Source organism: Streptomyces mashuensis (assembly GCF_014654785.1).
Classification (GTDB): Bacteria; Actinomycetota; Actinomycetes; order Streptomycetales; family Streptomycetaceae; genus Streptomyces; species Streptomyces mashuensis.
This window is the reverse complement of the sequence record NZ_BNBD01000012.1, coordinates 1-57,671: the sequence shown is the minus strand read 5'-3', so window position 1 is coordinate 57,671 and position 57,671 is coordinate 1. Positions and strand designations below refer to the sequence as shown.

53 protein-coding genes, 2 tRNA genes and 1 other RNA gene are annotated in these 57,671 nt (G+C 70.2%); 28 read left to right on the top strand and 28 right to left on the bottom strand.

Annotation, left to right across the window (positions count from 1 at the left end):
• The first annotated feature begins 159 nt into the window (after positions 1-159).
• Positions 160-834: a Crp/Fnr family transcriptional regulator gene (locus IE305_RS24830; protein WP_004939715.1), complete on the top strand. Its 675-nt coding sequence runs from the start codon at positions 160-162 to the stop codon at positions 832-834.
• A gap of 206 nt (positions 835-1,040) precedes the next feature.
• Here IE305_RS24830 and IE305_RS24825 read toward each other — a convergent pair whose 3' ends face one another.
• From IE305_RS24825 to sp36, 4 genes are all read right to left on the bottom strand, one after another.
• The gene (locus tag IE305_RS24825) at positions 1,041-1,871 is read right to left on the bottom strand and encodes an MBL fold metallo-hydrolase (protein WP_190131968.1); all 831 of its coding nucleotides are present in this window, start codon (positions 1,869-1,871) and stop codon (positions 1,041-1,043) included.
• Positions 1,868-2,863, bottom strand: a complete 996-nt coding sequence (locus IE305_RS24820) for an NUDIX hydrolase (protein ID WP_190131967.1) — start codon at positions 2,861-2,863, stop codon at positions 1,868-1,870. The genes IE305_RS24825 and IE305_RS24820 overlap by 4 nt, the downstream gene beginning before the upstream one ends.
• A 122-nt stretch (positions 2,864-2,985) precedes the next feature.
• On the bottom strand, positions 2,986-3,453 hold the full coding sequence (locus IE305_RS24815) for a RidA family protein (RefSeq protein ID WP_190131966.1): 468 nt from the start codon (positions 3,451-3,453) through the stop codon (positions 2,986-2,988).
• Entirely contained in the window at positions 3,450-3,605 is a 156-nt protein-coding gene (sp36, locus tag IE305_RS24810; protein ID WP_143650014.1) for a Sp36 family protein, read from the bottom strand. The genes IE305_RS24815 and sp36 overlap by 4 nt, the downstream gene beginning before the upstream one ends.
• Positions 3,606-3,685: 80 nt before the next feature.
• Between sp36 and bagA the strand changes: the two genes are divergently transcribed.
• On the top strand, positions 3,686-4,693 hold the full coding sequence (bagA, locus tag IE305_RS24805) for an ATPase BagA (protein ID WP_190131965.1): 1,008 nt from the start codon (positions 3,686-3,688) through the stop codon (positions 4,691-4,693).
• Between the two features lie 72 nt (positions 4,694-4,765).
• The gene (gene bagB / locus IE305_RS24800; RefSeq protein ID WP_190131964.1) at positions 4,766-6,142 is read left to right on the top strand and encodes an ATPase BagB; all 1,377 of its coding nucleotides are present in this window, start codon (positions 4,766-4,768) and stop codon (positions 6,140-6,142) included.
• A gap of 268 nt (positions 6,143-6,410) precedes the next feature.
• Here bagB and IE305_RS24795 read toward each other — a convergent pair whose 3' ends face one another.
• Positions 6,411-6,746, bottom strand: coding sequence for a WhiB family transcriptional regulator (locus IE305_RS24795; protein ID WP_190131963.1), 336 nt, complete (start codon positions 6,744-6,746; stop codon positions 6,411-6,413).
• Between the two features lie 396 nt (positions 6,747-7,142).
• Between IE305_RS24795 and IE305_RS24790 the strand changes: the two genes are divergently transcribed.
• Positions 7,143-9,416, top strand: a complete 2,274-nt coding sequence (locus IE305_RS24790) for a transglycosylase domain-containing protein (RefSeq protein ID WP_190131962.1) — start codon at positions 7,143-7,145, stop codon at positions 9,414-9,416.
• Between the two features lie 98 nt (positions 9,417-9,514).
• On the opposite strand, the gene IE305_RS24785 is transcribed toward IE305_RS24790, so the two are convergent.
• Positions 9,515-9,979 (bottom strand): GatB/YqeY domain-containing protein, encoded by a 465-nt coding sequence (locus tag IE305_RS24785; RefSeq protein WP_190131961.1) that lies wholly within the window; start codon positions 9,977-9,979, stop codon positions 9,515-9,517.
• Positions 9,980-10,177: 198 nt separating this feature from the next.
• Between IE305_RS24785 and IE305_RS24780 the strand changes: the two genes are divergently transcribed.
• From IE305_RS24780 to IE305_RS24760, 5 genes are all read left to right on the top strand, one after another.
• The gene (locus IE305_RS24780) at positions 10,178-11,104 is read left to right on the top strand and encodes a metallophosphoesterase (protein WP_190131960.1); all 927 of its coding nucleotides are present in this window, start codon (positions 10,178-10,180) and stop codon (positions 11,102-11,104) included.
• Positions 11,105-11,147: 43 nt separating this feature from the next.
• Positions 11,148-11,894 (top strand): Pr6Pr family membrane protein, encoded by a 747-nt coding sequence (locus tag IE305_RS24775; protein ID WP_190131959.1) that lies wholly within the window; start codon positions 11,148-11,150, stop codon positions 11,892-11,894.
• 46 nt (positions 11,895-11,940) lie between these two features.
• Positions 11,941-12,014, top strand: a tRNA-Pro gene (locus IE305_RS24770).
• 215 nt (positions 12,015-12,229) lie between these two features.
• On the top strand, positions 12,230-13,552 hold the full coding sequence (locus tag IE305_RS24765) for an HNH endonuclease (protein WP_190131958.1): 1,323 nt from the start codon (positions 12,230-12,232) through the stop codon (positions 13,550-13,552).
• Positions 13,553-13,757: 205 nt separating this feature from the next.
• Positions 13,758-14,000, top strand: coding sequence for a hypothetical protein (locus tag IE305_RS24760; RefSeq protein ID WP_190131957.1), 243 nt, complete (start codon positions 13,758-13,760; stop codon positions 13,998-14,000).
• A gap of 289 nt (positions 14,001-14,289) precedes the next feature.
• Here IE305_RS24760 and IE305_RS24755 read toward each other — a convergent pair whose 3' ends face one another.
• From IE305_RS24755 to IE305_RS24750, 3 genes are all read right to left on the bottom strand, one after another.
• On the bottom strand, positions 14,290-15,798 hold the full coding sequence (locus IE305_RS24755) for a LacI family DNA-binding transcriptional regulator (RefSeq protein ID WP_190131956.1): 1,509 nt from the start codon (positions 15,796-15,798) through the stop codon (positions 14,290-14,292).
• A gap of 32 nt (positions 15,799-15,830) precedes the next feature.
• Complete coding sequence (locus tag IE305_RS33180) at positions 15,831-16,208, bottom strand: helix-turn-helix domain-containing protein (RefSeq protein WP_373311738.1); 378 nt, start codon at positions 16,206-16,208, stop codon at positions 15,831-15,833.
• 120 nt (positions 16,209-16,328) lie between these two features.
• Complete coding sequence (locus IE305_RS24750) at positions 16,329-16,844, bottom strand: helix-turn-helix domain-containing protein (RefSeq protein ID WP_190131955.1); 516 nt, start codon at positions 16,842-16,844, stop codon at positions 16,329-16,331.
• Between the two features lie 293 nt (positions 16,845-17,137).
• On the opposite strand from IE305_RS24750, the gene IE305_RS24745 reads away from it, so the two are divergent.
• From IE305_RS24745 to IE305_RS24730, 4 genes are all read left to right on the top strand, one after another.
• Entirely contained in the window at positions 17,138-18,415 is a 1,278-nt protein-coding gene (locus IE305_RS24745) for a DUF3631 domain-containing protein (protein ID WP_190131954.1), read from the top strand.
• Positions 18,416-18,621: 206 nt separating this feature from the next.
• Complete coding sequence (locus IE305_RS24740) at positions 18,622-19,530, top strand: DUF2637 domain-containing protein (RefSeq protein ID WP_190131953.1); 909 nt, start codon at positions 18,622-18,624, stop codon at positions 19,528-19,530.
• Positions 19,531-19,654: 124 nt separating this feature from the next.
• On the top strand, positions 19,655-20,305 hold the full coding sequence (gene mobC, locus IE305_RS24735; protein ID WP_190131952.1) for a plasmid mobilization relaxosome protein MobC: 651 nt from the start codon (positions 19,655-19,657) through the stop codon (positions 20,303-20,305).
• Entirely contained in the window at positions 20,302-22,017 is a 1,716-nt protein-coding gene (locus IE305_RS24730) for a relaxase/mobilization nuclease domain-containing protein (RefSeq protein ID WP_190131951.1), read from the top strand. The genes mobC and IE305_RS24730 overlap by 4 nt, the downstream gene beginning before the upstream one ends.
• Before the next feature lie 194 nt (positions 22,018-22,211).
• On the opposite strand, the gene IE305_RS24725 is transcribed toward IE305_RS24730, so the two are convergent.
• Positions 22,212-22,430, bottom strand: a complete 219-nt coding sequence (locus IE305_RS24725; protein WP_190131950.1) for a DUF397 domain-containing protein — start codon at positions 22,428-22,430, stop codon at positions 22,212-22,214.
• On the bottom strand, positions 22,427-23,302 hold the full coding sequence (locus IE305_RS24720) for a helix-turn-helix domain-containing protein (RefSeq protein ID WP_190131949.1): 876 nt from the start codon (positions 23,300-23,302) through the stop codon (positions 22,427-22,429). Before IE305_RS24720 ends, IE305_RS24725 begins: the two co-directional genes overlap by 4 nt.
• A gap of 199 nt (positions 23,303-23,501) precedes the next feature.
• On the opposite strand from IE305_RS24720, the gene IE305_RS24715 reads away from it, so the two are divergent.
• The 10 genes from IE305_RS24715 (at position 23,502) to IE305_RS24670 (ending at position 32,019) form a co-directional block, all read left to right on the top strand.
• A complete protein-coding gene (locus tag IE305_RS24715; RefSeq protein WP_190131948.1) occupies positions 23,502-23,975 on the top strand; it encodes an ATP-binding protein in 474 nt (157 codons plus the stop codon).
• A complete protein-coding gene (locus IE305_RS24710) occupies positions 23,968-24,297 on the top strand; it encodes a hypothetical protein (protein WP_190131947.1) in 330 nt (109 codons plus the stop codon). Before IE305_RS24715 ends, IE305_RS24710 begins: the two co-directional genes overlap by 8 nt.
• A 148-nt stretch (positions 24,298-24,445) precedes the next feature.
• Positions 24,446-24,622 (top strand): lasso RiPP family leader peptide-containing protein, encoded by a 177-nt coding sequence (locus IE305_RS24705; RefSeq protein WP_190131946.1) that lies wholly within the window; start codon positions 24,446-24,448, stop codon positions 24,620-24,622.
• The gene (locus tag IE305_RS24700; protein WP_190131945.1) at positions 24,619-26,439 is read left to right on the top strand and encodes an asparagine synthase-related protein; all 1,821 of its coding nucleotides are present in this window, start codon (positions 24,619-24,621) and stop codon (positions 26,437-26,439) included. Before IE305_RS24705 ends, IE305_RS24700 begins: the two co-directional genes overlap by 4 nt.
• A 21-nt stretch (positions 26,440-26,460) precedes the next feature.
• Positions 26,461-26,718: a PqqD family peptide modification chaperone gene (locus IE305_RS24695; RefSeq protein WP_190131944.1), complete on the top strand. Its 258-nt coding sequence runs from the start codon at positions 26,461-26,463 to the stop codon at positions 26,716-26,718.
• Positions 26,715-27,152, top strand: a complete 438-nt coding sequence (locus IE305_RS24690; protein ID WP_190131943.1) for a lasso peptide biosynthesis B2 protein — start codon at positions 26,715-26,717, stop codon at positions 27,150-27,152. Before IE305_RS24695 ends, IE305_RS24690 begins: the two co-directional genes overlap by 4 nt.
• Positions 27,149-28,300, top strand: coding sequence for a protein-L-isoaspartate O-methyltransferase family protein (locus tag IE305_RS24685; RefSeq protein ID WP_190131942.1), 1,152 nt, complete (start codon positions 27,149-27,151; stop codon positions 28,298-28,300). Before IE305_RS24690 ends, IE305_RS24685 begins: the two co-directional genes overlap by 4 nt.
• A 464-nt stretch (positions 28,301-28,764) precedes the next feature.
• Positions 28,765-28,983, top strand: coding sequence for a hypothetical protein (locus IE305_RS24680; RefSeq protein ID WP_190131941.1), 219 nt, complete (start codon positions 28,765-28,767; stop codon positions 28,981-28,983).
• A 160-nt stretch (positions 28,984-29,143) separates the two neighbouring features.
• Entirely contained in the window at positions 29,144-29,833 is a 690-nt protein-coding gene (locus IE305_RS24675; protein WP_190131940.1) for an ABC transporter ATP-binding protein, read from the top strand.
• Positions 29,830-32,019: an ABC transporter permease family protein gene (locus tag IE305_RS24670; RefSeq protein ID WP_190131939.1), complete on the top strand. Its 2,190-nt coding sequence runs from the start codon at positions 29,830-29,832 to the stop codon at positions 32,017-32,019. Before IE305_RS24675 ends, IE305_RS24670 begins: the two co-directional genes overlap by 4 nt.
• Before the next feature lie 199 nt (positions 32,020-32,218).
• Here IE305_RS24670 and IE305_RS24665 read toward each other — a convergent pair whose 3' ends face one another.
• From IE305_RS24665 to IE305_RS24650, 4 genes are all read right to left on the bottom strand, one after another.
• Positions 32,219-33,379 carry a helix-turn-helix domain-containing protein gene (locus IE305_RS24665; RefSeq protein ID WP_190131938.1) on the bottom strand — a complete coding sequence of 387 codons (1,161 nt, stop codon included), beginning with the start codon at positions 33,377-33,379 and terminating at the stop codon, positions 32,219-32,221.
• A gap of 33 nt (positions 33,380-33,412) precedes the next feature.
• Entirely contained in the window at positions 33,413-34,060 is a 648-nt protein-coding gene (locus tag IE305_RS24660; protein WP_190131937.1) for a hypothetical protein, read from the bottom strand.
• A gap of 819 nt (positions 34,061-34,879) precedes the next feature.
• A complete protein-coding gene (locus IE305_RS24655) occupies positions 34,880-35,074 on the bottom strand; it encodes a hypothetical protein (protein WP_190131936.1) in 195 nt (64 codons plus the stop codon).
• Between the two features lie 113 nt (positions 35,075-35,187).
• The gene (locus IE305_RS24650) at positions 35,188-36,126 is read right to left on the bottom strand and encodes a LysR family transcriptional regulator (RefSeq protein WP_308440273.1); all 939 of its coding nucleotides are present in this window, start codon (positions 36,124-36,126) and stop codon (positions 35,188-35,190) included.
• A gap of 305 nt (positions 36,127-36,431) precedes the next feature.
• Between IE305_RS24650 and IE305_RS24645 the strand changes: the two genes are divergently transcribed.
• Complete coding sequence (locus tag IE305_RS24645; protein ID WP_229891490.1) at positions 36,432-38,249, top strand: S9 family peptidase; 1,818 nt, start codon at positions 36,432-36,434, stop codon at positions 38,247-38,249.
• On the opposite strand, the gene IE305_RS24640 is transcribed toward IE305_RS24645, so the two are convergent.
• The 10 genes from IE305_RS24640 to ffs all read right to left on the bottom strand — a co-directional run bounded on the left by IE305_RS24640 (position 38,194) and on the right by ffs (position 48,596).
• Entirely contained in the window at positions 38,194-39,045 is an 852-nt protein-coding gene (locus IE305_RS24640) for an SURF1 family protein (RefSeq protein ID WP_190131934.1), read from the bottom strand. The two genes, IE305_RS24645 and IE305_RS24640, sit on opposite strands and share 56 nt — an antisense overlap.
• Positions 39,046-39,258: 213 nt before the next feature.
• The gene (locus tag IE305_RS24635) at positions 39,259-40,380 is read right to left on the bottom strand and encodes a hypothetical protein (RefSeq protein WP_190131933.1); all 1,122 of its coding nucleotides are present in this window, start codon (positions 40,378-40,380) and stop codon (positions 39,259-39,261) included.
• Entirely contained in the window at positions 40,377-41,054 is a 678-nt protein-coding gene (locus tag IE305_RS24630) for a SigE family RNA polymerase sigma factor (RefSeq protein WP_444546173.1), read from the bottom strand. Before IE305_RS24630 ends, IE305_RS24635 begins: the two co-directional genes overlap by 4 nt.
• A 380-nt stretch (positions 41,055-41,434) precedes the next feature.
• Positions 41,435-42,661 (bottom strand): aspartate-semialdehyde dehydrogenase, encoded by a 1,227-nt coding sequence (locus IE305_RS24625; RefSeq protein WP_190131931.1) that lies wholly within the window; start codon positions 42,659-42,661, stop codon positions 41,435-41,437.
• Positions 42,658-43,929, bottom strand: a complete 1,272-nt coding sequence (locus tag IE305_RS24620; protein WP_190131930.1) for an aspartate kinase — start codon at positions 43,927-43,929, stop codon at positions 42,658-42,660. The genes IE305_RS24625 and IE305_RS24620 overlap by 4 nt, the downstream gene beginning before the upstream one ends.
• Positions 43,930-44,060: 131 nt before the next feature.
• Positions 44,061-44,735 (bottom strand): DUF5063 domain-containing protein, encoded by a 675-nt coding sequence (locus IE305_RS24615; protein ID WP_190131929.1) that lies wholly within the window; start codon positions 44,733-44,735, stop codon positions 44,061-44,063.
• Entirely contained in the window at positions 44,728-45,327 is a 600-nt protein-coding gene (gene recR / locus IE305_RS24610) for a recombination mediator RecR (protein ID WP_190131928.1), read from the bottom strand. The genes IE305_RS24615 and recR overlap by 8 nt, the downstream gene beginning before the upstream one ends.
• Positions 45,328-45,531: 204 nt before the next feature.
• Positions 45,532-45,864: a YbaB/EbfC family nucleoid-associated protein gene (locus IE305_RS24605; RefSeq protein ID WP_190131927.1), complete on the bottom strand. Its 333-nt coding sequence runs from the start codon at positions 45,862-45,864 to the stop codon at positions 45,532-45,534.
• 190 nt (positions 45,865-46,054) lie between these two features.
• The gene (locus IE305_RS24600; RefSeq protein WP_190131926.1) at positions 46,055-48,385 is read right to left on the bottom strand and encodes a DNA polymerase III subunit gamma and tau; all 2,331 of its coding nucleotides are present in this window, start codon (positions 48,383-48,385) and stop codon (positions 46,055-46,057) included.
• A 116-nt stretch (positions 48,386-48,501) separates the two neighbouring features.
• An RNA gene (gene ffs, locus IE305_RS24595) (signal recognition particle sRNA small type) lies at positions 48,502-48,596 on the bottom strand.
• Between the two features lie 167 nt (positions 48,597-48,763).
• Here ffs and IE305_RS24590 point away from each other — a divergent pair.
• From IE305_RS24590 to IE305_RS24575, 4 genes are all read left to right on the top strand, one after another.
• Positions 48,764-48,848, top strand: a tRNA-Ser gene (locus IE305_RS24590).
• 375 nt (positions 48,849-49,223) lie between these two features.
• Positions 49,224-50,774 carry a type I restriction-modification system subunit M gene (locus IE305_RS24585; RefSeq protein ID WP_190131925.1) on the top strand — a complete coding sequence of 517 codons (1,551 nt, stop codon included), beginning with the start codon at positions 49,224-49,226 and terminating at the stop codon, positions 50,772-50,774.
• The gene (locus IE305_RS24580) at positions 50,767-52,053 is read left to right on the top strand and encodes a restriction endonuclease subunit S (protein ID WP_229891488.1); all 1,287 of its coding nucleotides are present in this window, start codon (positions 50,767-50,769) and stop codon (positions 52,051-52,053) included. The genes IE305_RS24585 and IE305_RS24580 overlap by 8 nt, the downstream gene beginning before the upstream one ends.
• Positions 52,054-52,056: 3 nt before the next feature.
• On the top strand, positions 52,057-55,134 hold the full coding sequence (locus IE305_RS24575; RefSeq protein ID WP_190131924.1) for a type I restriction endonuclease subunit R: 3,078 nt from the start codon (positions 52,057-52,059) through the stop codon (positions 55,132-55,134).
• Positions 55,135-55,179: 45 nt separating this feature from the next.
• On the opposite strand, the gene IE305_RS24570 is transcribed toward IE305_RS24575, so the two are convergent.
• The 3 genes from IE305_RS24570 to IE305_RS24560 all read right to left on the bottom strand — a co-directional run bounded on the left by IE305_RS24570 (position 55,180) and on the right by IE305_RS24560 (position 57,443).
• Positions 55,180-56,451, bottom strand: a complete 1,272-nt coding sequence (locus IE305_RS24570) for a tyrosine-type recombinase/integrase (RefSeq protein ID WP_190131923.1) — start codon at positions 56,449-56,451, stop codon at positions 55,180-55,182.
• 11 nt (positions 56,452-56,462) lie between these two features.
• Positions 56,463-56,762, bottom strand: a complete 300-nt coding sequence (locus tag IE305_RS24565; RefSeq protein WP_190131922.1) for a helix-turn-helix domain-containing protein — start codon at positions 56,760-56,762, stop codon at positions 56,463-56,465.
• A 135-nt stretch (positions 56,763-56,897) separates the two neighbouring features.
• Complete coding sequence (locus IE305_RS24560) at positions 56,898-57,443, bottom strand: helix-turn-helix transcriptional regulator (protein ID WP_190131921.1); 546 nt, start codon at positions 57,441-57,443, stop codon at positions 56,898-56,900.
• Between the last annotated feature and the right edge of the window lie 228 nt (positions 57,444-57,671).

The window sequence follows — 57,671 nt, the reverse complement described above, 5'->3', positions numbered from 1 at the left end:
CCGACATCCGCCCCGGCCGCGGGAAAACCACAGCCCAATCGGACCCCTGCCGTAGGGGTTCCGCGGACGATGCGCCACACTTGTGTTTGATCACACAGTTTTACCGACGGGCATCATGGGGACCACGGTCCTCTGTGCATGTCGACAAGGAGAGAACTCGTGGACGACGTTCTGCGGCGCGCCCCGCTCTTCGCGGCGCTCGATGACGAGCAGGCCGCCGAGCTGCGCGCCTCGATGGGCGAGGTCACGCTCGCGAGGGGCGACGCCCTGTTCCACGAAGGCGACCCGGGCGACCGCCTCTACGTGGTGACCGAGGGCAAGGTGAAGCTCCACCGCACCTCGCCCGACGGCCGCGAGAACATGCTGGCGGTCCTCGGCCCCGGCGAGCTCATCGGCGAGCTGTCCCTCTTCGACCCGGGACCGCGCACCGCCACCGCCACCGCCCTCACCGAGGTCAAGCTGCTCGGCCTCGGCCACGGCGACCTCCAGCCCTGGCTGAACGCCCGCCCGGAGGTGGCCACGGCCCTGCTGCGCGCCGTCGCCCGCCGTCTGCGCCGCACCAACGACTCGATGTCCGACCTGGTCTTCTCGGACGTCCCCGGCCGTGTCGCCAAGGCCCTGCTGGACCTGTCGCGCCGCTTCGGCGTGCAGTCCGAGGAGGGCATCCACGTCGTGCACGACCTCACGCAGGAGGAGCTCGCGCAGCTCGTCGGCGCCTCCCGCGAGACCGTCAACAAGGCCCTCGCGGACTTCGCCGGCCGCGGCTGGCTCCGTCTGGAGGCCCGCGCGGTGATCCTCCTCGACGTGGAGCGCCTCGCCAAGCGCTCCCGCTGAGCGGCACTCCGCGCCGCACCACAGCAGGCACAAGGGGCCCTGCGGGGCGCGACGTCCTTACGTCGCGCCCCGCGGGGCCCTTTGCCATAGGGCCGTAGGGGGCCGGGGCGGGGCGGGGCGCGCGTACGAGTCGTACGCGTTCCTGCGCGCCCGTCTCACGATCCCCTGCGCCGCTCCGGGCGCCGTGCGCGGCGCCCGGCCCGGCCTCAGATCAGCCCGTGCCCCTCCAGGTAGTCCAGCTGCGCCCGCACCGACAGCTCCGCCGCCGGCCACAGCGCGCGGTCCACGTCCGCGTAGACGGCGGCCACGACCTCCGCCGCCGTGCGGTGACCGTTCTCCACCGCCGTCTCCACCTGCGCCAGCCGCTTCGCGCGGTGCGCCAGGTAGTACTCGACGGCGCCCCGGGCGTCGTCCAGCACGGGGCCGTGGCCCGGCAGCACCGTCGTCACGCCCTCGTCCACCGCAAGGGACCGCAGGCGGCGCAGCGAGTCGAGATAGTCGCCCAGCCGGCCCTCCGGGTGCGCGACGACCGTCGTGCCGCGCCCCAGGACCGTGTCGCCGGTCAGGACGGCCCGGTCCGCGGGCAGGTGGAAGCAGAGCGAGTCGCCGGTGTGGCCGGGGGTGGCGACCACATGGAGTTCCAGCCCGCCCATGGTGATCACGTCGCCCACGCCCAGGCCCTCACCGCCCAGCCGTAGCGCCGGGTCCAGCGCGCGCACGCGCGTGCCCGTGAGTTCGGCAAAACGGGCGGCTCCCGCCGAGTGGTCCGGGTGGCCGTGGGTGAGCAGGGTCAGCGCGACGCGCTTGCCCGCCGCCTCGGCGGTGGCGACCACCTTGGCCAGGTGCCCCTCGTCCAGGGGTCCGGGGTCGACCACGACGGCGAGGGAGGAGTCCGGCTCGGCGAGGATCCAGGTGTTGGTGCCGTCCAGCGTCATGGCGGACGGGTTGGGGGCGAGCACACAGGTGGCGCGCGGCGTCGCGGGGCCGCCGATGGGGCCGGTGCGCGGCTGCCCGGGCAGTTCGGTCGCGGAGGTCATGCGTCGGCTCCCCTGTGTCCCGTGTGGCCCGGTCCTGTGATGCCCGGCCCTGTGCGTCCTGGTCCCCCGGCTGCCGGGGGCTCGGTCGTGGCGGCGCGTGCGGTGTCGGCGATGCGCCTGGTGAATTCATCGTGCCCCGGCCAGCTCAGCACGACCTCCTCGCCCTCCAGCCGCGCCCGCGCCAGGACGGGCGTGAGGTCCCGCGCCGCGGCGGCGGCCAGGACGGCGCCCGGCTCGCCGTAGGGCAGCAGGGAGCGGAGGGTGGCGATCGTCGGGGGCATCATCAGCAGGTCGCCCCGCTCGTAGCCGGCCACGGCGTCCGCGGGGGCCGTCCACACCGTGCGGTCGGCCTCCGTGGAGGCGTTGCGGGTGCGCTGCCCCTCCGGCAGCGCGGCCACGAAGAACCAGGTGTCGTAGCGGCGCGGCTCGAACTCCGGCGTGATCCAGCGCGCCCACGCGCCCAGCAGGTCGCTGCGCAGCAGCAGGCCGCGGCGCTCCAGGAAGTCGGCGAACGCCAGCTCGCGGCTGACGAGCGCGGCACGGTCGGCCTCCCAGTCGTCGCCCGTCGTGTCCGCGACGACCGTGTCCGGCGTGGGCCCGGCCAGCAGGACCCCGGCCTCCTCGAACGTCTCGCGGACGGCGGCGCAGACGATGGCCTGGGCGGCCGCCGCGTCCGTCCCCAGTCGCTCGGCCCACTCGGCGCGGGACGGGCCGGCCCACGGCACGTTCCGTTCGTCGCGCGGGTCCACGGAGCCGCCCGGATACGCGTACGCGCCTCCGGCGAAGGCCATGGAGGCGCGTCTGCGCAGCATGTGGACGGCGATCCCGCCGCCCGCGCCCGTCCCCTCCTTGGGGGCGGCGCGCAGCAGCAGGACGGTGGCCGCGCGGCGCGGCGCCACGGGGCGCAGTTCACCGCGCGCCATCGCCCTGATCAGGTCGGGCCACTCCGGCGGGAACCACTGACCGGTCCGGCGGCCGTGCGAAGTCGACATGGCCGGATGCTATGCGCTCACGCGCGGATGTTCGAGAGGTTCCCGGTGTGACCGAGGGGGGTCGGGCGGCACGCGCGCGTGCCGCCCGACCCCCCTCGGTACCGGTGGTCAGTCGCCGGTGGTCAGTCGCCGACCTCCACCAGGAGCTCGACCTCGACCGGCGCGTCGAGCGGCAGCACGGCCACGCCCACGGCGGAGCGGGCGTGCACGCCCTTGTCGCCCAGCACCTCGCCGAGCAGCTCGGAGGCGCCGTTGAGGACGCCCGGCTGGCCGGTGAAGTCGGGGGCGGAGGCGACGAAGCCCACGACCTTCACGACGCGCACGATGCGGTCGAGGTCGCCGACGACGGACTTCACGGCGGCCAGCGCGTTCAGCGCGCAGGTGGCCGCCATCTCCTTGGCCTGCTCGGGGCTGACCTCGGCACCGACCTTGCCGGTCACCGGGATGGAGCCCTTGACCATGGGCAGCTGGCCGGCGGTGTGCACGTAGGCGCCGGTGCGGACGGCCGGCTGGTAGGCGGCCAGCGGCGGCACGACCTCGGGCAGCTCCAGCCCGAGCTCGGCCAGCCTGGCCTCGACCGAGCCGCTCACTGCTTCGCCCGCTTGAGGTAGGCCACGAGCTGCTCGGGGTTCGGGCCGGGCACCACCTGGACGAGCTCCCAGCCGTCCTCGCCCCAGGTGTCCAGAATCTGCTTGGTCGCGTGCACCAGCAGCGGCACAGTCGCGTACTCCCACTTGGTCATGGCCCGACTGTAATGCCTCGCACCGGCAGCCTCGTGCGTAGCCCGTACGGCGACTGGTTAGTCTCCCCATCATGAGCAGCATGAGCAGGCTCCACGTCGTCAGTGGCAAGGGCGGTACGGGCAAGACCACCGTCGCCGCGGCCCTCGCGCTCGCCCTCGCCTCCGGGGGGAAGCGCGCTCTGCTGGTCGAGGTCGAGGGCAGACAGGGCATCGCCCAGCTCTTCGAGACGGAGGCCCTGCCGTACGAGGAGCGGAAGATCGCCGTGGCGCCGGGCGGCGGCGAGGTCCACGCCCTGGCCATCGACGCCGAGCGCGCCCTCCTCGACTACCTGCACATGTTCTACAAGCTGGGCAGCGCGGGCCGGGCGCTGAAGAAGCTCGGCGCCATCGACTTCGCCACCACCATCGCGCCCGGTCTGCGCGACGTCCTGCTGACCGGCAAGGCGTGCGAGGCGGTGCGCCGCAAGGACCGCACCGGCCGCTACGTCTACGACTACGTGGTCATGGACGCGCCGCCCACGGGCCGCGTCACGCGCTTCCTCAACGTCAACGACGAGGTGGCGGGGCTGGCGCGGATCGGGCCGATCCACAACCAGGCGCAGGCCGTCATGCGGGTGCTCAAGTCGCCGGAGACGGCGGTGCACTTCGTGACGCTGCTGGAGGAGATGCCGGTCCAGGAGACGGCGGACGGCATCGCCGAACTGCGCGCGGCGGGCCTGCCGGTGGGGGCGGTGGTCGTCAACATGGTGCGGCCCCCCGTCCTGGACGAGGCTGCCGTGGAGGCCGCTGCCGGCCACCGGCGCGCGGAGGTGGAACGCGCCCTGGCGGGCGCCCTGGAGCGCACGGGCGCCGGCGGGAGCGCCGATGCGGGGCGCACGGGACGCGTCGAGGCGCTCGTCGCACCCCTGCTGGAGGAGGCGCGCGAGCACACGGAGCGGCTGGCGCTGGAGCGCCGGGGCCGCGCCGACGTGGCCCGGCTGGGCCTGCCCGCCTACGAACTGCACCTGCTCGGCGACGGCGTGGACCTGGCGGGCCTCTACCGCATGGCCCGCGAGCTGCGGCGCCAGGGCATGACGGGCACCGCATGACGGGCACAGCAGCATGACGGGAACGACCGAGGACCGAGGAGTGCGAGGAGTGACCGGGTGACCCTGGACTCGATGACCGAACCGCTCGACGTGGACGGCGTCCTGGACAACCCGCGCACCCGCATCGTGGTGTGCTGCGGTTCGGGCGGCGTCGGCAAGACCACGACGGCCGCGGCGCTGGGGCTGCGGGCCGCCGAGCGCGGCCGCAGGGTCGTGGTCCTGACCATCGACCCGGCCCGCCGGCTCGCCCAGTCCATGGGCATCGACGAGCTGGACAACATACCCCGGCGGGTGCCCGGCATCGACGGGTCGGCCGGTGGCGAGCTGTTCGCCATGATGCTCGACATGAAGCGCACCTTCGACGAGATCGTCGAGGCGCACGCCGACAAGGACCGCGCCCGCGCCATCCTGGAGAACCCCTTCTACCAGTCGCTCTCCGCCGGTTTCGCCGGCACGCAGGAGTACATGGCGATGGAGAAGCTGGGGCAGCTGCGCGCCCGCGACGAGTGGGACCTGATCGTCGTCGACACCCCACCCAGCCGCTCGGCGCTCGACTTCCTGGACGCACCGAACCGGCTGGGCTCCTTCCTGGACGGCACGTTCATCAAGGTGCTCATGGCGCCGGCCAAGCTCGGCGGCCGCGCGGGAATGAAGTTCCTGGGCGTCGGCATGTCGGTGATGAGCGGCCCCCTGAACAAACTGATGGGGGCCCAGCTCCTGCGCGACGTACAGACCTTCGTCGCGGCGATGGACACCATGTTCGGCGGTTTCCGTACGCGCGCCGACGCCACCTACCGTCTGCTCCAGGACCCCGGCACCGCCTTCCTCGTCGTGGCCGCCCCGGAGCGGGACGCGCTGCGGGAGGCGGCGTACTTCGTCGAGCGGCTGGCGGCCGAGCGCATGCCGCTGGCCGGCCTCGTACTGAACCGGGTGCACACCAGCGGAGCGGCGCGGCTCTCGGCGGAACGCGCCCTGGCGGCCGTAGAAAATCTTGACGGCGACGGCATTGTGGATCGCGTCGGCGGGCAAGCTGCCTCACGTACCGTTGACGACCCTGGCACCCTCGCTCCCACCGACCTGTCCTCTCCCGAGAGCGGCTTCCCCCAGCCCGCGTCTTCAGGAGTTGCCGCAGGGGTTGCGTCGACGGTCACCACCACGGACACCACGGACCAGCAGCACCAGTCCGCGCCGGCCGACGCGCCGGCCGCGCGGCTGGCCGCCGGGCTGCTGCGTCTGCACGCCGAGCGGATGCAGGTGCTGGCCCGCGAGCGACGCACGCGCGACCGCTTCACCGCGCTGCACCCGGAGGTCCCGGTGGCCGAGGTGGCGGCGCTCCCCGGCGACGTGCACGACCTGGCGGGGCTCAGGGCGATCGGCGAGCGGCTCGCCGACCGTGCGGGCGCGGGCAGCGCCCGGGAGACGGACGAGGACGCGCCGGCACGGCCGTGAGCGGTGACGGTACGGGCACGGGTACGGGTACGGCCGTGTGCGGTGCGGCGGTCGCGAGCGGTGCAGTTGTGTGCGGTGCGACGGTCGCGCGCTGGTACGGCCATGGGGCGCGCGGCGCGGCAACGGGGCGTGCGGGCCGGGCGTACGGCCGGGTGCGCGGCGGAGGAGCAGCCGGGCGCGCGGTACCGCGGTACCGCGATGCCCACCGCGACAGGCGCAGGCGCAGGCGGGGCAGGCGCGACAGAACAGCGGTGGCGGCGTGGCGTTCCTAGCCCACGGCCGCGTACTCGTCGTACCCGGGGCTGCCCAGCGGCAGGAGGCCGGCGCCGCGCTCGTACTCCGTACGCGCGGTCTCCAGCAGCCTGCGCCACGAGGTGACCGTGGGCCGGCGCCGCAGCAGCGCCCGGCGCTCGCGCTCGGTCATCCCGCCCCACACCCCGAACTCGACGCGGTTGTCCAACGCGTCGGCGAGGCACTCGGTCCGCACCGGGCAGCCGGTGCAGACGGCCTTGGCCCTGTTCTGCGCTGCGCCCTGAACGAACAGTTCGTCCGGATCGGTCGTGCGGCAGGCGGCCTGCGCACTCCAGTCGGTTACCCAGCCCATGCTGGCGCCGTCCTCTCCCGAATCGAGGCTCCCCCACGGCGGCAGCGGCATATTCACCGTTGCCAGTTGAGGACGTTACGGAAGGCGGACAGGGGGCAACACCCCCTTCGGGCCCAATCTTGGATGGCCCGAACGGACTATGCGTACGCGGCAGATCACCCAACGGAGTGAGCTGGCGACATCGGCGACCTTTCCCCACACAGGGGGACCCTCCGCCCGCGAGCTGACGCGCGACTGACGGGCAGTCGCTGACATATGCCACAAGACGGTCAGCTCTCATCACTCACAAGAGTGATGCCAGAGGTGATGCGGGAGAACATCGCCGTGACTGGCGTGAAACAGGGTAGGCGAACACACCTGCGCTTGTCCGCCGAATGGGGACGTAGGCTTCGCTCCATGGCTATGAAGCGCTCGGGCCGAGGTCCATCCGTGACCCAGCAGGCCGCGAAGTTCCTCGGCGTCAGCGTGCTCTCCGGAGTGGTCCTGGCGGGGCTGGCCCTGCCGGGCATAGGCGCGTTCGGCCTGGCCGCCAAGGGCTCGGTCGAGGGGTTCGACGAGATCCCCACCAACCTCAAGACGCCGCCGCTGAGCCAGCGCACCACGATCCTCGACGCCGAGGGCGGCGAGATCGCCAAGGTCTACTCGCGCGACCGCACCGTGGTCCCGCTCGAGGAGATCTCCCCGTACCTGCGCACGGCGATCGTCGACATCGAGGACTCCCGCTACTACCAGCACGGTGCGGTCGACCTGAAGGGCGTCCTGCGCGCGGTCAACAAGAACGCGCAATCGGGCGGCGTCTCCGAGGGCGCCTCGACCCTCACCCAGCAGTACGTCAAGAACGTCTTCGTGGAGGAGGCCGGCGACGACCCCGACAAGGTCGCCGTGGCCACCCAGCAGACCCTCGGCCGGAAGGTCAAGGAGCTCAAATACGCCATCCAGGTCGAGAAGGAGCTGGGCAAGAAGCGCATCCTCAACAACTATCTGAACATCACGTTTTTCGGGCAGCAGGCGTACGGCGTCGAGGCCGCCTCGCAGCGCTACTTCAGCAAACACGCCAAGGACCTCACCCTCGGCGAGTCCGCCATGCTCGCCGGCCTGGTCCAGTCGCCCAGCCGCTACGACCCGGTGAACGCGCCCAAGGAAGCCACCAAGCGGCGCAACACCGTGCTGCAGCGCATGGCCGAGCTGAAGCACATCACCCCGGCCGAGGCCGCCGCCGAGCAGGCCAAGCCCCTGAAGCTGAACGTCAGCCGCCCCAAGAGCGGCTGCATCACCGCCGTCAACGGCGCCGGCTTCTTCTGCGACTACGTCCGCAGCGTCTTCCTCAACGACCCGGTCTTCGGCAAGACGAAGGAGGCGCGGGCCAAGCGCTGGAACCAGGGCGGCCTGACGATCCGCACCACGCTGGACCCGCAGACGCAGAAGTCCATACAGAAGTCGATCACCGATCACGTCTACCAGAGCGACCCGGTCGCCACCGCCGTCACCATCGTGCAGCCCGGCAGCGGCAAGGTCCTCGGCATGGGCCAGTCGCGCCCGTACGGCTTCGGTGACCACCAGACGCAGATCAACCTCTCCGCCGACAAGTCCATGGGCGGCTCGACCTACGGCTTCCAGGTCGGCTCGACGTTCAAGCCGATCGTCGCCGCGGCCGCCCTGGAGGAGGGCACCTCGCCCTACAAGACGTACTCCTCGCCGTACCGCATGCCGTACCCCGGCCAGGTCGACACGTGCGGCAAGCCGTGGAAGAACGGCGGCGCGGAGACCGTCAGCAACGAGAACCGGAGCGAGGTCGGCCCCTACGGCATGAAGGAGGCGACCGCCAAGTCGGTCAACACCTACTTCGTGCAGCTGGTCGAGGACATCGGCCTGTGCCCGGTGGTGAAGATGGCCGCCAAGATGGGCATCAAGCCGGCCGACGGCGGCAAGCTGCAGGAAGTGCCCGCCCTCACCCTCGGCGGCGCGGACGGCATGTCCCCGCTGACCATGGCCTCCGCCTACGCGACGTTCGCCAACAAGGGCACGTACTGCACCCCCGTCCTCGTCGAGTCGGCCACCGACCCGAACGGCAAGGCGCTGCGCGTCCCCAAGAGCAAGTGCTCGCGGGCGATGTCGGAGCAGACTGCCGACACGGTCAACACGCTGCTCCAGGGCGTGGTCGAGGACGGCACGGGCAAGGAGGCCGGCCTGTCCGGCCGGGACAGCGCGGGCAAGACCGGTACGACGGACGAGCGCCGCGCCGCCTGGTTCGTCGGCTACACGCCGAACATGGCCGGCGCCGTCTGGGTCGGCGGCCCCGGCAACAAGGTGGAGATGGAGAACATCACCATCGGCGGCGTCTACCACGACAAGGTCTACGGCGCCGACACCCCCGGCCCCATCTGGCGCGACGCGATGAACGGCGCACTGGACGGCAGGGAGGCGCCCTCCTTCGACACGGTGCCCGTCGGCGGCTCCAAGGGCGGGGACGGCGACAAGGCCGGCAAGCCGGGCTCCGGCCGCAACAAGCCCGGCAACGGCAAGCCGGGCGGCGGCCGCGGCGGCGCGGGGAAGCCGGGCAACGTCGTCCAGCCCCCGGGCGCGCAGCAGGGGGACAAGCCGGATCCGGGAAACAAGCCGGACTCGGGGAACAACGGCTTCCTGGGCGGCTTCTTCGGCGGGACCCAGTAGAGCGCGACAACGAGAAGACGAAAAGCAGCAGGGCGCCCGGACCGACGACGGTCCGGGCGCCCTGCTGCTTTTCTGGCGGCTGTACGCCGGGGGGCGGGTCAGCCGGCGAGCAGGCGCTTGACCTCGGCGGCCACGCGGGAGCCCTCGGCGCGACCGGCGACCTTCGGGTTCACGATCTTCATGACGGCGCCCATGGCCTTGGGCCCCTCCGCACCGCCGGCCTTCGCCTCCGCGACGGCCTCGGCGACGATCGCCGCCAGCTCCTCGTCCGACAGCTGGGCCGGCAGGTACGCGGCGAGGATCTCGCCCTCGGCACGCTCGCGCTCGGCCTGGTCGGGACGGCCGCCCTTGTCGAACGCCTCCGCGGCCTCGCGGCGCTTCTTCGCCTCACGCGTGAGCACCTTCAGGACCTCGTCGTCGCTGAGCTCACGGGCCGCCTTGCCCGCCGTCTCCTCGTAGGAGATCGCGGAGAGGGTGAGGCGCAGGGTGGACGAGCGCAGCTCGTCGCGCGCCTTGATGGCGGTCGTGAGGTCGTCGTGGAGCTTGGCCTTCAGCGTGGTCATGGCGCAATCTTCGCATCCCGCCCGGGCGCGTGCGCGGCATTAACGGCCGCACCCGCCGTGCCGCTCCGGACGTGCACGGGCCGGAGACGGGCAGGAGGCGGGCAGGGGTCGGGCCGGCCACGGGCAGGGGCGCACGCAACTCCCTTGCGCGCCCTTGCCGGTGACCGCACACCCCCACCGGTCTGCGACGATGGGGGCATGCGTGCGCGATACGGAGTACCCCTGGGAATCACGGCGGTCGGCGCGGCCGGCCTGGCCTACGCCGCCGGCTTCGAGGTCCGGTCCTTCCGGCTGCGACGGGTCACCGTGCCCGTGCTGCCGCAGGGCATGCGGCCGCTGCGGGTGCTCCACGTCTCCGACATCCACATGGTCGGCGGCCAGCGCAAGAAGCAGCGCTGGCTCCAGTCGCTGGCGGGGCTGCGCCCCGACTTCGTGATCAACACGGGCGACAACCTCTCCGACCCCCAGGGCGTCCCGGAGACCCTGGACGCGCTCGGCCCGCTGATGCGCTTCCCCGGCGCGTACGTCTTCGGCTCGAACGACTACTACGGCCCCAAGCTGCGCAACCCCGCCCGCTACCTGATGGAGCGGGCGACGGGCCGGCACGGCCTGAACGGCAACGCCCCGGCCGTCGGCGTGATCCACAACCCGTGGGAGGACCTGCGCGACGGCTTCGACGCCGCCGGGTGGATCAACCTCACCAACACCCGCGGCACGCTCAAGATCGACGGCCGGGAGATCGCCCTGACCGGCCTCGACGACCCGCACATCAAGCGGGACCGCTACGACCGCGTGACGGGCGGCCCCCAGGAGGGCGCCGACTTCTCGATGGCCGTGGTGCACGCCCCCTACCTGCGGGTCCTGGACGCCTTCACGGCCGACGGCTACCCCCTGATCCTGGCCGGCCACACCCACGGCGGCCAGCTGTGTGTCCCCTTCTACGGCGCGCTCGTCACCAACTGCGACATCGACACCCGCCGCGTGAAGGGCCTCTCCACCCACCGCGCGGGCGGCCACCGCTCGTACCTCCACGTCTCGGCGGGCTGCGGCACCAACCGGTACACCCCGGTCCGCTTCGCCTGCCCGCCGGAGGCCACGCTCCTCACCCTGATCCCCCGGGACTGACCAGGGCGCCGGGGCCCGACCGGGCCCCACATACGGTGGGGGGATGACCGAGCCGACATCCCCCACCACCACGGCGGCCGCACCCCCGCACCCGACGCCGGCCGCGACGGGCCGCCGCCGCCCCGTCGCGGCCGCCTTCCGCGCGCTCGTGGCCCTGGCAGCCCTCACCGGCATCGCGCTGGACACGATCGAGTCCGACGACCTGGGCCGGCTGTTCAGCTACTTCACGATCCAGTCCAACATCCTGCTGGCGATCGTCTGCGCCTGGTCCGCCCACCGCGCCTGGACCGCGCGCCCCGCGCTCCCGCCCCGCATCACGGGCGCGGCGCTGCTCTACATCTCGATCACGGGCCTCGTCTTCCACTTCGTGCTGTCGAACGACGCCAGCGGCTTCGCCATGACCAGCCAGCGCACGCCCCTCGAGTCGGTGGCCAACCACCTCCTCCACACCGTGACCCCGCTCGGCGCCGCCCTCGACTGGCTCCTGTTCACGGCCCCCGGCGGCTTCCTCCTGCGCCAGGCCTGGCAGTGGCTGGCCTACCCCCTCCTCTACCTCCCCTTCGCCCTGATCCGCGGCGCCCTGCTCGCCCCGGGCACCGACGGCCGCTACCCGTACCCCTTCCTGGACGTCGACCTCCACGGCTACACCGGCATCGCCATGAACGCCGTCGTCTTCGGCCTCGCCTTCTACGCCCTGGCCCTCACCCTCACCCTCCTGGACCGCCACCGCCCCACCCCACCCGCCCTCCGGAACCGGATTTCACCTACGGCCGCCGGTCGGCTAAAGTAGTCCTCGTTGCTCCGGAGCCCGCAAAACACGGGAACCGGTCGCACATCGGGGTGTAGCGCAGCTTGGCAGCGCGCTTCGTTCGGGACGAAGAGGTCGTGGGTTCAAATCCCGCCACCCCGACTGGTGAAACACCAGGTCAGGGCCCTGATCCACTTAGTGGATCAGGGCCCTGACTCGTTCCTGGAGATCGTTTGGGAGAAATCTGGGAGAAGATCTTGGTCGGCTTCTCCCAGCCCGCGATCGTCGGGCAGATGGGACGGACCCAGCCCGTAGCGGCATGCCTCTGTGCGTTCGTAAACTCCAGCAGCCAACTCAACCCCGACTGAGGACAGCTCGTGGACCACGCCCTGACGACCGACGAAGCCGACAGCACCAGCTCGGAGCCGTCGGGGCGCCCTTGTGTGATCTGCGGCACGACGATGGAGTACTGGCGCCCGCGCAGCCAGAAGTACTGCTCCGACCCATGCCGCGCTGCCGCTGCCAAGAAGCAGCGGGCTGAGCGGCCGAAGGACGCACCGAAGACACGTCGCACCACGCCGGCGCTTACGCCGGGGCCCCCGCCCGTGCCCGACCTGGCCAGGACCCGCGAGGTGGCGGGCGATTCGTACTGGAGCCCCATCCTCGCCGCAGCTGAACGCGCCACCGGCGGTGAGCCGTGCCGGGTCTGCGCCGAGCCCATATCCGCCAAGGCGCACTGGTCCTTCCGGGACCGCCATGTCTGTTCCGACCGGTGCAACAGCACGCTCAAGCGCCGTACGAAGACCAGGATCGGACGCGGCGAAATCGACCTCGCCTCCATCCCCGGCATGGGCACCCGCGCCGCGGCGAAGGAAGAACAGCGCGCCCGTTTCGGCCAAGAGCGCCAGCCGAGCGTCTTCCGCACCCGAGCCGCTGACGCAGACTTCCCGTACGAGTTCTACGGGCTGGGCCCCATCCCTGGTGATGTCGTGGAGCGGCACGGCTCGATCACCACGTACGCCACTGCCACCTCCGTGGGCGCAGACTGGCTGGTGGACCTAGTGCGTGCCAATTCCGAAGATGACGTGGAGCCGATCCTCGCCATCCACGAGCAGACCGGCGCGCTCCTCGCTTACACGGGCCGCACGCTGTGGTGGACCAGTGTGCCGGGCCAGGAGCATCCCCTCGTCCAGCAGCAGTCGTTCCAGGGCGACGACGGGCGGCGGTGGGTCTGGCAGAACGAGCTCATCCGCGACGTGGACGAGAACGGTACGACCTACGACTGGGAAGCGTGGGTCTGCGTGGCCGAACGCATTCCGCCCCTCTGGACGCCCGCGTACACCGCCCGCTCCGAAAAGCAGCGGCGCTCCACACGCGCCCGCAACAGCTACCAGGCCCGTATGCGCGGCTACGGCGTACTCAACGCCGACGCAACCCAGGTGGATCCACAGGACATCTACGAGCGCGACCAGTGGACGTGCCAGGTGTGCTGCAAGGCCATCAACCCGGCCGTCGAATGGCCCGATCCGTGGTCGGCGACCCTGGACCACATCAAGCCGGTATCACTGGCCGGCGAGCACGTACCGGAGAACCTCCAGGCCGCCCACTGGGTCTGCAACATCCGCAAGGGAGATGCCTGGGGGCCAGGGGAGGCCCACACCAAAGCCGGTGTCAGGGGGACGTTTCAGGGCCAGGGCTGACGCGACATGAGGTGTATAAGTAACCGGCATGAACCGTTTCTGATCCGCACGCCCAAGAGGGGGGACCCGCATGTTCGGTAGTGGAAGGACCCTGAACGACTTCAAAGTCGGAGACAAGGTCACGGTCAGATCGCCAAGCGACAGGCCCCTGTACCACCATGGGTCACACGGGACCGTCGTCACCATAGGCACCAAACGGGTCCACGTGAAGATGGACAAGGCTGCGTTCGAGAGCCATGACGGAGAGGTGGCTAATTTCCTCCCCGGTGACCTGGACCCTGGCCATGTCGGCACACCTCGAAACTCGGACCGCTTCAACGACGCCTTCACCACCCTGAAGCTGGCGACCGGGACGGATCTTGTGGCCGTGGCGTTGGAGGCTGGCGTCATCACTGACGAGCAAGCCGAACAGATCAAGGCTGTATGGGCCAGCCACGTGCAGGGCTGACGATCCACGGCTTTGCCAGCGCTTTTTCTCGGATCGCACCCCGAGTGGGTATCTGCCTTCCTGACAACCGCAGATGAGCAGTGCGGGACACGCGCAGCCCGCTGAAGCGCTTGGTCATGCGGCCAAAGCGGACCGCGACAACCATGCGGAACCTGCAGGCAGCCGCGCACGCCCCCACCTGCGACATCGGCAAGGGAGACGCCTGGGGCCCGCGGAGGCGGGGCCCAGGGGAAGCCCGGTCCTCCGCAGAGGAGGACCGGGCTTGATGGCTCCTGGCCGGGCAGCGGGGTCAGGTGGCCCTGGCCAGCAGCAGCCGGTCGAGCACGGCGACCGGTGACCTCGGGCTCATCGCGCGGCGGGCGTCGAGGGCTGCCTCCCACTGCTCGGTGAGACCCAACATGAGGCGCCGGCGCATGCCGGCGGTGACGTGGGCGTATCGGGCGGAGACCGAGCCGTCGAGGTGGCCCATGCGCTCGTCCATGAGGACCTTCTCCGTGCCCAGGTCCTCCATCATCGTCCGGTGGGTGTGGCGAAGGCCGTGGGGCGTGAGGCCCTTGGCGATGGGGAGCCAGCAGGCATCCGCGCGATCGCTGGCGCCCCGTCCTCGTGCCGGGACGCCGGGCCATGGCTCGCCGAGGATGGGCACGGGGCGGGCCTCCTGCGGGGCCTTCTTCGGGTACCAGCCGGAGGCTGCCGGGGTGAACAGCCAGGTCGCAAAACCGTTCCTGCGCCAGTGGGCTGCGTGCCCCGACACAGCGCCGCCCCGCACGAACCCGAGGTCGGCGACGGCCTTCTCGACCCGCACCCGCGTGGCGTCCGCGACGCGGTGGGGGTGGTTGAGGACGTTGGACACCGTGCCCGTGGAGACCCCGGCCAGCCGGGCGACGTCGACGAGCTTGGCGCCGTGGTGACCGCCGGTCCGCGCTGCCCCCTGGCCACGGAAGACGTACGTCTTGCCGTGACAGGGGCAGGGCGTCGGCTTCGTGTGGGCGATGTGGTCGAAGACCAGGGCCGAGAGCCAGTCCATCGCGTCGATGGTCCGGTAGCTGTCGTCCTTTGGCGGGCAGCGCACCAGCTCGCCCGTGTCCAGCTCGTACAGCTGCCACTCGACGCGGAATGCGCCGGGCCGGACGAACTCCGTTTCCAGGCCGACGATTTCTCCCCAGCGCTTGCCCGTGTAGCCCTTGAGGACGACGGCGACGAACTCGTCGTCGCGGCCGGAGAGCAGGGAGGCCCGCTCGGCGGTCAGCAGGATGCCGAGCGCGTCGGTGACGACCTTCTCCGGGCCGCGGTTGCGGGAGCGGCCGGCGCGTTTGCCGCGCCCGCGCCGCCGGGCAGCCGGGTTGGAGGTGATCAGGCCCTCGTCGATCGCGTCCTCGAAGATCAGGTGGAGCGTCGAGCGCCAGGTCTTGACGCTGGAGGCCGCGTACACGGCCTTCTCCTTCTTCTCCCAGGCGTCGACGTCCGTGCGCAGGATGCCGGCGAGCGCCTTGTCCTCGAACTCGGGGAGCAGGTGCTCCTCAATGTGGCGCTTGTAGTTCTGCATGGTCGAGGCGGCCAGGTCCTGGGCCTCGTACCAGCGGCTGGCGTACTCGCCGAAGGTCTCTTGTCCCAGCCCTGGGTCGCGCCACTGGCCACGCCGAACGGTCACCTCTTCCGCATCCGCGGCCTGCTTGGCCTCGCGCTTGGTGGCGAACTTGATCACGGCACCCGTGGAATCGGCGACGGTGCCGTACTTGCCATCCTCGATCTTGTACCGGCCGCGCCAGTAGCCGCCGCGCTTTTCTGCGTACCCCACAGGCTTTCCTCCCTTCTGTCGTGTGGGGTTCGTTAAGCGGCGGTTCCGAAGTGCGACCTGGTCATCCGGCGAGGCGGTCGGGCCTTGAGACGGACCGTGGGCACGGCTGCCTCGGTGCGCTCTCGCATCGCAGGCTTGCGGGCCGGCACAGCAGTGGCCGTGGGCCGCTGAGGATTCCGTGCCGGACGTTCTTCGTGCATACGCACGATCTCGGCCAGGTGGTCGGGCGAGAAGCGGTAGGCCCGGCCGACGCGGATGAACGGGATGAGTCGCCGACGGGCGCGGTCCTTCACCCACCAGGCGGAGCAGCCGAGGACGGCGGCGACTTCCTCGGGGAGGTAGAGGCACGGCAGGGCAGCGTCGGGGTGCGGAGCCGGCGTGGAGGCAGGTGGTATCGCGGGTCGGTTCAAGGGGTGAGTCCTCTTCTGGCGGGCGTGGGTGCGGCAACACCGGCCCGCCGATCGCTAGGGATGAGGATGAGGTGTCCCGTGCTGGGGGTTTGCGGGCCCAGGACGGGAGAAGGAGCCGAGCTACGTCTCGTCGGCGGAGCCGGCGTCACGGCTCTCGCCGGGTGGCGGCCCGTACGTCTCCAGCAGGTGCTTGGTGGACGCCTCGGCGATGGCGTTGGACACCATCACGTCGGCCTCCTCGCGGACGTCGGGGTGCTCGGCGAGGTAGGCGTCGAGGTCGTCCCGAGCCTTGAGGAAGGCGGCGTTGGCGCGCTGGGTCTCGCGGAACGCGTCCACGACGGCGTCGACGAGTTCCATGGCGCGGGCCTGTGCGGCGAGCTGCGGGGGGCCGACGAGGTTGCGCAGGTCGAGGCCGAAGACCTCGGCGAAGCCGATGGCCTCGTCCAGGTTGATGCGGCGCTTGCCGTTCTCGATGCGCCAGACCGCGGACGGGTTCATGTCGAAGCCGGCCTCGTTCAGGCGGTCGGACAGAGCGTTGGTGCTCCACCCGCGCGCCTCGCGCTCCAGCTTGATGCGCACCGCGACGTTCGCCTCGCCGCTGAGCAGCACGCCCTGCGGGGAATCGTCGTCTGCCACGGCTACCACCTCCTTCCGTACGTAGCGGTCCACTGCAATTTGCAGCGACCCTTAAACCATAACATGGCCACTGCGAGACGCAGAATACTTCTGCAATCGGCAATCCGTGTGGCATAGTGGTGGTCCCCACCGAACAGGCAGAGGAGCGCGCCACGACGCGGACCACATAGAAAAAGCCCCCGGCTATGCCGGGGGCCAAGCGCAAACCTCTCAACCGCCATCCCTAGCGATCGACCCGCGAGGCCGGGATTGCCGTCCCATATGGCCCGCGAGCAGAGGAGCTGATGCCCAGTATGACTGATGCCCAGCCGAATACGCCATCCCTTCGCGACGACGCCACCATGTCGCCGCCGCCAGCCCACATACCCGGCCAACTGGCCATCCCTGCCACAGCACCCGCAGCGGACAGCCCTGGTGATGCCCCTTCGCCGGCGCCCCTCCCCACAGGAGCGCAGATCCTGGCCGACCTGCGGGCGCAGATCAAGCGGTACGTGGTGATGCCGAGCGAAGAGGCCCTCACCGCGGTGACGCTGTGGGTGGCGGCCACCCACCTGCAGCCGGCCTGGCAGCACGCGCCCCGCCTGGCGGTGGTGGGCCCGGCGAAGCGGTGCGGCAAGTCACGGCTGCTGGACGTAGTGACCGAGACCGTGCACAACCACCTGATCACGGTCAACGCCAGCCCTGCGGCGATCTTCCGCTCGATCACCGACGAGGACCCGCCGACCCTCCTGGTCGACGAGGCCGACACCCTCTTCGGCACCGCCAAGGCTGCGGAGAAGAATGAAGACCTGCGCGGCCTGCTGAACGCCGGACACCAACGCAACCGCCCCACCCTGCGGGTCTCCGGACCCGAGCACAAACCGCAAGCGTTCCCCACCTTCGCCATGGCCGCTCTCGCCGGCATCGGCGACCTACCCGACACGATCATGGACCGGTCGGTGGTCATCCGGATGCGCCGCCGCAGGCCGGGCGAGACGGTCGCCGCCTTCCGCACCGGCCGGGACACCCCCGCCCTGCACGCGATACGGGCACGACTCGCCGCCTGGCTGCGACCGCTGTACGCCCAGGCCATGGACATGGAGCCGGCCCTGCCGGTCGAGGACCGCGCGGCCGACACCTGGGAACCCCTGGTGATCATCGCCGACCTCGCCGGAGGCGAATGGCCCGCGCTCGCCCGCACCGCCTGCAGCACCATGACCGACTACGAGGCCGGGCAGGACGAGGAGGGCGGTCTGCGCACCCGCATCCTGGTCGACATCCGCCGCGCCTTCGCCGCCGAAGCCGAACCCGCCGTGCTGCGTACCAGCCGCCTGCTGGAGTACCTCAACGCGGACAAGGAAGCGCCGTGGGCCGAGTACGGCGCCAACGGCCTCACCCCGCGCGGCCTGCAACTGCTGCTGAAGGACTACGGCATCAGCTCCGCCAACCGCCGGTTCCCCGACGGCACCCAGGCCAAGGGCTTCGCGCGCAACCAGTTCCTCGACGCCTGGGCCCGCTACTGCCCCGAACCCGGCACACGGGCCGAGCCCGCCCAGACGGTCGCGGAGACTCTCCCCGGCACCGGAGCCTGACCCGACTCGACTCGTCACACTCGTCCCCGCCCAGGTCAGCGCGGGGACGAGTGCCAAGCCCGCAACGAGTCGACCCGACATCACCACGCCACCCGTACCTGCCCTGACCAGGCACGCAACGAGTGGTACGAGTCACCGCACCCCACGGCGGCCACCCCTCCCCCGCGCTCGTGGCCGCCGCCCGAGCCCACCCGGAGTGCTCCCGCTTGCCTTCCTCCGCCACCGCAGCCACCGCTGCCCTACCCGGCACCACCGCCATCCGCGCCGGCATCACCCTGCTCGGCACGATCGGCTTCGCCCTCTCCTACGACGCCCTGCGGCAGATGGCCCTCGCCATCCACATCCGCGGACCGCTCACCTACGCCTTCCCCCTCGTGATCGACGGCTTCATCGCCATCGGCATCGGCGCCCTGCTCATCCTGCGCACCGCCCCGCTGCGCTCGCGCCTGTACGTGTGGACACTCGTCGGGCTGGCGACCCTCACGAGCATCTGGGCCAACGCCCTGCACGCCATCCGCCTCAACCAACAGACCCACCCGGGCGGACTGCACCTCGACGACGTCACCGTCGGCGCCCTGTCGGCCATCGCCCCGCTCGCCCTGGCCGGCGCGGTCCACCTCTACCTCGTCATCCGGCGCCACCCCATACCCCGCGCCCAGGAAGCCGACGCCGCCGAGGAGGCTGACGCCGCAGGGAGCCACCATGCCACCGGCCACGGCCACAACGGCACCCACAGCACCCAGCCGCCCGCTCCTGCCGAAGGCGACCCTGCCCCGCCGGAAGAGGGACCGGCCACACTCGATGTGGCCGACCGCTCCGGCGACGTGGCGCTGGGCACGGACAAGGTGCCGCAGGCTCCGGAGCCGCCCGCCGGGCTGGAAGGCCAGGAGTCAGGCGCCACATTCGACGAACTCCTCGCCATCGCCCGCACCGCACCGCCGGGACGTGGGGGTCGCGCGTCACGCCGCCACATCGAGGTGGCCATCCGCGCCGCAGGGCACCGCATCGGCAAGGACCGCCTGACCCAGATCAAGGACCGCCTCCAGGCCGAAATCGACCAGGCCGCCCGCCAGCGGCAGAGCGAGGTCGACAGGGAACCCGTCGGCGCTCACTGAGCCCGCAGCACGCGATCACCCCCATGTCGCACGACGCACCGCACCCGTCCCCGCGCAAGCCGGCGCGGGGACGGCCCCTCGACCCGGCACCCCCACCCACAGCAACCCCACGGAGAACCGTTCCATGCACGACCCGCACAACGAATTCGCCACCGACCAGCAGGAGATGCCCACCACCGCCACCAGCGCAGCAAGGTATGACGTTGGACCGTCCAAGGGCCGGTCCAACGCGAACACCTCCGCCCCGGGGGTGGCGGAGGACCTCGGGCACCAGGGGGGGCCCGAGGAGGAGACGCCCACCGACGCAGCCGAGCAGTCACCCGCCAGCTCCGCCACCGAAGCAACGCTGCGTCGTATCGCTCGCCGCCGTACCCGCGAAGACGTCCAGCGCAAAGAGCGTGTCGACGTCCGCTACAGCGTTGATGAGAAGACCCGGATCGTCACCCGCGCTGATGAGATGGGCATAGCCGGCGCGCACCTCGTCGGCGCCGTGATCATGGCCTACCTCGACGGCGACCTCACCGTGGAGCTGGCCGGGCAGCGCACCCAGCTCGATGACTACCTCGACAAGCTCGACGCCCTACGAGCCGAGGTCACCCGCATCGGCAGCAACGTCAACCAGATCGCCCACCGCCTCAACGCCGGAGGCGATCCCCACCCTGTGGACACCGCCGTCCTCACCCAGACCGAGCGCACCCTGAACACCGCCCGCGCCACCATCAGCGACATCGCGCAGACCATGAACCACGCCGTCTCCCCGAAGGCGGCCCGGTGATCGCCAAGATCGGCAGCGGCAAGAACACCGCCGGCCTGATCCGGTACCTGTTCGACACCAAGAAGGCCAAGGACCACACCGACCCGCACCTGGTCGCCTCCTGGGACGGCTTCGCACCCGACCCCGGCCGCGCCGATGACTTCGACGCCACGAAGAAGCGCCTCGTGGCCGACCTCGACCTGCGGGTCAAGCAAGCCCGCCGACTGGGCCGGGCGCCCGAGCGGCACACATGGCACTGCTCCGTACGTGCCGCCCCGGGCGACCGACACCTCACCGACGCCGAGTGGGCCGACATCGCGCGCCGCATTGTGGCGGCCACCGGCATCGCACCCGAAGGCGACCCCGACGGGTGCCGGTGGGTCGCCGTCCGCCACGCCGACGACCACATCCACATCGCCGCCACCAAGGTCCGCGGTGACCTGCGCACCGCCCACCACTGGAACGACTACTTGAAGGCCGACAAGGAACTCGCGGCCATCGAGAAGGAATACGGCCTTAAGCAGGTCGTGCGCGGCGACCGCACCGCCGCCAAGCGCCCCACCCGCGCCGAGATGGAAAAGGCCCGCCGCGCCGGCACGACCAAGACCTCCCGCGAGCGCCTGCGCACCACCATCCGCCAGCTGGTCTCCATCGCCACCACCCCCGAGGAGTTCCTCCACCTGCTGGACGGCATCGACGGCGTGCTGGTCGATGTCCAGCGCTTCCCCTCCGGCGACGTGCGCGGGTACAAGGTCGCTGTGGAAGGCGACACCAACGCCGCCGGCGCCCCCGTCTGGTTCTCCGGCGCCAAACTCGCCCCAGACCTTTCCTTCCCAAAAATCGCCGAGCGCCTCACCGCCATCGACACCGCACCCGCCACCGAGCCGGGCAGCCGGCGCAGGCCCGACCCCTGGCACCAGGCCACCGCCGCAGCCGAGCGCATCCCCCACCACCTCCACCACAGCAGCGACGAAGCCGCCCAGGCCCACATCGCAGCATTCGGCGAGGCGATCGACGTCCTTCCGCTGCTCGCCCCCAGCCACCTGCGGCCACAGCTGCAGCAGGCCGCCACCGCCTTCGAACGCGCCAACCGCTCCCGCATCCACGCCCAGCAGGACCAAGCCCGCGCCCTGCGCGGCGCGGTCCGGGCCCTGCGCACCGCACCGGTCACCGGGGACAGTTCCGGGCTGGCGATGTTCCTCGACATCGCCGTCCTGGTTGTCGTCGCCACCGCCCGCTGGCACCAGGCCCGCCAGCACGATCAACAGGTCGCCGCCGCCCACCAGACCCTGCTCCACCTCCAGGCCGCCTACCAACAGGCCGCCGCCGGGCCGCTGGCCGCCTTGGCCCAGCGCAAGCCACCGGCCCGCGCCATGGAACAGCACGCCCAGCACATCCTCGCCACAATGCCCGAGCACGCCCAGCAGATTCTCGACGACCCCACCTGGCCGGCACTGGCCGCCGCCCTGACCGAAGCCGAGAACGCCGGCCACGCCCCCGAACAGCTCCTCCAGCACGCCCTCCGCCAGCGCACCCTGGACGACGCCCGCTCCACCGCCGGCACCCTCACCTGGCGCATCCAACGCCTCGCTGCCCGGCCAGCCCCCAGCGCCCGAGCACGCGCCCCCCGCGCCCGCACGACTCTGCCCACCCAGTCGGCACAGCCCGGCCGCACGGTCCAGCTCCCCAATTCCCACCCCGCCCCCACATCACCACACCTTCGGCACCGATAAGCGGTTGCCGAGCTACTGCAGAGGTCGACGGGTGGGCGCGCCCGGGCCTCGTGTGGGGAGTGCGCAAGCCATGGCCCCGGGCCTAAGGTCTTGGCCCTGGGCTCGCCGACGACAAGCGAGCCCACCCCATGGCGCGGCCCTCGACCTCCCCGGGACGAGGGCCGCAATGGTGTTCCCGAGGTGATCTTTAGTGGTCACAACTCGCCGCTCACTACTCCCGCGCAGAACGCGTGCCATTCGGCGAGGGTGAGGCGGAGTGGTTCGAGGCCGGTGTTCTTGGAGTCGCGGACGGCGATGCCGCCGGGAAGATCGGCGGTCTCGATGCAGTTTCCTTCGCCTCCGCTGTACGAGGACTTGCGCCAGGTGGCGGCGGAGAGGTCGTGCGCGTACAGCTCCGCCTTGGGTCCGTTCACTTTGGGCTGCCTTCTTCGATGCGTTTGATCAGTGCCAACGAGTCGTCCACCGGCAGTGCGGCGGCGACGATCCGTTCGAAGGCGCCGGCGAAGACGCGGACGTCCTCGCTGCCCTCGACGTAGGAGTTGCCCCGGAGGTTCTCCACCAGGACCACGTCCGGCATCGGGCCGGGGAAGTTGACCACGGTGAAGCCGCCGACAACGCCTGGGTGCGGGGTGGCGCCCAGAGGCATGATCTGGAGGGTGACGTTGGGCAGCTCGGCCACGTCCAGCAAGCGGTGGAGCTGTTCGCGCATGGTGGCCGGGCGGACAGCGAACCGCTGATGCAGAACTGCCTCCGAGATCACCGCCCACACGTTCAGGGGCCCGGTGCCGTCGGGGCGGGAGAGGATGGCCTGGCGAGCCATGCGGACCTCGGCGAGGGCGGCAACTTCCTCAGGGGTGCGGGTGACGGCGGAGGCGGCGATCATCTCCCTCGCGTACGCGGCGCTCTGCAGCAGGCCGGGCACGAGCGTGGGTGACCACTCGCAGACGCGCTCGGCGTCGGACTCCAGCGAGAGGTAGTCCGCGTAGGCGGGCGCGACCACGCCGCTGTAGGTCTGCCACCAGCCCTTCTTGCCCGCGTCGCGGGCCAGGTTCTCCAGTGCGGTGAACACCTCGGGGTTCGTCACACCGTATGCCTTGAGCAGGTCGGTGACCTCGGCCGGGCGGATGCCGGCCGCGGCGTTCTCGACCTTCGACATCTTCGGCGCCTTCCAGCCCATGGCCGCAGCCGCGCCATCCAAGGTCAGGCCGGCGTCGTTGCGGAGCTTGCGCAGAGCTGAGCCGAGTCGGCGGCGCCGGATCGTCGGTACGACGGGGCTGTTGGGCATATGCGCAGTGTTTCACCACCGCCGGGAGAGCGGGAGCCCCTTCGGCGGACCACCCGAACGAGATTGGTGGAAAGCTTGCGACCCGTGGGCGGTTGGGTCCATCCTCTGTGGAAACCCCACCGGGGCAGCCAACTGGCTTTCCCAGGCGGGAACTTGCATCGATCTTGCGTAGGCGGAAGCCTGTGCGGATGGAGGGGCCATGGTCAGCACCGTGGCGGACGAGAGGGCGCCGGCGATCCCGGGCTTCTACCTCACCGAGAGGCCCGGCGGGTTCGCGGTCCACATGCACTCCTCCGCCGAGCACTTACGCCGCGTCCGGCACATGACGCGTCGGGCGCTGTGCGAGGCCGGAGTCGCCGCCGAGGTCACCGAGACCGCCCAGCTGGTGGCCAGTGAGCTGATCGGGAACGCGGTCGCCTGGTGCGGGCCGTTCGTGCCCCTGGTCGTGGAGGTCGTCGCCGAGCCGGTCGCGGTCTCGGTGAAGGTCCACGACCCGGACGCCGAGCACCTGCCCCGCCGCTGTGCGGCGCCGATGGACGACCCGGGAGCCGAGTCCGGCCGCGGGTTGGCCCTGCTCGACCTGCTCGCCCCGGGCTGGCACACGGTCATCACGCCGGTCGGCAAGCAGATCCGCTGCCGCGTGCCCTACAGACGAGGGAGAGCCCGTGCCTGAGCAGGCCGCCGACGAACTGCCGTTCCGCGTGCGCTTCGCCCCCGAGACGGGCGAGGTCGTGGTGATGATGACCTACGGCAACCCGCCCCGGCAGACGATGCGCCGCAAGACGTACGACTCGACCGAGGCTCTGGCCATCGCGATAGCCGAGCACCACCACGAGTCCTACCTCCAGGCCCGGCTGGCCAACGAGCTGGCCGCCGCCGCGATCACCCACCTCGGAGCGGACCCCGGGCGGCTCCAGAAGGCCGTCCGCGCGCTGTCCGACCCGACCAGCACGGTGCCCGTCGGCTCCATCCTGCGAGGCGAGCGGCAGCCGTGACCTTCAAGCTCCTGCCCCGCCGGTGACATCCCACCGGGGCCCGGCCGGGCAGGCCGCACCACCCTGCACCAACCCGTCAGGCCAGCCGGCCGGGCGGTCACCGCGGCCGGACAACGTCGTCCGGCACCGGCAAGGAAGGGAAGTGCCCATGAGCAAGAAGACCAGCGGCGAGACGGAGACGTCGCCCGCCTACGAGGCGCCGAAGGTGATGGTGGTCGGCTCGTTCGCCGCCGACACCCTCGGGGATGTCAGCGTCGGCCAGAGCGACGACTCCGACGCGGGCCAGTACTACGCGCCCCTGTTCGCCCCGACCAGCCGCTCGTGACCGAGGCGGCCGGTCGGTTCAGGCCGCCGTGGTTTTGCGTTCTGCCCGATGACGACGCCGCCGGGCCCCTGGCCCGGCGGCTCGCCCGGCAGGACGCGGCCCGCACCCTGATGCACAGCTCGGGACGCCCGTGGCTGATCGCGTTCGGGTGGGGCAAGAGGCTGCGGACGGTCGCGGCCGGTCCGCTGAAGGTGGTGCTGATCGGGTCCTGCCCGGTCAGCACCACCCGGCTGCGGGTCCTGGCCACCAGGGCAGCCGAGACCGGCGACGTGGAGGAGCTGGCCGCGCTGCCCGGCAGCTACTACCTGATCACCTCCTGCCGGGGCGTCCGTAGCGCGCGTGGGGACGTTGCGGGCCTGAACCGGCTGTACTACGCGAGCGTGGACGGCGTGCGGGTGATCTCCAGCAGCCCCCGGCAGCTGGCCCACGAGGTGGGCAAGGGAGTGGACGAACGGTGGGTGGCCCTGCGGCTGTTCGCCCCGCACGCGCCCGCCCCGCTGCTGTTCAGCCGCAGTCCGTACGAGGGCGTCACGCCGGTGCCTCCGGGCCACCAAGCAACCCTGACCACGACCGGCGGACTGGCTGTCACCCGCTACTGGACGCCTCCCACGGCCGCCCTCCCGCTGGAGATGGCGGCGGAACGGCTGCGGGACGTACTGGCCAAGGCCGTCGCCAGCCGGACGGCATCGCCACCGGTGGCCAGCGTGCAGTTGTCCGGCGGCCTGGACTCGGCAGCCCTTGCGGCCCTGGCCGCGCGGGCCCGCCCGGCGTCCACCACGGTTCTCCTCACGGTCGGGTCGCGGGCGGCGGACAACCCCGACGAGCGGTGGGCCCGCCGCACGGCCGCCCTGCTGGACGGCGTGGACCACCTGGTCCTCGACCCCGGCGCCTACCCGCGGATCTTCCAGGACCTTCACACCTCGCAGTTCGCGCTGGACGAGCCCGCCTCGTTCGCCGCCTCGGCGGCCCGCTTCCGCCACACCCTGCGGGTGCTGGCCGAGCAGGGCAGCGGGGCCCACCTCAACGGCCAGGGCGGCGACGAGACCCTCCTCGCCCCCTTGTCCTACCTGCCCCAGGCCGCCGGCCGCAGCCCGTACCGCGCGTGGTGGCACCTGCGCGGCCACGCGGCCCTCAACCGCACCAGCAGCCTGAGCCTCGCGCGGGCCGCCGCCACGGCGGGTACCTACCGGCAGTGGCTGATCCGGGCCGCCGACCGGCTCACCGTCCCGGTCAGCCCGGCCGCCGCCCTGGCCGGCTGGGAGGCCCCTCCCCGCCTCCCACCATGGATGCTGCCCGACGTGGTCTGCGACCTGCGCAACGAACTGCTGGCAGCAGCGGAGACGGCCGAGCCGGCGTCCGAGGACATCGCGACGCACGGGGCAGTGATGCGGATCCGCTCGGTCGCCCGCCGCGCGAGCCTGTACCGGGACGCGATGGAGGCGGCCGGGGTCCCCAGCCACTTCCCCTACCTGGACCGGGCGGTGATCGAGACGGCCCTGATGACGTGGCCGGAGGAGCGGACCGACCCCTGGGCGCCCAAGCCGCTGCTGACGGCGGCCGTCGCCCCGCTGGCCCCGCCCGATCTGCTGGTTCGCCGGGACAAGGGCCACTACAACCACGAGATCCACACGGGTCTGGCCACCCACCACCGGGAAGTCGCCGAACTCTTCCACGGCTCGGCCCTGGGCAAGGCCGGGCTGATCGACGAAGGGGCCGTCCGGCAGGCCCTGGCCGAGGCCGCCACCCGCCGCATCCCGCCCGCGTTCATCACCGAGACGGTCGCCGTGGAGCTGTGGCTCCGCAGTGCCCGCCCCTGACCCGCCAGGAGGACGCCCGCCATGCCCTTCCGCCTCGCCCGTGGCGTCGAGCGGATCGACGCCGACGGCTCGCCGATGCTCTTCAACACCCGCACCGGCGCCTACTTCGCCCTCAACGACTCCGCCGCCACCGCTCTCGATGCCCTCCTCGGACACGGCGAGGTGGAGGGCGCCGCCGCCCTCATCGACACCTACGGCATCCCCGAGGACCGGGCGGCCGCCGACGTCCGCAACCTGACCGCCACCCTGACCGGCCACCGGCTGCTGGAGGGGCGATGAGCACGGTCATCGCCCTGCCCGAACGCGTCCGCCTCACCCGCACCGAGCAGGCCGCCGGACACCTCGCCGTCACCGCCGCCCACCTGATCACCGCCGCACTCGGCTCCCGCCCCGCCCGGCTCAAGCAGTTGCTGGCCGTGCTCGCCCGCCGGGCCGCCCCGGCCATCCCCGAGCAGGCCGCGCGGGCCAGGGACGTGGTGACGACGGTCAGCCCCCGCTGCGGCAGCGGCTACGGCTGCCTGCCCCGCTCGATCGCCACCGCCCTCCTCTGCCGCCTCACCGGCACCTGGCCCACCTGGAAAGCCGGCGTGCGCTTCCCGCCCCTGACCTCCCACGCGTGGGTGGAAGCCGACGGCGAACCCGTCGGCGAAGACCCGCACTACACCGCCACCTTCACCCCGACCATGACCGTCGAACCCGGAGGAGCTTCGTGACCGACCAGACCACCAGCCCGTCGCTGACCGCCCGCATGGCCGCCTACGCCGCCAGCCTGCGCGAGCGCGGAGCGATCCGCACCAGCCCGGTCGAGCGGGCCTTCGCCACCGTCCCCCGCCACCTGTTCCTGCCCGGCGGCTACTACACCAGCGGCCGCTTCGTCCCCGTCCCCGCCGAGCCCGGCGACGAGCTGCTGGACCGCATCTACTCCGACACCGCCCTGATGACCCACGTCCCCACCAGCGACGACGCGGCCGGACGGTACAGCTCCACCTCCCAGCCCCGCGTCATCGCCGCCATGCTCGAAGCCCTCCTCCTCGCCCCCGGGATGAAGGTCCTGGAGATCGGCGCCGGCACCGGTTACAACGCGTCCCTGATCGCCGCCATCACCGGCGCCGAAGTCGTCACCATCGACGTCTCCGACGTCATCGTCACCGAGGCCGCCCGGGCCGCCGAGCGGGCCGGGGAGAAGAACGTCACCGCCCTGACCGCCGACGGCTACCTCGGACACCCCGCCAAGGGACCCTACGACCGGATCGTGGTCACCTGCGGCGTCACCGGCATCTCCCCCCACTGGCTCGACCAGCTCGCCGAGGGCGGGCAGATCGTCGTCCCCGTCGCCCACGGCGGCTTCCACCCCACCCTCTGCGTCCGCCGCGACGGGCAGCGGCTCATTGGCCACGGGGTGATGTCCAGCGACTTCATGTCGGCCGCCGGCCCGCTCTACGCGTGGCAGGACGGGCAGACCCCGGCCCTGACCGAACCGCTTCCGCCCCAGCCGCTGACCACGTGGGAGAACGCCGGCCCCGCACTGGAGGGCGACGCCTACTACGACCTGTGGTTCTACCTCGGCACCATCACCGGCCGCACCACCCGCGCCTACATCGACGGCCTCGACGCCGCCCTGGGCATGGCCTGCCTCCACGAGCCCGGCCGCGGAACCGCCTGGATCCAGCGGACCGGCCACCTGCACCACGTCGGCGACCAGGGCCTCGCCAACGACCTGAAGGCCCTGGTGCACGGCTGGGTGGAACTCGGCCAGCCGGGCATCACCGACCACTACGCGATCCTCGAACGCGCCAGCGACAACGAGACAGTCTTCTACCCGGTCGACTGGCACTTGCGACAGCACCGCCAACATGCCTGACCGGCGACTTCGTCAGATCGGGACTCATGTCCCGCTCACGAGGGCGATACGACCTGCGCCACCAACGTCGGCCATGCGACGACATCAATCCAGCCACAAGCGACATCACCCTGACCAAGCACCAGAATCGGCCACCGTTGTCACATGTCCTGATTTACATTGCCGCCTGATCCAATAGTCCTCTAGATTCCCGTCCGGCAGTTGGAACATCCAACTACCGGACAAGGATCCACTGCGGGGGGCATGGCAGCGTTTAATGACTGCCCGCAGCAACGCATGCCCCCGGGCAGCAGACTGCGAAAGAGGATCGGATCATGGGACGAATCATTAAGAAGTTAGCTGTGACCGCGGCCGGTGCAGCTATCGCATTCGGGGCTGTCGGCACGTCGACCGCATTCGCTGACATGGACCTTTACGATTCGGGCGCGGTGCACTCGTGGCGTTCGTACGGAACGAAGGCAGCGGTGGAGGACACGAAGGGCGACAGCCACTCCGTCTACACCAGATACAACCGGAACTACCCCGACAACGAGGTCTACTCCCTCTGGAACAAGAGCGGTGAGGGCACCAAGGTCTGGAGCAACGACGGCGGGCGGATCTGGGACATGCGGGCCTGCGTCTCGCTCCAGGTGGAGCCGGACTCGTGCAGCGACTGGTGGACCGACAACCACCCGCACGGCTGACGGCAGACCGCGCCCGGCAGACGTATCAACGGCAGACGGGGCGGCGTGCTGATGCACGTCGCCCCGTTCGTGCAGGCCGCGGATTCGCGTAAGTGAGTGCCGAACCCTGGATCGGGGCATCGAGTACGGCCGGGCTCGACGAAGCACTGAAAGGACATCCATGGAGCCCGATGCCATCCCGCTGAGCATTAGAGGGCTGGACTACCAGATCGCCGACCGCAAACTCCTCAGTGGTCTTGACCTGACTGTGCACACTGGCGAGTCGGTTGCCGTAATGGGGCCGTCCGGTTCTGGAAAAAGCTCTCTCTTATCGCTGGCACTGGGGCTGATCAAGCCGCAGGCCGGCCAATTACGCGTATGCGGTACCGACCTTGTGGGCTTGAGCCCGGCACAAGTGACCCGGCTTCGGCGGCAGCACATCGGCATGGTGTTTCAATTCGGCGAGCTCCTTCCTGAGCTCATGCCGATCGAGAACGTCGCGTTGCCCGCGCTGCTGTCGGGTAAGCGGAAGGAACCCTCCTATCAACAAGCGCGTCGGCTACTCGAGGAGCTGGGAGTCCCCGTCGACGGTGTGGCGACAGCGGAGCTGTCCGGTGGCGAGAGGCAGCGCGCCGCCGTGGCGCGGGCGCTGATGGAGAGCCCGTCACTGCTTCTGGCGGACGAGCCCACCGGAGCCCTGGACGAGGACTCCCGGAATCATGTCGCCGACGTGTTGTTCGCTACTCCTGGACAGCGCGGCTGCGGACTGCTGGTCGTCACCCATGACCGAGCCGTGGCCGCCCGGGCTGACAGGGTTCTGTACTTGCAGCACGGGCACCTGGTGGAGTCGGCGGGGAAGGACGGCCGGTGATCGCGTCACGGTCGCTCCTGTGGCACATGCTGCGCACGGGCAGAGCGGCATCGCGCCACGGCGAAGGTGGCAGGGGCCGGTTCCTTGCGCTGTTGACGGCGACCGCTGTGATGGTGGTCGCCGGCGCCTCGCTGGTAATGGCCATGGCCACCTTCGACGGACGAGAGGCGCGGGGCGAAGCACGTAACCCCGTCATGGCCGCCAAGGGCGAGCAACCCAAGGTCCTGTGGAGTCGTTACTGGGAGAACTACCAAGGCCGGCAGTTCTCGGTCGTTGTGGTGGAACCGCTCACTGATGACGCGCCACTACCGCCAGGACTTCACCGATGGCCGGGCCCTGGAGAATCGGCCCTCTCCCCCGCGCTGGCGGACGGACCGCGCTCGGAGGACTTCCGGCACCGGTACGGGAAAATGGCCGAGAGGATCGGCGACGCGGGGCTGGCGACGCCAGGAGAGCGGCTCGCGTACACCCGGCCCAGCAAGACCATGCTCGACAGCAGCTACCTGGACGGCATCGTAGGGTTCGGCTCGCCGGGCCCCACCTTCGGAGATCTGCGACTGATCGAGCCGGAACAGCAACAGCAGCTCCTGATGCTCCTCGCCGCGCTGGTGCTGCTCCCTACGGCCGCCCTCGCCGTGGCCGCCGCGCGCATGGGCGCCCAAGGCCAGGACCACCGCACCGCTCTGCTGCGTGCCCTGGGCGCCGACCGGGCAGCGCTGGCCTGGATGAACATCGGCGCCGCCGGGGTCCCCGTCGTGCTTGGCGCCGCAGTCGGGTTGGTTGCTGTCGTGCCGTTCCTGGTCTGGAACGTACGTCTTCCCTGGATCGACTTCACGCTCGCGGCCACTGACCTCCGCCAGGCGGCAGGCGCTCTTGCAGTCGCCCCCATCGCAGCGCTGGTGGTGATGCTCGCGCTGGTGGTGCTGATCCACCCGCGCCAGGAACTCGGGTCCACGCGAGTCCGAGCCGGCATCGGTGGCCGGGTCCGTCGTCTGGCGCTGAGCGCCTGTCCCGTCTTCGCCATCCTGGCGCTGGTCATGGGTTCACTGGGAGGCAGTGGCTCCGCTTTCGGCTACCTTGTCGCCGTCATCGGAGTGTGGGCGACCGTCCCCTCGGTCATAGGGTGGGGAGTTTCCCGTCTCGCTCCCCGTATGGCCACGTCCGCGCGCAAGCGCGGTAACACCGCGGGTCTGATCGCATCAAGGACTCTGGCCGCTCACCCCGGCGTCATCGTGAGACTGGTGGCCGCCCTGGTCATCGCCATCGGCATCATCGGCCAGACACAGCTCATCAGCTCTCTACTGTCCACACGCGGCGGTAACCCGGCAGTGCTGCGCTCCGGCAAGACGCAATCCATGGCACTGGTACAGGCGGCAGACCGGGCGAGGCCCAGTCAGCAGTTTCGCGCTGCCCTCCCCGAAGGCGCTCGCATGGTCGCGCTGGGCCATTCCGGGCAGGAACTGAACGGCGGCGACGGGCCACGGATCATCCAGGCACCATGTGCGGACCTCCGCGCCTTGTCGCTGCCGTGCCCACGGGCCGGGGAACAAACCGCGGTCCCCTTCGGAGATCTCGACCGACGCCTAAAGACCGCGACGTACACCTACTTCGGGAACACCGCCGCCACGGTCCGCGTCGGCGAGCCCACAAAGCTCGACAGGGAAGACGCCTGGTACGTGGTGTTCACGCCGTCTGACCAGCCGCTGGACATCCCGGCAGTGAAGACGGCCGCTCGCCAGGCACTGAGCACCGACGCCAACATCAAGCCGATGCTGGAGGGCAGCGAGTCGTTCACGCTCGCCTATCAGTCCCGCTGGCTGCCCTTCCTCGGGGCAGCAGGCACCATCGTGCTGGCCTTGGCCATGGTGTTCGCCGCGTTCTCCGAGTACCTCCGCTTCGCCCGATCACTGGCCCCCCTGGCCGCGCTCACCGGAAACAGCGGCATGTTCAGAGCGACGGCCGCATGGGCTCTTGGGGCACCTGTGGCGGTAGCGGGTGCCCTCGGCCTGGCGGTGTATGCCGTCCTGGGGCAGGCAGTCACCGGCGGCCCGTACGGCGCCTCGCTTTCGGGAGAGCTGTGCCTCGTCCTGCTCCTCATTGCGGCAGCTGCGGCAGCAGCGATCACATGGCTCGCCGGCAGGGAAGCCGAACGCAGCAGCCACCGCTGGAAACCTCGTGCCGACTGACCACAGGACGGAATAACCTCAGGTCAGGCGGGTTCTGGCCACTCAGAGCACAGATTCGATTCCCGCCGCCTGCTCCACGGTGAAGGCCCAGGTCAGAGACCTGGGCCTTCACCGTCTAGACCTCTCTAGGCCCCAGCGATCCGTGTCACGACATGCGGGTGGGCGACTTCCTTCGCGTCCGCAAGGCGGAGCGGGCGACTCAGCGGACTACGGACAACTGCGGACGGGCGGGTGCTGGCGTCGGCTGGTTCTGACCGCGTCCTCCGCCGTCCTGGCCGGTGACGACCAGACCGAAGATGAGGTCGCTGAGGTCTGCCGGGTGCAGTTGGAGGTCACGGGCGACGTCTGCTGGGCGGACGCCTTCAGCCCGGAGAGCGGAGAAGACCTTCCCCAGTACCTGCGAGGACTCTCGGCCCAGTCGGCTGTGCGGCTCCTTCTTGCGGTATCCCAGTCGACCGAGCTCCACGCAGTGGGTCCGGTACTGCCAGTCGGTGGTCAGGTTGAGTTCGTGCAGGCGGTGGGCAAGCGCCATAGCGGCGACCTTCCAACGCCGCTTGGCCTGAAGAATCCAGTTGGTGCTGGGGTTACGGGGCGCGTACGCGAGTACGTCTGCCACCGGCATCAGCAGGGCCGCCGCGAAGCGGTGGGCCTCGCCCTCGGCCTGGGGGCCATGGGGAATCTGCTCCTCGCCGTGCAAGACGAGGTGGCCCAGCTCGTGAGCCGCGTCGAAGCGTCCACGCTCGGCAGTTTTCTCCGTGCTCAGCAGGACGAACGGGATACCCCGGTCCCAGAAGGAGAAGGCATCGACCTCGGGGCAGTCGCGGGACAGTGAGAACACTCGAACGCCGTGGGCCTCCAGGAGGTCAACCATGTTGGGGATGGGAGTGACACCCAATCCCCAGCGAGCGCGGACCAGTTCGGCTGCGCGCTCGGCCGGGCAACCTGGCCCCGCGGCCTCACCTGGGCACGGGGCTTGTTCGCCCTTGTGGAGTCGGCTGAAAGAGGTCAGCGAGGGCAGGTCGGGGTCCGGCAGTTTGAACCGGCTGCCGATCCAGTCCTGCAGGATGCGGGCCAGACGGCCGCCGCTGAGCGCGATGTCTCGTTGTGCGGCCGTCATCTTGCTCAGCGCCCGAAAGCTGACCGACTCCACGGGCAGGTCGGCGACCTCCTCAGCACTGAAGAACGACTCGGGGAACTCGAGTGCCTCGGCGATGGCCGATAGGGAAGGCGGGCTGGGGTGCGCCCGCCCGTTCTCGTAGTCCGACAGTCGTCGTGCGGTGAGTCCGGACATCTGGGCGAGGCGGGTAACGGTGAGCCCCCGGCGCTTGCGCGCCAGAACGAGCCGGGATGCGGTGGTCATGAGAGTGTGCCAATGGGTCGGAGGTGGGACGAGTCAGCCCAGGCGTTCGATGGGGATGTCGATGCCGCCCTCGCTGTCGTCTTCGCTGGGGAACGGGGTGAAGCCCTCGAAGTCGATCCAGGGCAGGATGATCCGCTCGTGCCAGCTGTCGATCTTGCCACGGCTTCCCGTGTTGTTCGGCAGCGACAGCTCTGCGTACAGCCGGGTGCCATTCTCCGTGTTCACGTGCTGGTAGAGCAGGAACCAGGTGGGGATGCCGTCGCCGACGTCCTGGGCCTCGGATTCGACTTCGTAGTCGGGGAACATCAGCTGCCGGTTGGTCTCCACCCTCCGGATGACAGCCGAGCCCTTCGGGTAGCGAGTGGAGGGCGTGAGGGCGGCGAAGCCGGTTTCCCGGCTTCCGCTCGAAGCCGTGATGGCGAAGTCGTCGGTCGGAGAGATCAGGAGCGGTACGTTGCTGGGGCTCGCGCTGCGCCAGCCCAGGGGGGTGTAGGTCTCCCGCAGGTAGCGGACGGTCCGGCCCCAGAAGATGTTGCCGGGGAGGGAAAGGGGGTCGAACGGAGTGCAGAAGTTCCGCTCCGCTTCGGCGCGCCGCAGCACGTCCTCGATCTCCTCGGTCGACAGCCCCAGCTCAGTGAGCCTGCTACGGGCGCGGGAATCCTCGACGTGCACGACTGCCATGGTCCAGCCCTTCACCGTACAGAGTTGACTTCCGGAAATCCTCCCTCATATGCGGTGGAAAATCAAGAAACGCCGCTGGTCAGAAGGAGGCCACTCTCGTCACCGAATCGACCGATGCTGATAGATCACGTCCAGCGACGGGATCGCGGCAGGCGATGAGTACTGCTCGCTTCGCCCTAGGCGATCACGCTTCGGTGGCCAAGGTCGGGTGGGTGCCGGCCCAGTCGACCCCTACGCCAAGGACACCCGCTACAGCTTGGAAGACCTCTGTTCGCTCCACCCGCATCCTGGGCGGCGAGCTGACCACCGGCGTCAGCGGCAAAGCCGAGGTGAACGCCGAGTGCGGCCTTCGGCCGGCTGACCCCTCACGCCCTCGCTCGTGCACCGAACCGGTAAACCCGAGCCACGGAGCGACAGTCCGGCTTCGCCGTCGACACCCCTAACCCCGCGGGCAAATTTGCCCTCGCTAAGTAGCTCCGGGATGCGGCGCGGACGAGAGCCTCAGCCACAGCACCCGACTTTGGGAGAATCCTGGGAGATGATCTTCTCCCGGAGGCCAACCGAACCCCCACCACACCAACCCAGACCAAGCCTCTGACCTGCCCTTTTAACAAGAGGCGCAGGTGTCGATCTTGCTCGAACCTCATTCGGGACGAAGAGGTCGTGGGTTCAAATCCCGCCACCCCGACAGGTGAAACACCAGCTCAGGGCCGGTCTTCCGTTGAGGAAGACCGGCCCTGAGTCGTTTTTCGGGTGCCGAACTCGTCGCGAGGAGCAGACGAGGAGCCGATCTTGGAGAGCGGAATCTCGAAGCCGCCGCTACCGGCCGCCCCGCAACAGCACATCGAGTGCACGCACGGGTGACGTATGACACATGGCGCGCCGGGCTGCGAGCGCCGCTTCCCACGCCTCGGTGAGTCCGTCCATCAGCTTGGGCGGCGTCCGCAGCGACTGCGCGATCTTCTTGCTGGTGTGCCGAAACCCGTGCGGCGTCAGGCCCCTCCTGATCGGCACCCAGCACACCTCAGCACGGTCGGAGGCGTTCCTCCCCGCGCCGGCACCCCAGCACGTTCGACACCGTGCCAGTGGAGACGTCGGCGAGTTTCGCCGTGCTGGTGCGCGGGCGCCTATTGAGCCACGCGGGTTCGGGTTTCGGGGCACCTCTTGGCAAGGGCGCTCGTTCCATACCTGCGTGCTGTGTGCGGCGTCTCCTCTTCTTCCTTCGGGATCAGGCGTTTCGCTTCCTCTATGAAGAGGCGGAGCTCGCGTGAGAGGCGTTTGCCCTGGCGCCAGGCCAGTTGGGTGTGGAGGGTGAAGGGCGCTTCCCAGGGGAGGAGTACCAGGTCTCCGGTGTGGACGGCGTCCGTCACCGCTGTCGCGGGGAGCAGGCAGACGCCGAGGCCGGCTGTCGCGCCGCGTTTGATCGCTTCGGTGGTGCCGAGGTCCAGGAACGTGCCGCCGACCTCGGTCGCGAGCAGGTCGCGGGCGGCGCAGGGTGCTTCCGTCGTGAGGATGGGGACGGGGCGCAGGTCCGCGGTCGTCACTCGGTGGGACGAGGCGAGCGGGTGGGTGGGGGCGGCGGCGAGGACGAGGCGTTCGGGGGTCAGGACGAGTGTTTCCAGGCCGGGGTGCTCGGTTTCCTCCTCCATGAGGAAGCCCAGGTCGAACAGGTCCTGGCGGAGGGCCCGGCGGGTGTCGGCGTACGGGCTGGGGCGCAGGGACAGGTGGATGCGCGGGTAGCGGTGGCGGAACGTTTCGAGCAGCGGGGGCAGGCGGTGGGAGGTGATGGTCCGGGTCGTGCCGATGATCAGCGTGCCGCGTGGGTCGTGCGGGGCCGCCACGTCTGCGCGGGCCTCGTCGGCCAGGGCCAGCATGCGGTCCGCGTACGGCAGCAGGCGCTCACCCGCGTCGGTGAGCCGGATCCTTCCGCCGAGGCGATCGAAGAGCTGCGCCTGGAGCGAGGTCTCGAGGGCCTTGATCTGGCTGGTGACGCTGGACTGCGCGTAGTTGAGCTCCGCGGCGGCCCGCGTGAAACTCATGACGTTCGCGACCTTCTGAAAGGTCATCAGGTGCCGTAATTCCACGTGCACCCACCCCCTTGCCATGCCGATGAATGACTGGGAGAGATCATCGGCCGGGTGGCGTGAAAACGGCACGGGCGGTCTGTTCAGTTGTCGGTTCATTGCGGGTGAAGCGGGGTGAAGTGGGCTGTGACCTTCGTCATGCGGCTTGATGCGTCCCGAGTACGCGAGTGGAAGGACTCCTTCGAGGGGTCGGTTTTCGCGCTCAAGTCGCTTTGTCCACAGGATGGTTATCCACAGGCTCGGCCACGGCCCACCGCGTGACCGCCGGTCGGCGCAGAATGGGGGACATGACTGAGAGCAACGGGTCGTTGACGGCCTCCATGCCCGACTGGGAGAAGCGGTTCCGGGCGCCGCGCGTGAGCCTGCCGCGGTGGGCGAAGTACGCGCCGGACCGCTCGCTGTTCGTCTCGAACGCGACGGGCACCTACGAGCTGTATGCGTGGGACCGGGCCACGGGCGAGCAGCGCCAGGTCACGGACCGGCCGAACGGCACCACGGACGGTGTGCTGGCGCCCGACGGCGAGTGGATCTGGTGGTTCTCCGACACCGACGGTGACGAGTTCGGCGTCTGGCTCCGGCAGCCCTTCGGCGGTGGCAAGGACGAGCCCGCGACGCCCGGCCTCGAACCGTCGTACCCCGACGGCCTGGCGCTCGGCCGGGACGGCACCGCAGTCGTCGGCCGGTCCACGGAGGAGGGCGGTTCGACGGTCCACGTCGTCCGCCCGGGCGCCGAGCCTGTGGAGATCTACCGGCACCGCCAGTCGGCCGGCGTCGGGGGGCTCTCCCACGACGGCTCGCTCGTCGCCGTCGAGCACACCGAGCACGGTGACGCGATGCACGCCGCGATCCGCGTGGTCCGCACCGACGGCACCCCCGTGGGCGAGCTCGACGACACCCGGGGCGGCACCCGCGAGCTGGGCCTGTCGGCCCTCGGTTTCGTACCGGTCGACGGCGACGCCCGCCTGCTCGTGGGCCACCAGCGGAACGGCCGCTGGGAGCCGATGCTCTGGAACCCGCTGACGGGCGAGGAGACGCCCCTGTCCGTGGACCTGCCCGGCGATCTCGACGCCACCTGGTACCCCGACGGCAGCGCGCTGCTCATCGACCACAACCACCACGCCCGCAGCGAGCTGTGGCGCTACGACCTGGCAGACGGCGCGCTGACGCGGCTCGACACGCCACCGGGCACGGTGTCCCGCGCGCTGCCCCGGCCCGACGGCACCGTCGAGTACCTGTGGTCGTCGGCCGAGAAGCCGCCGGTGGTCCGTTCCACCGCCGGGCACGTCGTCCTCACCCCGCCCGCCACGCCCGACGGCATCGACCTCGCGCCCGCGTCGGTACCGGTGAGCGACATATGGGTCGACGGGCCGGGCGGCAGGGTCCACGCCCTGGTGCAGAAGCCTGCGGGCGAGGGTCCCTTCCCCACCGTCTTCGACATCCACGGCGGACCGACCGCGCACGACACCGACTCGTTCGCCTCGGGACCCGCCGCGTGGGTGGACCACGGCTTCGCGGTCGTCCGGGTCAACTACCGCGGCTCGACGGGGTACGGGCGGGAGTGGACGGACGCCCTCAAGCACCGGGTGGGGCTGATCGAGCTGGAGGACATCGCAGCGGTCCGCGAGTGGGCCGTGTCCTCGGGCCTCGCCGACCCGGCACGGCTCGTGCTCACCGGCGGGTCCTGGGGCGGCTACCTGACCCTCCTCGGCCTCGGCACCCAGCCCGAGGCGTGGGCGGTGGGGGTCGCCGCGGTGCCGGTCGCGGACTACGTGACCGCGTACCACGACGAGATGGAGGCACTGAAGGCCCTCGACCGCACGCTGCTGGGCGGCACGCCGGAGGAGGTGCCGGAGCGGTACGCCGCCTCGTCGCCGCTGACCTACGTGGACGACGTCCGGGCGCCGGTCTACATCTCCGCCGGCGTCAACGACCCCCGCTGCCCCATACGTCAGGTGGAGAACTACGTGGAGCGGCTGGAGCGACGCGGTCACCCGCACGAGGTCTACCGGTACGACGCCGGGCACGGCTCCCTCGTCGTCGACGAGCGGATCAAGCAGCTCCGGATGGAGATCGCGTTTGCGGAGCGTCATCTCCCGGCGCGGTAGCCCCGGCCGGCGCCGGCTCGTCCGGTGCGATGCCCATGGCCAGGTCCTGCGCGGCCTCGGCCTCACGACGGAAGAGACGGAACCACATGAAGACGACGAACCCTGCGAAGACGAACCATTCACCGGTGTAACCCAGGTTCTGGAACGCCTTGAGGTCGAGGCCCGTGTTGGGGGCGGCCGCCGGCGGTACGGCGGTGAGGCCGCCGGACGCCTTGGTCACGGTGATCCACGCGTCGTACACCTGGTACGGCACGAGGTTCACCAGGGCCGCGGCGCTGATCACGCCGAGCTGCCCCTCGGGCAGGCCGCCGGCGGCCGCCACACCCTTCGACGTGGGGCTCTCGGAAGCCTGTAGCGCTCCGGTGACGGTGACCTCGCCCGAGGGCGGGGCGGGAATCCTGGCGGTGTCGGCCTTCGAGCCGGCGTCGCCCGGCAGCCAGCCGCGGACGACCGGCAGCCCCTTGCCGCCGTCGGTCCGCAGGAGGGAGAGGACGTAGAAGCCGGAGCGGTCGTCCAGGCGGCGGTCCGGGACGAGCAGTTGGTGTTCGGTGTCGTAACGACCGGTCGCCGTGGCCTGGCGGCCGGAGGTCTCGGTGGTCACGGGCAGCAGGTCGCGCAACGGCGTCGCCTGGGCCATGCGGGCCTCCTGCGCCTGGACCTGCTGTTCACGGTGCGAGTCGACCCGTGATTCGAAACGGCCGAGCTGCCAGCTCCCCATGAACAGGCACACGGGGATGGCCAGCACGGTGAAGACGTTGATCCCCCACCAGCGAGGAGTCAGCAGGAACCGATACACACCACCACGGTACGGGCACCGTCGATGCGATCAGCGAGCGGGTCGCCGGCCTGCCCCACGGCAGGCCGCCCGGCGGCCGGTGCCGGCGCGCACCACGACAACAGAAGACAGAAAACAGAACACAGCACATCGCAAGGGGGGCAGGGGGAGGGGGTGGGGGGCGGGGCCCCCGGGGGAAGGCGAGCGGGGAGCCGCGGCCGTGCCCCCGTCGGCTCACTGGCTCGGCTGTGCCGCCAGCGGTCCCGTGCGGTAGATCGTTCCTGCGCAGGCGTCCGGGAGGGTGGCGTCGGCTGCCTGGGGCTGGCCGACGTCCGGGGTGTGGGTGAGCACCACGCTCGCGGTGGGCTTGGCGGCCGTGGCGTTGTCCGGTGCCGGCTGCTGGGTCTGCTGCTCCCCCGGCGCCTGTGGGGCGGCGCCCGCGGGGGCGCCCTGGCTGGGGGCGGCACTGGGGGTGGGAGCGGTGGTCTTGGCGCAGCCGCTGGGGCCGCCGTCGGCGGCCGGGATCCAGGCGAACTTGATCTCGTACGCCTGGCCGGGCTGGAGTATCACCTGGCTGGGTTCGGTGGCGGGGTCGGGCAGGCCGACCGCGGCGTCGCCCGGCGTGTGGTCGATGACGGTGAGCCGGGAGCTCTCCGCGTTGCCCTGGGGGCGGGCGGCGACGACGCCGGAGCCGGAGACGGCGCAGACGGAGTGCGAGACGTTGACGACGCGGAAGGCGCCGTAGATCCTGCCGTCCTTGTCGGCGGTGCCGACGGTGCCGGTGCCCTGCCCCAGCTGGTTGCGGTCGCAGCTCGGCGACGAGGCGACGAGGGTCGGTGCGGCCGTGGGTGGGGTGCCGGGGGTGCCGGACGAGGGGGACGCCGGGCCGGGGGTGGTGGTGGTGCGGCGGCCCCGTTCGCCCTTCTCCTGTTCGCTGTGCGTGCGTCCGTCGGGGCCGATGGGGCGCATTCCGGGCGCGCCGGGGCCGCCGGCGTCCTGCCGGCCGTCGGTGATCTCGTGGGTGCGCTGGTGGCTGCTGGCGGCGTTGGCCGAGTGGCCGCCCTCGGTGGCACCGGTGGTGGCCACGCGGATCAGTACGGGCACCGCGGTGGCGCCGAGGATGACGGCTGCGGCGGCGCCCACTGCCACCTGCCGGCGGCGGGCGCGCCGCGCCGGCACGGCCTGGCGGAGCCGTTCGAGTGCGTCGGGGGCGGGTTCGAGGTCGCCGACGGCGCCCTGGAGCAGGCGGCGCAGCGCGGCGCCGTCCATGGGGTCCCTGCCGTCGCCGGGCCGCTCCCACTCCTGCTCTCGTTCGTGTTCGCGTTCCGGGTGACCGTGGTGACCGTTGTGGCTCATACCGGTGCCTCCATGGCGATCCGGAGCGCCGCGATGCCCCGCGATCCGTACGCCTTGACCGAGCCCAGGGACAGGCCCAGGGTCTCGGCGACCTGGGCCTCGGTCATGTCGGCGAAGTAGCGGAGGACGAGAACCTCGCGCTGGCGGCGCTGCAGTCCACGCATCGCTTTGATCAATTGGTCGCGCTCCAGCTGTTCGTACGCGCCCTCCTCCGCGCTCGCCATGTCGGGCATCGGCTTCGAGAGGAGCTTCAGTCCGAGGATGCGGCGGCGGAGCGCGGAGCGGGACAGGTTGACGACGGTCTGCCGCAGGTAGGCAAGGGTCTTCTCCGGGTCACGTACCCGGCCGCGGGCGGAGTGCACGCGGATGAACGCCTCCTGCACGACGTCTTCGCAGGAGGCGGTGTCGTCGAGGAGCAGGGCGGCGAGGCCGAGGAGCGACCTGTAGTGGGCGCGGTAGGTCTCGGTGAGGTGGTCGACTGTGGTGCCCGCTGCCATCGCCTCGTCAGCGTCCCCCCGCCGGGCGGACCCGTGGGCCGCCGGCTGTGCGGCGGGATGCGGAGGGTGCGGGGCGTGGGGGGCGTGCGGGACTGCGGTGGGCGCCGGGGTCTGTCCCGGCAGCGGTGCGGCCGGCCCCGCGGGGCCGGCGGCGGGCCAAGGCGCGATCACCGGCATCCCGCCCGGTGTACCGGTGCGCCGGCGCGCCGGCGCGCTGCCGCGCCGGGGGGCCGTTGCGATGCTGATGACCTCTGCCACGCCTGTTGGACACGCTTCCCCCCGCCAGGGTTGTACGCGCCGGGCACCGTGACCGTCGACGCGCCGTGCGGCGACGGCTCGCCGCTGCTCGACGCGGCCCGTGCCCTCATGCGTACCAACTCTTCCTCGATGCCCCGTTATTGCCCCGTTTTTGGTACCGCCGTGAGAGACGGCAACAAAGACGCTCCCCACGTCGGCCGCGGTTGCGGACGGGCGGGGAGCGAACGCTCGAACGGGATCGTCAACGGTACGTCTGCCCAGTTCAATAGGTCCGGACCAATAAGTTGATCACAAGACCTTCACACATTCCCCCAGTATTGCGGAGCGGTCAGCTCCGCCGCCACGAGTTCTGCGATCTGGGCCGCGTTGAGGGCCGCTCCCTTGCGGAGATTGTCGCCGCACAGGAACAGGTCGAGCGCACGGGGGTCGTCCGGGGACCGCCGGACCCGCCCCGCCCAGGTCGGGTCGGTGCCCACCGCGTCGGCCGGCGTCGGGAACTCGCCCTCGGCCGGGCTGTCGCACAGCACCACCCCGGGGGCGTTCGCCAGGATCTCGTGCGCCTCCGGCACGCTCACCTCGCGCTCGAACCGGGCGTGCACGCTCATCGAGTGCGTGGTGACCACGGGGACGCGGACGCAGGTCGCGCTCACCCGCAGCCCCGGCAGCCCCAGGATCTTCCGGGTCTCCGCCCGCACCTCGAGTTCCTCGGAGGACCAGCCGTCCTCGCCCGGCTCGCCGATCCACGGCACCACATTGAGCGCCACCGGCGCCGGGAACGGCCCGGCCGCCTCACCGACCGCGCGGCGCAGGTCACCGGGGTGCGTCCCCAGGTCCGTACCGACGACGGCGGCGAGCTGGGCGCGCAGCGCGTCGACGCCGCGCCGGCCCGCTCCCGAGACCGCCTGGTACGAGGAGACCACCAGCTCGCGCAGGCCGAAGGCGGCGTGCAGGGCACCCACCGCCACGATCATCGAGAGGGTGGCGCAGTTGGGGTTGGCGACGATGCCGCGCGGGCGGACACGCGCCGCATGCGGGTTCACCTCGGGCACCACCAGCGGTACGTCCGGGTCCATGCGGAACGCCGCCGAGTTGTCGACGACCACCGCGCCACGGGCCGCGGCGACGGGCGCCCAGCGGGCGGCCACGTCGTCCGGTACGTCGAACACCGCCACGTCGACGCCCTCGAAGACGTCGTCGCCGAGCGCGACGACCTCGGTCTCCTCGCCGCGCACCGTCAGCTTCCGGCCGGCCGAACGGGCCGACGCGACGAGACGTATCTCGCCCCAGACGTCCGCGCGCTGCGACAGGATCTCCAGCAGGACCGCGCCGACGGCACCGGTGGCCCCGACGACGGCCAGCGTGGGCCGCCCGTCACGGCCGGGCTTCACCCCGGGGGAAGCCGGGGCAGCCGGGGCAGCGGGAGCGGTGCGGCCGGTGGCCGGCGCCTGCGCGGCGTCGCCGTGCGGCGGGGTGCCACCCGGCGGGACCGGCCGCCCGGGCCGGCCCACCGGGTGGGCGGCCGTCATCGGCCGGTGCCTCCGTAGACGACTGCCTCGTCGCTCTCGCTGTCCAGGCCGAACGCCGTGTGGACGGCGCGGACCGCCTCGTTGACGTCGTCGGCGCGCGTGACGACCGAGATGCGGATCTCGGAGGTCGAGATCAGCTCGATGTTCACGCCCGCGTTGGACAGCGCCTCGAAGAACGTCGCCGTCACGCCCGGGTTCGTCTTCATGCCCGCGCCGACGAGCGAGATCTTGGCGATCTGGTCGTCGTAGCGCAGCGAGTCGAAGCCGACGCGGTCCTTGGTCTTCTCCAGCGCCTCGATCGCCTTGTGGCCCTCGGTCTTGGGGAGGGTGAAGGAGATGTCGGTCAGGCCGGTGGACGCCGCGGAGACGTTCTGGACGACCATGTCGATGTTGATCTCGGCGTCCGCGATGGCCCGGAAGATCGTCGCGGCCTCGCCCGGCTTGTCCGGCACGCCCACGACCGTGACCTTCGCCTCCGAGGTGTCGTGCGCGACACCGGAGATGATCGCCTGCTCCATCGGCTGGTCCCCTTGCGGCTCGTTGCTGACCCAGGTGCCGCGCAGCCCGGAGAAGGACGAGCGGACGTGGATCGGGATGTTGTAACGGCGTGCGTACTCCACACAGCGGTGGAGCAGCACCTTGGAACCGGAGCTGGCCAGCTCCAGCATGTCCTCGAAGGAGATCCAGTCGATCTTGCGGGCCTTCTTCACGACCCGCGGGTCGGCGGTGAACACGCCGTCGACGTCCGTGTAGATCTCGCACACCTCGGCGTCGAGCGCCGCCGCCAGCGCCACGGCGGTGGTGTCACTGCCGCCCCGGCCCAGCGTGGTGATGTCCTTCTTGTCCTGGGACACGCCCTGGAAACCGGCCACGATCGCGATGTTGCCCGCGTCGACCGACTGCTTGATCCGCCCCGGCGTGACATCGATGATGCGCGCCTTGTTGTGGACCGAGTCGGTGATGACTCCGGCCTGGCTGCCCGTGAACGACTGGGCCTCGTGACCGAGGTTTTTGATCGCCATCGCCAGGAGGGCCATGGAGATCCGCTCTCCGGCGGTCAGCAGCATGTCGAGCTCGCGGCCGGCAGGAATCGGCGAAACCTGCCCCGCGAGATCGATCAACTCGTCCGTCGTGTCGCCCATCGCGGAAACCACGACGACCACCTGGTGGCCGTTCTTCTTGGCTTCCACCACTCGCTTGGCGACCCGCTTGATGCCCTCGGCATCGGCAACGGAGGAGCCTCCGTACTTCTGCACGACAAGGCCCACGTGCGCTCCTCGCAGCTCTACGTAATGCGGTCGGCTCAGTCTAACGAGGGACCGTGATCGACCTGTCGGATGTCACATCCTGAGACGCCGGAGGGGCGGCCCGGGTTCCGTACGCGGCCGGTACGGGCTCCTCAGCGGCGCTCCGGGGCCTTCGTGCCCAGGCCCAGCGGGCCGCCGATCTCCTCGGCCATCACCCGGCCCGCCTCCTCCGCCAGCTGCTCGTCGGCCGCCGCGTCGCTGTCGGTGTCCAGGCCGTCGAGCGCGTCGAGCGGCTGGTCCAGCCGTACGTGCGCGACGAGCGACTGGAGGGCGCGCAGGCAGGCCGAGGCGGTCGGGCCCCAGTTGGTCAGGTAGGAGAACTGCCACCACCACAGGGCCTCGCTGAGGCGGCCGTCGCGGTAGTGGGCCATGCCGTGCCGCAGGTCGGTGATGATGTCGGCCAGGTCGTCGGAGATGCGGCAGGCGACGGGCGCGCTCCGGGGCACGTACGGGTCGAAGACCTCGGAGTAGACGTCCACCGGGTCGAGCATGGCCGCGAACCGCTCGCGCAGCTCGTCGACGTCCGGCTCGGGGCCCACGTCCGGCTCGTAGCGCTCGTCGGGGACGAAGTCCTCGTGCGCGCCCAGCCGGCCGCCGGTCAGCAGCAGCTGGGAGATCTCCAGCAGCAGGAAGGGCACGGCGCTGTCGGGCTCGTCACCGCGCGACACCTCGGTGACGGCCACGATGAAGCTCTCGATCGAATCCGCCACCGAGACGGCGAAGTCGTCCGGAGCGCGCCGGGCGTCGTGCAGCGTTGCGTCAGACATCGAGAAGTCTTCTCCCTTCGAAGGCACGGCCGAGCGTGACCTCGTCGGCGTATTCAAGATCCCCGCCCACGGGCAGGCCGCTGGCCAGCCTGGTGACCTTCAGCCCCATGGGCTTGACCATCCGCGCCAGGTAGGTGGCGGTGGCCTCCCCTTCCAGATTGGGGTCCGTTGCCAGGATCAGCTCGGTGACCGTGCCGTCCGCGAGCCGCGCCAGCAGCTCGCGGATGCGCAGGTCGTCCGGGCCGACGCCCTCGATGGGGCTGATCGCCCCGCCGAGCACGTGGTAGCGGCCACGGAATTCCCGCGTCCGCTCGATGGCGACGACGTCCTTGGGCTCCTCCACGACGCAGATCACCGCCGGGTCGCGGCGCGGGTCCTGGCAGACGCGGCACCGCTCCTCCTGCGCCACGTTGCCGCACTCGGCACAGAACCGGACCTTGGCCTTGACCTCCGTCAGGGCGTGCGCCAGCCGGCGCACGTCCGCGGGCTCCGCCTGGAGGATGTGGAAGGCGATCCGCTGCGCGCTCTTGGGACCGACGCCGGGCAGCCTGCCCAGTTCGTCGATGAGGTCCTGGACCACGCCTTCGTACACGGATCGTTCTCCTTCGTCGCTCTTCGCGGTGTGCTCTCGTCGCACCGCGGGTCGTGTTCCGCGCTTCTACTGTGCGACGGCCCGGGCCCTCCCGTAATCCGGGAAGCCCCTGACGGGACCCCGGTCCGGCCCGGACCCGGTCAGGGCCGGGCGTCGGGGTCCGGTGTCAGGGCCGGGCATCGGGGCCCGGCCTCGGGGTCCGCGTCAGAACGGGAGGCCGGGGATGCCGCCCAGGCCCTGGGTGAGCGGGCCGAGCTTCTGCTGCTGCAGCTGCTGGGCGCTCTGGTTGGCGTCCCGCACGGCGGCGAGGACGAGGTCGGCGAGGGTCTCGGTGTCCTCCGGGTCCACCGCCTTGGGGTCGATCACCAGGCCCTGCAGCTCGCCGGCACCGGTGACCGTGGCCTTCACCAGGCCACCGCCCGCCGTGCCCTCGACGTGCGTACGGGCCAGCTCCTCCTGGGCCGCGGCGAGGTCCTGCTGCATCTTCTGGGCCTGCTGGAACAGCTGCTGCATGTTGGGCTGGCCACCGGGGATCACGGGCTCGCTCCTGGCTCTCGACGACGTGGTGCGCTGCGGCGCGCACCCGCGGGCGCGCTCCGCCAGGCCCGAGCCTACGTGCTCGTCGCGCGGAGCGCCCTACGCCGCGGAAACGAGACGGAGAACGGCAGGAAACGGCGGAAGCAGCGCGGTCGCAGGGGCAGCGCAGGGGCGACGCAGGGGCGCGCGCCTACTCGTGGGCGATCTCCTCGACGACCGTGGCGCCCAGCTCGCGCACGATCAGGTCGTGGCCGGTCAGGGCGGTGTCGTCGAGGTCGGGGTCGTCCTCGGCCGGCATGTCGTCCTCGGGGGCCACGGGCGGCGGCTCCGGCTCGCGGTACGGCTGCGCGGGGGCGGCCGGGGCCGCCGGGGCCGGTGCCTGCCGGGGCGCCGCGGCAGGGGCCGAGCAGGGCGGGGCCTGCGGGGCGGACTGCGCCGGAGCTGCCGGGGCCGCAGCCGGCGGCGGGGGTGCCTGGTGGGACGGCTGGGCCGGGGGCGGCGGCTGCGGCTGGTACGTCTGCGGGCGGGCGTACGCGGGCGCCGCACCCGCACCACCGCCGACGCCGCCACCGGCGAGGTTGGCGCCGCCGGAGGGGTCGACGATCAGCTCGGTCTTCCACTGGAGACCGAGGTCGCCCAGTGCCTGCCGCAGCACGTCCTCGCTGCCGCTGTTGGCGAAGCTGTCACGCGCACCGGCGTTGGAGAAACCGATCTGCAGGGTGGCGCCGTCGAAGCCGGAGACCTGGGCGTTCTGGCTCAGCAGGATCCACGTGAAACGGCGGCGGTTCTTGACCGCCTCAAGGATGTTCGGCCACAGCTGCCGCGCCTGGAGGGCGTCACCCTGCGGCTGGGGCGACTGCGGGTACGACGGCGAGGCCGCCGCCGCGGGTGCCGGGGCAGGCGCAGCCGGGACCGGTGCCGGGGCAGATGGGGCCGCGCCCGTGCCGGCAGCAGCGGCCGTCGGCCAGGAGCCCGGCGCCTTGGCGGGCGCCGCTCCCCCGGCCGAGCCGGGGGCCGCCGCGGCCGGCCAGGCACCGGGCCGCGCACCACTGGACGCACCAGCGGCAGGGTCGGCGGGCGCGGCAGTTGTGGCGGCTGCGGCTGGTGCCGGTGCCGGGGCAGGAGAGGCGGGCGACGGCACCACGGGCTCCGGGGCCGTCGGCGCACCCGTAGGGGCCGCTGCCGGAGTCGTCGGGGCCACGGGGGCGGCCGGAGCGCCCGTACCCGTAGGGGTCGCCACGGCCGCGCGGGCGGCTGCCGGGCCGGTCAGCCCGGCGCCGGGGCCCGCGTGCGGCACGTGCGCGTCGGGGCCGGGCACGTACCCCATGGCGGGCATACCGGCAGCCGGCATGCCCACAGTGGCCGCGCCGCGCTCCAGCCGCTCGAGGCGGGCCCGTACGGAACGTTCGTCGTCGAAGGCGGCGGGCAGCAGCACGCGGGCGCAGATCAGCTCCAGCTGGAGCCGGGGCGACGTGGCGCCGCGCATCTCCGTCAGGCCCTGGTTGACCAGGTCCGCGGCGCGGCTGAGCTCGCCCGCGCCGAACGAGGACGCCTGGGCCTGCATGCGCTCCACGACGTCGACGGGCGCGTCGATGAGGCCCTTTTCCGCCGCGTCGGGCACGGCGGCGAGGATGACGAGGTCGCGCAGCCGCTCCAGCAGGTCGGCGACGAAGCGGCGCGGGTCGTTGCCGCCCTCGACGACGCGGTCGACGACCTGGAAGGCCGCCGCGCCGTCGCCCGCGGCGAACGCCTCGACGACGGCGTCGAGCAGCGAACCGTCCGTGTAGCCGAGGAGGGACGTCGCCATGGCGTACGTCACACCGTCCTCGGCGGCGCCGGCGAGCAGCTGGTCCATCACGGACATCGAGTCACGCACGGAACCCGCGCCGGCCCGCACGACCAGCGGCAGCACGCCGTCCTCGACGGGGATCTTCTCCTGCTCGCACACCTCGCTCAGGTAGTCGCGCAGGGTGCCGGGCGGGACGAGGCGGAAGGGGTAGTGGTGCGTACGGGACCGGATGGTCCCGATGACCTTCTCGGGCTCGGTGGTGGCGAAGATGAACTTCAGGTGCTCCGGCGGCTCCTCGACGACCTTCAGCAGGGCGTTGAAGCCCGCCGAGGTGACCATGTGGGCCTCGTCGATGATGTAGATCTTGTAGCGGCTGGAGGCGGGCCCGAAGAACGCCTTCTCGCGCAGCTCACGGGCGTCGTCGACGCCACCGTGCGACGCGGCGTCGATCTCGATGACGTCGATCGAACCGCGTCCGTTGCGCGCGAGGTCACGGCAGGACTGGCACTCGCCGCAAGGGGTGGGCGTGGGCCCGTTCTCGCAGTTCAGGCAGCGGGCGAGGATGCGCGCGCTGGTCGTCTTGCCACAGCCGCGCGGTCCGCTGAACAGGTACGCGTGGTTGACCCGGTTGTTGCGCAGCGCCTGCTGCAGCGGGGTGGTGACATGCTCTTGCCCGATGACCTCGGCGAAGGTCTCGGGGCGGTAGCGGCGGTAGAGCGCGAGGGACGACACACCTACGACGATATCGGGCCCCACTGACAAGTGGCTTCCGTCACAGAATCCCCACCGGGCCCGGGCCCGGGCACGGACCCGGGCGCCCGCGATGCGCCGGAGCGCCCCTGGGAACGCAAAGGGCCCCTCACGCACCCGCCAGAGCCCACTTACCCTTGCTGCCTTCCGGCCCTGGGGGAGTTGGGTGAGATAGCGCCACGTGAGGGGCTTGGCCCCAAGCCTAGCGGATCCCGGCGGGTACCCGGACACCCCCACCCGCCCAGGCCCCCAGCCGCGCCTCCTTCACCCCCCGGAGACCCCCTCCGGAGACCCCCTCCGGAGACCCCCTCCGGGGAACGGGTTCGCGAGCACTGCTCCGCGTCTTGTATTGTTTGCGGCGGAGGATTCGCCTAGAGGCCTAGGGCGCACGCTTGGAAAGCGTGTTGGGGGCAACCCCTCACGAGTTCGAATCTCGTATCCTCCGCAGCCGCCCACCTGGGCAAACGAAGGGTCCGACCGCTCAGCGGTCGGACCCTTCGTCGTCGCGTGGTCTCAGTTTTGGTCTCAGTTGCGCGGGGCGGACAGCCGTGGATCGCCACGGACAGGCTTCGGCTGCTCTCTGTCGACGATCAGGTCACCGGGGCCGTGATGGTCGGCAGCATCAAGACCAAGATCCTCCTGGACCAACTTGAGGCTTCGCGGCCACGTGCGGGCCACACCCGCGCGAGCCGGCGCCTTGAACCGACCAGCAGAGAGGTCGACTACAGCCTGGTTGTCAGGGGGCCAAAATAGGATGCCCCGCGGAGACTCCACGGCTTCTAGACCGCCACCCGGACACGAGCAAGGACACCCCCGACTGATGGCAGTGACCCAGCAGGAGATCGAGAACCGGTTGTGGGACGCCGCCGACGAGCTGCGCGTGGCGATGCCCGAAGCGCAGTACTCCTCGGTCGTCTTCCCACTGATGTTCTGGAAGTACCTGTCGGATACCTGGGAGCACACCCACCAGACCTTCCTCAAGGAGAACGAGGACCTCGACCTCTCACCCGAGGAAGCCGACGAGGTCGAGTACAGCAACTACCAGACGTTCAAGATCCCCTTCATCTTCCCTGGCACCGTCGCCGAGCGCCGCGCCTCTTGGTCATCCATCCTCGCCACCGTCGCCCAGCACGGCCTCGGCCAGCGGGTTCGCGCTTCCCTCCAGGCCATCGAGTCGGCCAACCCTGACAAGTTCTCCCGTCTGTTCGGGTCCATGACCTGGACCTCCGAAACGGTGCTGCCAGGGGAGGTGCTGGCGTCGGTCATGCGGGCGATGGACCGCACCCCCAAGATGCACGAGGGCAACATGTCCCACGACGTGCTCGGTGGAGCGTACGAGTACCTGCTCAAGCGCTTCTCCGACGGGTCAGGCACCCGCGCCGGCCAGTTCTTCACCCCGCGTGAGGTCGTCGAGCTGATCATCGAGCTGCTGGACCCCAAGAACCACGAGTCGGTGTACGACCCGACCTGCGGGTCTGGTGGCATGCTCATTGCCGCCGCGAACTTCCTCAAGGCCCACGGCGGGCGGGGGTACACACTCAGCTTGAACGGGCAAGAGGCGGTAACGGATACCGCAGGTGTGGCCCGCATGAACCTCTTCATGCACAACCTGACCGAGTTCAAGGTTGAGGTCGGCGACACCCTGAGGGACCCGCGCTTCAAGAAGCCGGACGGGTCCGTCAAGCAATTCGACGTGATCGTCGCCAATCCGCCCTACAGCATGAAGTGGAAGCCCTGGACCAACGACCCTCGCGCCATCGGAGGGGTCGCCCCACAGTCGTCGGCGGACTGGGCATTCGTGCAGCACATGATCGCCAGCATGGATTCGAAGAAGGGCCGCGCCGGCGTCGTCCTGCCGCACGGCGTCCTCTTCCGAGGTGGGCAGGAGGCAGCTATCCGCAAGCGTGTGCTGGACGACGACTTGCTTGAAGCGGTAATCGGGCTGCCCGCAAACCTCTTTTACAGCACGACGATTCCGACCTGCGTCCTCGTATTCCGCACACCCGGCACCAAGGCCCCGGGGCGGCAGGACGGCGTGCTGTTCATCGACGCCTCCACACGGTTCACCAAGGCCAAGAACCGGCACGTCCTCACTGATGCAGACATCACCGACATCGTGACCGCCTACCACTCAGGCTCCGACGGCAACGGAGGGGATGGCCTCTCGGCGCGGTTCGTCCCCACCACAGAGATCGTGGCCAACGGGTACGACCTCAACATCGGCCGCTACATCAAGCAGGCCGCCGCCGAGCAAGAGGACCTCGGCACCCTCATCGATGCCTACAACATCGCCCGGGCCGAGCGCGAAAAGACCGAGCAGCGCATGCTCGCGGTCCTCTCTGCCGCAGGCATCGAGGGCTTCGATGAGTGACTGGCAGCAGATCAGCCTCGGTGACCTGGAGACTCCTGTGCGCCGCAAGGCAGCCGTTCCACCACAGAGATCCAGGGCTTCGATGAGTGACGGTTATCCGCTTCGTCCGCTCGGGGAGGTGATGCGCCTCGACATCCAGCGCACACCGATGAAGCCTGCAACTACCTACCGCCTAGCCGGGGTCCTCAATGCAGGAAAGGGGGTTGTCGCTAAAGGCGAACTCGACGGCGGAGATACAGAGTACGCAGCAATGAACGTGCTGCGCGCTGACCAGGTCGTGATGCGAAAACTGACCGCATGGGAAGGTCCGATCACTGTAGTACCTGCCGAGTTCGATGGATTCGTCGTCAGCAACGAGTTCCCGACGTTCACGCTTGGCCCAGAACTGATGCCCGACTGGATGAGGCACGTCTGTGGCTCACCACGACTTTGGGCGGAGATGAAGAACCGAGTGAGCGGGACAGTTCAACGGCGCAAGCGTCTCAACCCAGAGCAACTCTTGCAGATCCAACTGCCGATCCCACCCCGTGAGGTACAGGTGCGGATCGTCGAGATGCTCGACGCGGTCGACCAGCAAATCGCAGCGCTCGACCGTGAAGCAAGTGCTGCCGACACAACCGCTGGCGCAATTGCCGAATCTATGCTGGCCGAACACGCTCATGTCCGTGTCGGGGACCACCTTAGTCGCATCGAGGGTGGTCGTAGCCCACAGGCCGTCGATACACCGCCCAAAGAAGACGAGCAAGGCGTTCTCAAGGTCAGCGCGGTCGTAGCCTTCCATTTCATCGCGGACGAGGCCAAGACGCTCGCCTCGGAAACAGAGATGCCAAAGTCGGCCGAGGTGCGGGCAGGAGATGTACTGGTCACGCGGGCGAATGGCGCCATCAATCGCGTCGGCGCGGTCTGCCGTGTTCCCTCCGATGTCCGAGATGGTCTGTATCTAAGCGACAAGACGCTTCGTATGGTCCCCGCCGAGGGCCTTGACCCGGACTTCCTGGTTGTCGCTATGGCGCTTTCGGGGGTGCGGAGGCAGATCGTTATGGCCGCCTCTGGCTCGGCTTCCATGAAGAACATCAGCCAGTCGAAGATCGCTGGACTTGAAGTACCAATGCCCGAACTGACTGAGCAGCGCAAGATTGCTTCGACGGTCCTTTCGGTACGTTCACTCGGAAGGGCGTCTCGCGCAGAGGCGGGCAGGCTCCGTCGGGTCCGTGCCGCTCTGCTATCGGGCCTGCTGGACGGAACCATCAGCATCGATACTGCCGAACTGGGGGTCTGAGCCGTGACAAAGGGCATTCGAGAGCGCGAGTTCCAGAACTTAATGATCCAATGGTCCTTGCCAATGGGGTGGAACTTCACAGCCGGCAGGTCGCTGCCGCGTGAGACGACGCAGACGGTGATCGTCAGCCATCTGCGGGACGCCATCGTCCGACTTAACCCTGAGGTGATCGACGGGTTCGACGTGGACGCCGTGGTCGAGGAGATCGTCGCCACGGTCAACGCCGTCGAGGGCGGGCTGGTGCGGGCCAATGAGCAGGTGCTGAAACTGCTGCGTGGGCAAAAGGAGTTCCGGCACGCCGACGGCGTGTGGCACGCCCTGAAGCTCGTCGACTTCGAGCATCCAATCGCCAACACGCTGGTCGTGTCGGACGAGGTGACCATAACCATCCCTGGCAAGACCCCCCGACGGTTCGACCTCGTCTACTGGGTCAACGGCCTGCCCCTCGTTGTCGTAGAGGTGAAGTCACCGACCGCGAAGTCCGGGTGGGCCGGCGCCGCCCGCGAGATCAACGAGGTGTACGCCACCGAGTACCCATGGTTCTTCACCCCCAACGTCTTCGCCATCGCCTCCGATGGACTGAAGCTGCGATTCGGTGCCGCCGGTGCGCCCCTGAATTTGTGGCAGCCGTTCCGGTCCACTGCCGACGATGAGGCTCTTTCCGGGCAGGCCGACGTGCAACGCTCTGTCGAGTTGCTGCTCGCCCCGGCCACGGTCCTGGATATGCTCGCCAACTTCACCCTCTTCAGCACCTCCGGGGGCGGGGTGGACAAGAAGTACCTGCCCCGCTATCCGCAGATGGAAGCCGCCCATCTGATCCACAAGCGGGTCCTGGCCGACGGCCGGAAGGGGCTGATCTGGCACCACCAAGGCAGTGGGAAGACACTGCTGATGGTGTTCGCCGCCTCCCTGCTGTTGGCCGACACTCGCACCGATTCGCCAACGATCATCCTGCTCTCGGATCGCACCGACCTCGTCCGGCAGACCTCTGGGGTGTTCACCTCCGCGATGGGGGACGCCTACTTCCACCAGCCCGCCACCAGCAAGAAGCTGCGTTCCCTGCTGGCCGACGACGTACGCGGCGTTATCTCCACCACCGTCCACAAGTTCGCCGACGCCGGCAAGAACCTGTCAACCCGCCGCAACATCATCGTGCTGGTCGACGAGGCACACCGCACCCAGTCCTCCAAGGAGGACTCTCTGGCCGGGCAGATGCGTGCAGCGTTGCCGCACGCGAAGTTCTTCGGCATGACCGGCACCCCGATCAGAAACCTCGCCACCGACACCTTCGCCCTCTTCGGCGAGGAGACCGACCCGGGCAGGGTGCTGCACCGATACTCGGTGTCCCGATCCCTGCATGACGAGGCCACCGTCCCGGTCATGCTGGACCCGCACCCGGTCACCTTCGAGATGAACGACCAAGCCCTGCAAGCCGAGTTCGACCAGTTCGCCGACGAATTCGACCTCGACGACCCAGACCGTGAAACTCTGTCCCGTAAGTTCGGGCGCCTCACCTCGGTGTTCGCCAACCCCGAACGCATACAGACGGTCTGCCAGGACATCGTGGATCACTACCTGGCCGGCGCCTACCGCAACGGGCTCAAGGCCCAGGTTGTCGCCTACAACCGTGAGCTTGCGGTGGCATACACGGACAAGATCAACGAGCTGCTGGCCGGCTTCGAGGCGTCACAGGTGCTCGCCGAGGTCGGCAAGCACGACCGGATCACCGCCGAGGTCAACGTCCACGTCAAGGACTCCAAAGACGAAGATCCCGCCATGCGACCGTACAGGCTCTCGGAGGTCGACGAGGAGGACCAGAAGCGGCGCTTCCTCGCCCCGGACGATCCGTTGTGCTTCCTGGTGGTGACCGCGAAACTGATGACGGGGTTCGACGCTCCCAACGAGGGCGTCCTCTACCTGGACAAGCCACTGAAGGCCCACAACCTGTTCCAGACGATCACCCGGCCGAACCGCACCTGGGTCTCCCCGACCGGGTTCGTGAAGACCTCCGGTGTGGTCGTGGACTACATCAGCCTGGCCGAGGAGGTCCAGCGGGCCGTCGTCGACCCCACCGCGGAGGGGGCCGCTGGCAAGGGTGGGGGGTTCGTCACCGACGTGACCGACCTGGTCGCCGAGTTCCGCACCACTTTCGCCCGTATCGAAGACCTGTTTGCGAAGGTGGACGGACTAGACCTCACGGTCCACGGGTACGAGTCGGTACGAGCCATTAACGTCTTCCTCGACGCCGACCCTGTCGCCGCCGAGGTGTTCTCCAAGGACTACCGGCTCTTGGCCCGCCTGTACCCGCTCATCAACACCGACAAGCGGATCGCCAAGTACCAGGACGGGTTCGGGCTGTTCGGGTCCGCGTACACGACCCTGTTCAAGAAGTCCTCCGACGAGGAGAGGAAGGAACGCCTGGGCGAGCTGGGACCGATGGTCCTGGAGATAATCAATGCCCACGTCCACTCCTTCTCTGTGGTCGCTTCCCAGGAGGAACCCCTCGTCCTCGACGCCCAGGGCATCGCCATCCTCAAGGAACTGCTGGCCCTCGTCCGCCCCAAGTCCGGCAAGGACGACAGCGAAGACAAGAGGCCGCCGTCTGCGGCGGAGATCCTGGACCAGATCAAGGCCGCCCTCGAAAGGGGGGTCGAGCCGGGGTCCGCGAAGTACACCGCCCTGGCAGAGCGCATCAGACAGCTGCGGGACCGGATCATCCAAAACGCCCAGGACGCCCTGGAGTTCCTGGCCGACGCACTCCGAGTCGCCCGTGCCATCGTGAACGCCGAGAAGCACCCCGACGAAGCCGTGGTGCTGGATGATGACCATGTAGGTGTCCTGTCGCGGATCATCCACGACCACGCACCGTCCGGCCTCACCGTCACAGAGCGAAACCTGGCCGAGGAGATTGACCAGGTGGTCAAGCGCACCCTCGCCCAGTCATGGGACAACGCCGAGGCCCGTAACCGCGGCGTCCGCCGTGCCACCGCCGCGGTCTTCCGCCGGTACATGTTGAAGCCGGTAGGGGAACCGTACGGCTCCACCGTCGCCTACATCGAAGCCCATTACCTCGTCGACTGACGAATGGGCAGAGGCCCGGCAACCTGTGGCGGTTGCCGGGCCTCGTCACGCTGCGTGAAACGGGCTTTGGCCGGCGTCGGACACGATGTCTCCCGTGGCCTTATCCGTGCCCCACAGCAGGCCATCGATCTTGGCGGCGGTGTCCTGCAAGACGCGGCCCGTCAGGTGCTGGTAGCGGCGGCGCATGCGTGCCGACTTGCCGGGCTCCCAGCCCATGATGGCGTCGACGATCGCGTCGGGGACGCCGAGGATCAGCAAGACCGTGGCGGCCGTGTGGCGGGCGTCGTGGAGGCGCCCTTCGCGGACTCCGGCCGCCTTCAGCAGGTCCTTCCACTTGTGGTAGTCGGTGTTGGGGTTCAGCGGCTCACCCGTCGGTGAGGTGAAGACGTACCCCTTCTCCACCCACAGGTCGCGTGCCAGGCGGCGTTCCCGGTCCTGTTCCTCCTTGTGCCGTCGGAGGAGCTTCATCAGCTCCTCCGGCACGCCGATGGGCCGCTTGCCCGCGCGGGACTTAGTGTTCTTGGTCTCGCGCCGGATGTTGATCTTCTGCGGGCAGTACCCGGGTTTGCGTCCGCAGCGGTTGCCGCAGCCGTGCTTGTACCGGGGGCGGAGCCGACCGCGGCTGACGCGGATCACCCCGGCCTCCCAGTCGACGTCGGTCCACTGGAGGCCGAGCACCTCGCCCTGGCGGAGGCCGAGAGCCAGGGCGATGACCCAGCGGGCGGTGTTGCGGTGGCCTTCGGCCTCCAGCAGGATCCGCTGGACCTCCTCCACCGAGTAGGGCTCGACCTCTTCCTCTTCGAGGCGGGGCGCCTTGGCGATAGTGGCCGGATTGACGGTGATGTGGCGGCGGCGTACGGCCTCGTTCAGGGCGGCGCGTACGGTCCGGTGAGCCTGGTGGGCCGTGCCGGCGGCGCTGCCGGTGTCCTGCATCTTCTTGTAGAAGCGCTCCAGGTGCTCCGGCTCCAGCTTCTCCAGCCGGTGGGCGCCGAGACCGGGGATGAGGTGGTGGTAGACCGCGACGCGGTAGCCGTCGATGGTGTTCTCGGAGACATGCAGGGCGGCGATGTTCTCCACCCAGTGGGTCAGCCAGGTCTTGACCGTCCAGGACTGACCGGTCTTACGGACGGTGCCGGCATCGCGCTGCCGCTCGAGTTCACGGACCTTCTTGGTCACCTCGGCGCGCGTCTTGCTGGAGACGTGGCGCCGGTCGGGAGTGCCGTCGTCTTTGACGCCGACCGTGACGCGGCCGTGCCAACGGCCGTCCTTGGCCTGGTAGATGGATGAGGCACCATTCGGCTGGCGAGATCTTGTCATGTCGCCGCCCCTCAGGCCGCAGCCGCGAGGTCGCCGGCGGTCAGGCGCCGTGCGAGGAACTCGTTCACCGCCTCTGCGGGTATTCGGCGAAGGCTGCCGATCTTCACGGACGTGATCTCGCCGGAGGTGACGTACTCGTACATCTTGGTGCGGCCGATGCCGATACGCCGGGCGGCTTCGGCGACGGTGAGCCCGACGAGCGTGGGGTCGCCGTGGGAGCCCTTCCGCTCCGCCATGAGCGTGCGGAGGTTCTCCTCCGGGACGCCGAGGAGATGGGCGATCTGGGAAACGGGCAGGGCGTTCTTGGGCAAGGGTGATCCTCGTCCCGGCCAGCCGTGAAGGGGCGGCAACCCCAGGCCATGCCGTATCGATCGTTCAGGGATGGGCGTTGTTGATGTGCTGCCTGCCGTCCGGCGTTCGTAGCGCCGGAGCGTCAGGTGAAGCGGTTATTCGGCGTCGGGCTTGGCAGGAGCGGCGTCGCCGAGCAGGCTCCGGTGCCGGGCGGGCACGGAGTCGTAGCGCGTGAAGTCGTTACCGGCGGCGCCGGAGAGTTCGTAGGTGAGCAGGCCCTTGACCATGTCCGCCTGGTCGGGGTGGGCCTTGATGTAGTCGTCGATGTCGGCCTTGGCGCGGTCCAGGGGCTTGCGGGCGGCCCGCCAGTCCTTCCAGCGCTCGACGTATTCGCCGACGAGCCTGCGCACCTCGGCGTTGGAGACGTGGCCCGGCGGGCTGGCCAGGTCGTCGAGCGGGATGTCGAAGACCTTGCAGAAGCCGAGGGCCTCGTCGAGGTTGACCCTACGGCGAGGCTTGCCGCTCTCGATGCGCCAGATCGCGGACTGGTTCACCGGATGGCCGACCTCGGCCATCCGCTCCGCCAGCTTCTGCGTGCTCCAGCCGCGGATCTCGCGCTCGAGCTTGATGCGTTCGGCCACGTTGTTCTCCGGCAGGGGCCGGTCGGGGCCGGCGCGGGCGGCACCTTCGTCACTGCTCACTGCTCACACCTCCTCGCGGCACACCTGATCCGGACCACCATGGCCCGGGGTGAACAGCTAACTCCATTTCGATTCCGAATGCAACTCATTCCGGAGCGCATCAGATGGGGTAGTGTGGTCGGCGTCCGCCGTTGAACGCGCCGGACACGCAGAAGCCCCCGGTGCTACGAAGACGCTGTTGGCGAATTCGGGGGTTCGCGTGACGTCGGCCTTCAAGACCCGGTTGTG

Bases quoted from the DNA above. Each gene is read 5' to 3' on its own strand.
- IE305_RS24705 (WP_190131946.1), top strand. From the start codon at position 24,446: ATGAGCAAGAAGACCAGCGGCGAGACGGAGACGTCGCCCGCCTACGAG.
- bagA (WP_190131965.1), top strand. From the start codon at position 3,686: ATGAGCAGGCTCCACGTCGTCAGTGGCAAGGGCGGTACGGGCAAGACC.
- IE305_RS24580 (WP_229891488.1), top strand. From the start codon at position 50,767: ATGAGTGACTGGCAGCAGATCAGCCTCGGTGACCTGGAGACTCCTGTG.
- IE305_RS24675 (WP_190131940.1), top strand. From the start codon at position 29,144: ATGGAGCCCGATGCCATCCCGCTGAGCATTAGAGGGCTGGACTACCAG.
- IE305_RS24825 (WP_190131968.1), bottom strand. From the start codon at position 1,871: ATGACCTCCGCGACCGAACTGCCCGGGCAGCCGCGCACCGGCCCCATC.
- bagB (WP_190131964.1), top strand. From the start codon at position 4,766: ATGACCGAACCGCTCGACGTGGACGGCGTCCTGGACAACCCGCGCACC.
- mobC (WP_190131952.1), top strand. From the start codon at position 19,655: ATGCACGACCCGCACAACGAATTCGCCACCGACCAGCAGGAGATGCCC.
- IE305_RS24715 (WP_190131948.1), top strand. From the start codon at position 23,502: ATGGTCAGCACCGTGGCGGACGAGAGGGCGCCGGCGATCCCGGGCTTC.
- IE305_RS24795 (WP_190131963.1), bottom strand. From the start codon at position 6,746: ATGGGCTGGGTAACCGACTGGAGTGCGCAGGCCGCCTGCCGCACGACC.
- IE305_RS24745 (WP_190131954.1), top strand. From the start codon at position 17,138: ATGACTGATGCCCAGCCGAATACGCCATCCCTTCGCGACGACGCCACC.
- IE305_RS24625 (WP_190131931.1), bottom strand. From the start codon at position 42,661: ATGACGGCCGCCCACCCGGTGGGCCGGCCCGGGCGGCCGGTCCCGCCG.
- IE305_RS24720 (WP_190131949.1), bottom strand. From the start codon at position 23,302: ATGCCCAACAGCCCCGTCGTACCGACGATCCGGCGCCGCCGACTCGGC.
- IE305_RS24660 (WP_190131937.1), bottom strand. From the start codon at position 34,060: ATGGCAGTCGTGCACGTCGAGGATTCCCGCGCCCGTAGCAGGCTCACT.
- IE305_RS24645 (WP_229891490.1), top strand. From the start codon at position 36,432: ATGACTGAGAGCAACGGGTCGTTGACGGCCTCCATGCCCGACTGGGAG.
- IE305_RS24780 (WP_190131960.1), top strand. From the start codon at position 10,178: ATGCGTGCGCGATACGGAGTACCCCTGGGAATCACGGCGGTCGGCGCG.
- IE305_RS24695 (WP_190131944.1), top strand. From the start codon at position 26,461: ATGCCCTTCCGCCTCGCCCGTGGCGTCGAGCGGATCGACGCCGACGGC.
- IE305_RS24570 (WP_190131923.1), bottom strand. From the start codon at position 56,451: ATGACAAGATCTCGCCAGCCGAATGGTGCCTCATCCATCTACCAGGCC.
- IE305_RS24820 (WP_190131967.1), bottom strand. From the start codon at position 2,863: ATGTCGACTTCGCACGGCCGCCGGACCGGTCAGTGGTTCCCGCCGGAG.
- IE305_RS24690 (WP_190131943.1), top strand. From the start codon at position 26,715: ATGAGCACGGTCATCGCCCTGCCCGAACGCGTCCGCCTCACCCGCACC.
- IE305_RS24775 (WP_190131959.1), top strand. From the start codon at position 11,148: ATGACCGAGCCGACATCCCCCACCACCACGGCGGCCGCACCCCCGCAC.
- IE305_RS24630 (WP_444546173.1), bottom strand. From the start codon at position 41,054: ATGCCGGTGATCGCGCCTTGGCCCGCCGCCGGCCCCGCGGGGCCGGCC.
- IE305_RS24635 (WP_190131933.1), bottom strand. From the start codon at position 40,380: ATGAGCCACAACGGTCACCACGGTCACCCGGAACGCGAACACGAACGA.
- IE305_RS24585 (WP_190131925.1), top strand. From the start codon at position 49,224: ATGGCAGTGACCCAGCAGGAGATCGAGAACCGGTTGTGGGACGCCGCC.
- sp36 (WP_143650014.1), bottom strand. From the start codon at position 3,605: ATGACCAAGTGGGAGTACGCGACTGTGCCGCTGCTGGTGCACGCGACC.
- IE305_RS24650 (WP_308440273.1), bottom strand. From the start codon at position 36,126: ATGACCTTTCAGAAGGTCGCGAACGTCATGAGTTTCACGCGGGCCGCC.
- IE305_RS24785 (WP_190131961.1), bottom strand. From the start codon at position 9,979: ATGACCACGCTGAAGGCCAAGCTCCACGACGACCTCACGACCGCCATC.
- IE305_RS24615 (WP_190131929.1), bottom strand. From the start codon at position 44,735: ATGTCTGACGCAACGCTGCACGACGCCCGGCGCGCTCCGGACGACTTC.
- IE305_RS24665 (WP_190131938.1), bottom strand. From the start codon at position 33,379: ATGACCACCGCATCCCGGCTCGTTCTGGCGCGCAAGCGCCGGGGGCTC.
- IE305_RS24790 (WP_190131962.1), top strand. From the start codon at position 7,143: ATGGCTATGAAGCGCTCGGGCCGAGGTCCATCCGTGACCCAGCAGGCC.